Annotated in this window: 57 protein-coding genes (2 of these 57 only partly in view); 35 read left to right on the top strand and 22 right to left on the bottom strand. The window is 67.8% G+C overall.

The window, feature by feature from the left end:
* A protein-coding gene (locus tag H7347_RS05100; RefSeq protein ID WP_152821925.1) for an O-acetylhomoserine/O-acetylserine sulfhydrylase crosses the window boundary here: on the bottom strand, positions 1-139 show its beginning. The gene continues 1,178 nt to the left of window position 1, outside the view; only the first 139 of its 1,317 coding nucleotides appear in the window; its start codon is at positions 137-139; its stop codon lies off the left edge, out of view.
* 212 nt (positions 140-351) lie between these two features.
* On the opposite strand from H7347_RS05100, the gene H7347_RS05095 reads away from it, so the two are divergent.
* Genes H7347_RS05095 through H7347_RS05080 form a run of 4 tightly spaced genes read left to right on the top strand, consistent with a single transcriptional unit; the run spans position 352 to position 3,261 of the window.
* The gene (locus tag H7347_RS05095) at positions 352-2,514 is read left to right on the top strand and encodes a carbon starvation CstA family protein (RefSeq protein WP_227659025.1); all 2,163 of its coding nucleotides are present in this window, start codon (positions 352-354) and stop codon (positions 2,512-2,514) included.
* Positions 2,511-2,693 (top strand): YbdD/YjiX family protein, encoded by a 183-nt coding sequence (locus tag H7347_RS05090; RefSeq protein ID WP_186337269.1) that lies wholly within the window; start codon positions 2,511-2,513, stop codon positions 2,691-2,693. The genes H7347_RS05095 and H7347_RS05090 overlap by 4 nt, the downstream gene beginning before the upstream one ends.
* 59 nt (positions 2,694-2,752) lie before the next feature.
* The gene (locus H7347_RS05085; protein ID WP_152821924.1) at positions 2,753-2,995 is read left to right on the top strand and encodes a type II toxin-antitoxin system Phd/YefM family antitoxin; all 243 of its coding nucleotides are present in this window, start codon (positions 2,753-2,755) and stop codon (positions 2,993-2,995) included.
* Positions 2,989-3,261, top strand: coding sequence for a Txe/YoeB family addiction module toxin (locus tag H7347_RS05080; protein ID WP_152821922.1), 273 nt, complete (start codon positions 2,989-2,991; stop codon positions 3,259-3,261). The genes H7347_RS05085 and H7347_RS05080 overlap by 7 nt, the downstream gene beginning before the upstream one ends.
* 57 nt (positions 3,262-3,318) lie before the next feature.
* Here the strand turns inward: H7347_RS05080 and H7347_RS05075 are convergent, their stop codons facing one another.
* From H7347_RS05075 to H7347_RS10715, 4 genes are all read right to left on the bottom strand, one after another.
* Entirely contained in the window at positions 3,319-5,538 is a 2,220-nt protein-coding gene (locus tag H7347_RS05075) for an NADP-dependent isocitrate dehydrogenase (RefSeq protein WP_152821920.1), read from the bottom strand.
* Positions 5,539-5,627: 89 nt separating this feature from the next.
* A complete protein-coding gene (locus H7347_RS10725; RefSeq protein ID WP_370513921.1) occupies positions 5,628-5,783 on the bottom strand; it encodes an SIP domain-containing protein in 156 nt (51 codons plus the stop codon).
* A gap of 130 nt (positions 5,784-5,913) precedes the next feature.
* Positions 5,914-6,057 carry a siderophore-interacting protein gene (locus H7347_RS10720; protein ID WP_152821916.1) on the bottom strand — a complete coding sequence of 48 codons (144 nt, stop codon included), beginning with the start codon at positions 6,055-6,057 and terminating at the stop codon, positions 5,914-5,916.
* A 30-nt stretch (positions 6,058-6,087) separates the two neighbouring features.
* Positions 6,088-6,267 (bottom strand): hypothetical protein, encoded by a 180-nt coding sequence (locus H7347_RS10715; RefSeq protein ID WP_152821914.1) that lies wholly within the window; start codon positions 6,265-6,267, stop codon positions 6,088-6,090.
* A gap of 105 nt (positions 6,268-6,372) precedes the next feature.
* On the opposite strand from H7347_RS10715, the gene H7347_RS05055 reads away from it, so the two are divergent.
* The 7 genes from H7347_RS05055 to H7347_RS05025 all read left to right on the top strand — a co-directional run bounded on the left by H7347_RS05055 (position 6,373) and on the right by H7347_RS05025 (position 13,677).
* Complete coding sequence (locus tag H7347_RS05055; RefSeq protein ID WP_152822167.1) at positions 6,373-7,284, top strand: exodeoxyribonuclease III; 912 nt, start codon at positions 6,373-6,375, stop codon at positions 7,282-7,284.
* A complete protein-coding gene (locus H7347_RS05050; RefSeq protein ID WP_152821912.1) occupies positions 7,284-8,162 on the top strand; it encodes a trimeric intracellular cation channel family protein in 879 nt (292 codons plus the stop codon). Before H7347_RS05055 ends, H7347_RS05050 begins: the two co-directional genes overlap by 1 nt.
* 72 nt (positions 8,163-8,234) lie before the next feature.
* Positions 8,235-8,411 (top strand): hypothetical protein, encoded by a 177-nt coding sequence (locus H7347_RS05045; protein WP_370513920.1) that lies wholly within the window; start codon positions 8,235-8,237, stop codon positions 8,409-8,411.
* A gap of 280 nt (positions 8,412-8,691) precedes the next feature.
* Positions 8,692-9,717, top strand: a complete 1,026-nt coding sequence (trpS, locus tag H7347_RS05040; protein WP_152821909.1) for a tryptophan--tRNA ligase — start codon at positions 8,692-8,694, stop codon at positions 9,715-9,717.
* A gap of 98 nt (positions 9,718-9,815) precedes the next feature.
* Positions 9,816-10,886, top strand: a complete 1,071-nt coding sequence (locus tag H7347_RS05035) for a YhjD/YihY/BrkB family envelope integrity protein (RefSeq protein ID WP_186337268.1) — start codon at positions 9,816-9,818, stop codon at positions 10,884-10,886.
* Positions 10,887-11,374: 488 nt separating this feature from the next.
* Positions 11,375-12,079, top strand: a complete 705-nt coding sequence (locus H7347_RS05030; protein WP_152821906.1) for an ATP-binding cassette domain-containing protein — start codon at positions 11,375-11,377, stop codon at positions 12,077-12,079.
* Entirely contained in the window at positions 12,076-13,677 is a 1,602-nt protein-coding gene (locus tag H7347_RS05025) for a hypothetical protein (RefSeq protein WP_152821904.1), read from the top strand. Before H7347_RS05030 ends, H7347_RS05025 begins: the two co-directional genes overlap by 4 nt.
* On the opposite strand, the gene H7347_RS05020 is transcribed toward H7347_RS05025, so the two are convergent.
* The 4 genes from H7347_RS05020 to H7347_RS05005 are packed head-to-tail and all read right to left on the bottom strand — an operon-like array spanning position 13,643 to position 17,416.
* A complete protein-coding gene (locus H7347_RS05020) occupies positions 13,643-14,917 on the bottom strand; it encodes a serine hydrolase (protein WP_152821902.1) in 1,275 nt (424 codons plus the stop codon). The two genes, H7347_RS05025 and H7347_RS05020, sit on opposite strands and share 35 nt — an antisense overlap.
* A gap of 60 nt (positions 14,918-14,977) precedes the next feature.
* Positions 14,978-16,207, bottom strand: coding sequence for a hypothetical protein (locus H7347_RS05015; protein WP_152821900.1), 1,230 nt, complete (start codon positions 16,205-16,207; stop codon positions 14,978-14,980).
* Between the two features lie 22 nt (positions 16,208-16,229).
* Positions 16,230-17,126 (bottom strand): C40 family peptidase, encoded by an 897-nt coding sequence (locus H7347_RS05010; RefSeq protein ID WP_152821898.1) that lies wholly within the window; start codon positions 17,124-17,126, stop codon positions 16,230-16,232.
* A complete protein-coding gene (locus tag H7347_RS05005) occupies positions 17,123-17,416 on the bottom strand; it encodes a hypothetical protein (RefSeq protein WP_152821896.1) in 294 nt (97 codons plus the stop codon). Before H7347_RS05005 ends, H7347_RS05010 begins: the two co-directional genes overlap by 4 nt.
* A 78-nt stretch (positions 17,417-17,494) precedes the next feature.
* On the opposite strand from H7347_RS05005, the gene upp reads away from it, so the two are divergent.
* The 7 genes from upp (at position 17,495) to H7347_RS04970 (ending at position 26,604) form a co-directional block, all read left to right on the top strand.
* Entirely contained in the window at positions 17,495-18,130 is a 636-nt protein-coding gene (gene upp / locus H7347_RS05000) for a uracil phosphoribosyltransferase (RefSeq protein ID WP_152821894.1), read from the top strand.
* A gap of 155 nt (positions 18,131-18,285) precedes the next feature.
* Entirely contained in the window at positions 18,286-18,681 is a 396-nt protein-coding gene (locus H7347_RS04995; RefSeq protein WP_152821892.1) for a helix-turn-helix domain-containing protein, read from the top strand.
* A gap of 96 nt (positions 18,682-18,777) precedes the next feature.
* Complete coding sequence (locus H7347_RS04990; RefSeq protein ID WP_186337267.1) at positions 18,778-19,974, top strand: amidohydrolase; 1,197 nt, start codon at positions 18,778-18,780, stop codon at positions 19,972-19,974.
* A gap of 99 nt (positions 19,975-20,073) precedes the next feature.
* On the top strand, positions 20,074-21,483 hold the full coding sequence (locus tag H7347_RS04985) for an NAD(P)H-quinone dehydrogenase (RefSeq protein ID WP_152821890.1): 1,410 nt from the start codon (positions 20,074-20,076) through the stop codon (positions 21,481-21,483).
* Positions 21,484-21,602: 119 nt separating this feature from the next.
* Positions 21,603-25,016 (top strand): pyruvate carboxylase, encoded by a 3,414-nt coding sequence (locus H7347_RS04980; protein ID WP_186337266.1) that lies wholly within the window; start codon positions 21,603-21,605, stop codon positions 25,014-25,016.
* Positions 25,017-25,090: 74 nt separating this feature from the next.
* Entirely contained in the window at positions 25,091-25,378 is a 288-nt protein-coding gene (locus H7347_RS04975; RefSeq protein WP_152821888.1) for a helix-turn-helix domain-containing protein, read from the top strand.
* Positions 25,378-26,604, top strand: coding sequence for a type II toxin-antitoxin system HipA family toxin (locus tag H7347_RS04970; protein WP_152821886.1), 1,227 nt, complete (start codon positions 25,378-25,380; stop codon positions 26,602-26,604). The genes H7347_RS04975 and H7347_RS04970 overlap by 1 nt, the downstream gene beginning before the upstream one ends.
* Here the strand turns inward: H7347_RS04970 and H7347_RS04965 are convergent.
* Both H7347_RS04965 and H7347_RS04960 read right to left on the bottom strand, forming a co-directional pair.
* On the bottom strand, positions 26,601-28,361 hold the full coding sequence (locus H7347_RS04965) for a biotin carboxylase N-terminal domain-containing protein (RefSeq protein WP_186337265.1): 1,761 nt from the start codon (positions 28,359-28,361) through the stop codon (positions 26,601-26,603). The genes H7347_RS04970 and H7347_RS04965 overlap by 4 nt on opposite strands.
* Positions 28,362-28,554: 193 nt before the next feature.
* Positions 28,555-29,442, bottom strand: a complete 888-nt coding sequence (locus tag H7347_RS04960) for a sulfurtransferase (RefSeq protein ID WP_152822163.1) — start codon at positions 29,440-29,442, stop codon at positions 28,555-28,557.
* A gap of 275 nt (positions 29,443-29,717) precedes the next feature.
* On the opposite strand from H7347_RS04960, the gene H7347_RS04955 reads away from it, so the two are divergent.
* Positions 29,718-30,773 (top strand): Cj0069 family protein, encoded by a 1,056-nt coding sequence (locus H7347_RS04955; protein ID WP_186337264.1) that lies wholly within the window; start codon positions 29,718-29,720, stop codon positions 30,771-30,773.
* Here H7347_RS04955 and H7347_RS04950 read toward each other — a convergent pair.
* From H7347_RS04950 to H7347_RS04930, 5 genes are read right to left on the bottom strand one after another with little or no spacing between them, the layout of a single operon-like run.
* Complete coding sequence (locus H7347_RS04950; RefSeq protein ID WP_152821884.1) at positions 30,770-31,180, bottom strand: DUF3151 domain-containing protein; 411 nt, start codon at positions 31,178-31,180, stop codon at positions 30,770-30,772. The genes H7347_RS04955 and H7347_RS04950 overlap by 4 nt on opposite strands.
* A gap of 10 nt (positions 31,181-31,190) precedes the next feature.
* A complete protein-coding gene (locus tag H7347_RS04945) occupies positions 31,191-32,429 on the bottom strand; it encodes a DUF418 domain-containing protein (protein WP_152821882.1) in 1,239 nt (412 codons plus the stop codon).
* Positions 32,430-32,437: 8 nt separating this feature from the next.
* The gene (locus tag H7347_RS04940) at positions 32,438-33,037 is read right to left on the bottom strand and encodes a nucleoside triphosphate pyrophosphatase (protein ID WP_152821880.1); all 600 of its coding nucleotides are present in this window, start codon (positions 33,035-33,037) and stop codon (positions 32,438-32,440) included.
* A 23-nt stretch (positions 33,038-33,060) separates the two neighbouring features.
* A complete protein-coding gene (locus tag H7347_RS04935) occupies positions 33,061-33,270 on the bottom strand; it encodes a hypothetical protein (protein WP_152821878.1) in 210 nt (69 codons plus the stop codon).
* A 12-nt stretch (positions 33,271-33,282) separates the two neighbouring features.
* Entirely contained in the window at positions 33,283-34,845 is a 1,563-nt protein-coding gene (locus tag H7347_RS04930; protein WP_152821876.1) for an acyl-CoA carboxylase subunit beta, read from the bottom strand.
* A gap of 96 nt (positions 34,846-34,941) precedes the next feature.
* Here H7347_RS04930 and H7347_RS04925 point away from each other — a divergent pair, with 96 nt between their 5' ends.
* Positions 34,942-35,703: a biotin--[acetyl-CoA-carboxylase] ligase gene (locus H7347_RS04925; RefSeq protein WP_152821874.1), complete on the top strand. Its 762-nt coding sequence runs from the start codon at positions 34,942-34,944 to the stop codon at positions 35,701-35,703.
* Between the two features lie 7 nt (positions 35,704-35,710).
* Complete coding sequence (locus H7347_RS04920; protein ID WP_152821872.1) at positions 35,711-36,169, top strand: hypothetical protein; 459 nt, start codon at positions 35,711-35,713, stop codon at positions 36,167-36,169.
* A 12-nt stretch (positions 36,170-36,181) separates the two neighbouring features.
* On the opposite strand, the gene H7347_RS04915 is transcribed toward H7347_RS04920, so the two are convergent.
* The gene (locus tag H7347_RS04915; RefSeq protein WP_370513919.1) at positions 36,182-38,149 is read right to left on the bottom strand and encodes an ABC transporter ATP-binding protein; all 1,968 of its coding nucleotides are present in this window, start codon (positions 38,147-38,149) and stop codon (positions 36,182-36,184) included.
* Positions 38,146-39,888 carry an ABC transporter ATP-binding protein gene (locus H7347_RS04910; RefSeq protein WP_186337263.1) on the bottom strand — a complete coding sequence of 581 codons (1,743 nt, stop codon included), beginning with the start codon at positions 39,886-39,888 and terminating at the stop codon, positions 38,146-38,148. The genes H7347_RS04915 and H7347_RS04910 overlap by 4 nt, the downstream gene beginning before the upstream one ends.
* Before the next feature lie 72 nt (positions 39,889-39,960).
* Between H7347_RS04910 and H7347_RS04905 the strand changes: the two genes are divergently transcribed.
* A complete protein-coding gene (locus tag H7347_RS04905) occupies positions 39,961-41,187 on the top strand; it encodes a 5-(carboxyamino)imidazole ribonucleotide synthase (protein WP_186337309.1) in 1,227 nt (408 codons plus the stop codon).
* A 32-nt stretch (positions 41,188-41,219) separates the two neighbouring features.
* Positions 41,220-41,720, top strand: a complete 501-nt coding sequence (gene purE, locus H7347_RS04900; RefSeq protein ID WP_152821869.1) for a 5-(carboxyamino)imidazole ribonucleotide mutase — start codon at positions 41,220-41,222, stop codon at positions 41,718-41,720.
* Positions 41,721-41,789: 69 nt separating this feature from the next.
* Here purE and H7347_RS04895 read toward each other — a convergent pair whose 3' ends face one another.
* Together H7347_RS04895 and H7347_RS04890 are read right to left on the bottom strand one after the other, a co-directional pair.
* Positions 41,790-42,467: a TIGR03089 family protein gene (locus tag H7347_RS04895; protein WP_152821867.1), complete on the bottom strand. Its 678-nt coding sequence runs from the start codon at positions 42,465-42,467 to the stop codon at positions 41,790-41,792.
* 22 nt (positions 42,468-42,489) lie between these two features.
* Positions 42,490-44,136, bottom strand: coding sequence for an LCP family protein (locus H7347_RS04890; RefSeq protein WP_370513918.1), 1,647 nt, complete (start codon positions 44,134-44,136; stop codon positions 42,490-42,492).
* A gap of 130 nt (positions 44,137-44,266) precedes the next feature.
* Here H7347_RS04890 and rfbD point away from each other — a divergent pair, with 130 nt between their 5' ends.
* The 4 genes from rfbD to H7347_RS04870 all read left to right on the top strand — a co-directional run bounded on the left by rfbD (position 44,267) and on the right by H7347_RS04870 (position 47,881).
* Positions 44,267-45,142, top strand: a complete 876-nt coding sequence (gene rfbD, locus H7347_RS04885; RefSeq protein WP_186337262.1) for a dTDP-4-dehydrorhamnose reductase — start codon at positions 44,267-44,269, stop codon at positions 45,140-45,142.
* Complete coding sequence (locus H7347_RS04880) at positions 45,139-46,083, top strand: glycosyltransferase family 2 protein (RefSeq protein ID WP_152821863.1); 945 nt, start codon at positions 45,139-45,141, stop codon at positions 46,081-46,083. The genes rfbD and H7347_RS04880 overlap by 4 nt, the downstream gene beginning before the upstream one ends.
* A 168-nt stretch (positions 46,084-46,251) precedes the next feature.
* The gene (locus H7347_RS04875) at positions 46,252-47,331 is read left to right on the top strand and encodes a sugar phosphate nucleotidyltransferase (protein WP_152821861.1); all 1,080 of its coding nucleotides are present in this window, start codon (positions 46,252-46,254) and stop codon (positions 47,329-47,331) included.
* 250 nt (positions 47,332-47,581) lie between these two features.
* Positions 47,582-47,881 carry a WhiB family transcriptional regulator gene (locus H7347_RS04870; RefSeq protein ID WP_370513917.1) on the top strand — a complete coding sequence of 100 codons (300 nt, stop codon included), beginning with the start codon at positions 47,582-47,584 and terminating at the stop codon, positions 47,879-47,881.
* A 68-nt stretch (positions 47,882-47,949) separates the two neighbouring features.
* On the opposite strand, the gene H7347_RS04865 is transcribed toward H7347_RS04870, so the two are convergent.
* On the bottom strand, positions 47,950-48,405 hold the full coding sequence (locus H7347_RS04865) for a metallopeptidase family protein (protein WP_152821859.1): 456 nt from the start codon (positions 48,403-48,405) through the stop codon (positions 47,950-47,952).
* A gap of 91 nt (positions 48,406-48,496) precedes the next feature.
* On the opposite strand from H7347_RS04865, the gene H7347_RS04860 reads away from it, so the two are divergent.
* The 3 genes from H7347_RS04860 (at position 48,497) to manA (ending at position 51,738) form a co-directional block, all read left to right on the top strand.
* A complete protein-coding gene (locus tag H7347_RS04860) occupies positions 48,497-48,931 on the top strand; it encodes a DUF3499 domain-containing protein (protein ID WP_186337261.1) in 435 nt (144 codons plus the stop codon).
* A 115-nt stretch (positions 48,932-49,046) separates the two neighbouring features.
* Entirely contained in the window at positions 49,047-50,414 is a 1,368-nt protein-coding gene (locus tag H7347_RS04855) for a phosphomannomutase/phosphoglucomutase (protein WP_152821857.1), read from the top strand.
* A gap of 148 nt (positions 50,415-50,562) precedes the next feature.
* Entirely contained in the window at positions 50,563-51,738 is a 1,176-nt protein-coding gene (gene manA, locus H7347_RS04850) for a mannose-6-phosphate isomerase, class I (RefSeq protein ID WP_152822153.1), read from the top strand.
* A gap of 13 nt (positions 51,739-51,751) precedes the next feature.
* On the opposite strand, the gene H7347_RS04845 is transcribed toward manA, so the two are convergent.
* Positions 51,752-52,474, bottom strand: coding sequence for a hypothetical protein (locus H7347_RS04845; protein WP_152821855.1), 723 nt, complete (start codon positions 52,472-52,474; stop codon positions 51,752-51,754).
* A gap of 250 nt (positions 52,475-52,724) precedes the next feature.
* On the opposite strand from H7347_RS04845, the gene H7347_RS04840 reads away from it, so the two are divergent.
* The 5 genes from H7347_RS04840 to mtrB form a co-directional block, all read left to right on the top strand.
* Positions 52,725-53,078 carry a DUF4259 domain-containing protein gene (locus tag H7347_RS04840; RefSeq protein WP_186337307.1) on the top strand — a complete coding sequence of 118 codons (354 nt, stop codon included), beginning with the start codon at positions 52,725-52,727 and terminating at the stop codon, positions 53,076-53,078.
* Positions 53,079-53,155: 77 nt separating this feature from the next.
* Positions 53,156-54,595 carry an adenosylhomocysteinase gene (gene ahcY, locus H7347_RS04835; RefSeq protein WP_152821852.1) on the top strand — a complete coding sequence of 480 codons (1,440 nt, stop codon included), beginning with the start codon at positions 53,156-53,158 and terminating at the stop codon, positions 54,593-54,595.
* Positions 54,595-55,218 carry a dTMP kinase gene (locus H7347_RS04830; RefSeq protein ID WP_152821850.1) on the top strand — a complete coding sequence of 208 codons (624 nt, stop codon included), beginning with the start codon at positions 54,595-54,597 and terminating at the stop codon, positions 55,216-55,218. Before ahcY ends, H7347_RS04830 begins: the two co-directional genes overlap by 1 nt.
* 4 nt (positions 55,219-55,222) lie before the next feature.
* On the top strand, positions 55,223-55,903 hold the full coding sequence (gene mtrA, locus H7347_RS04825; RefSeq protein WP_152821848.1) for an MtrAB system response regulator MtrA: 681 nt from the start codon (positions 55,223-55,225) through the stop codon (positions 55,901-55,903).
* Between the two features lie 9 nt (positions 55,904-55,912).
* Positions 55,913-56,246: the 5' portion of an MtrAB system histidine kinase MtrB gene (gene mtrB, locus H7347_RS04820; protein ID WP_255476842.1), read on the top strand. Its footprint extends 1,214 nt past the window's final position; only the first 334 of its 1,548 coding nucleotides appear in the window; it begins with the start codon at positions 55,913-55,915; the stop codon falls past the right edge of the window.

Here is a 56,246-nt window from a genome sequence, read left to right as displayed (position 1 = left end):
AGTTGAACACGTAGGAGCTGGTGAGGTGGATGGGTTGATTGCGCGAGGAGGTGTCGGAATCCACGGACTGCCCGGCGTGAATGGAGCGGGTCTCAAAGTTCCACTGGGCGGCCTGCGAATTGTCGTACTTGGTGGTCATGATCTGCCTTTCCGTGCGGGTGGGGACGTTGGCACACCACCCTAATGAACCGCTCTGTCTATGTGGAAGATTTATATTCACCAGGCCCCGCCCTGTATCTTCAAGTGCAATTCGAGGTGAAAGTTAGTCCCCTCACAGCGGGGCGTGGTCAAGGCAAAGGAGGCGCGGTGGAGGTTCTGCGCAATGAGGCCACGGGCGCTCCCGTGGGCGTGATGGGACAGCGACCCTCGGCGGCATCGAGGGTGGTCATGCTGCTCATCGCCGTGATCGCCGCCGCGGGCTGGGCGATGATCGCCCTGCACCGAGGGGAGACCATTAGCTCGGTGTGGCTGGTGGCCGCGGCCGTGGGCTCCTATATTATCGCCTATACCTTTTATTCCCGGCTGATCGCCACCAAGGTGGTGCGCCCCCGCGATGATCGCGCCACCCCCGCCGAGCGGCACGCCGACGGCAAGGACTTCGTGCCCACCGATCGCCGCGTACTCTTCGGCCACCACTTCGCCGCCATCGCGGGGGCCGGGCCGCTGGTGGGGCCGGTCATGGCCGCCCAGATGGGCTACCTGCCGTCCACCCTGTGGATCGTCCTCGGCGTGATCTTCGCCGGGGCGGTGCAGGACTACCTCGTGCTATGGGTGTCCACGCGCCGCCGGGGCCGCTCCCTGGGGCAGATGGTGCGCGACGAGATAGGCCGCGTGGGCGGGGCGGCGGGCATCGTCGCGGTAACCGCCATCATGATTATCATCATCGCGGTGCTGGCCCTGATCGTGGTCAATGCGTTGGCGCACAGCCCCTGGGGCGTGTTCTCCATCGCCATGACCATCCCGATCGCGCTATTCATGGGTCTCTACATGCGCTACCTGCGGCCCGGACGGATCGTGGAGGTCTCCGCCCTCGGCGTGGTGCTCCTCGTGGCCGCCATCGTCGCCGGCGGCTGGGTGGCCCAAACCCCCTGGGGCGCGCAATGGTTCATGCTCTCCCCCGTGGTGCTGGCCTGGTGCCTCATTGCTTACGGCGTGGTGGCCGCCCTGCTGCCGGTGTGGCTGCTGCTCGCCCCGCGCGACTACCTCTCTACCTTCATGAAGATCGGGGTGATCGCCCTGCTGGCCGTGGGCATCCTCATCGTGCGCCCCGAGGTGCAGATGCCCGCGATCACCGACTTCGCCCGCGAGGGCGGGGGCCCGGTGTTCTCCGGCTCGCTGTTCCCCTTCCTCTTCATCACTATCGCCTGCGGCGCGCTCTCCGGGTTCCACGCCCTGATCTCGTCTGGCACCACGCCCAAGCTGGTGGAAAAGGAATCCCAGATGCGCATGATTGGCTACGGCGGCATGCTCATGGAATCCTTCGTGGCGATCATGGCGCTCATTGCCGCCGTGGTGATCGACCGCCACATGTACTTCGTCATGAACGCCCCCGCCACCCTCACCGGCGGCGCGGCCGACACCGCCGCCACCTGGGTGAACTCCCTCGGCCTGCCCGGGTCAGACCTCACCACCCAGCGGCTTACCGACGCCGCCGCGGCCGTGGGGGAGGAGACCATCATCTCGCGCACCGGCGGAGCGCCCACCCTGGCCTACGGCATGTCCGAGATCCTCACCGAGGTCTTTGGCAACGCCTCCCTCCAGGCATTCTGGTACCACTTTGCCATCATGTTCGAGGCGCTGTTCATCCTCACCACCGTGGACGCGGGCACCCGCGTGGCCCGATTCATGATGACCGACACCCTGGCCGCCGTGCCCGGCCTGCGCCGCTTCCGAGATCCCTCCTGGACCCCCGGCAGCTGGATCGCCACCTTCCTGGTGTGTGGGCTGTGGGGTGCCATCCTGCTCATGGGGGTCAGCGACCCCCTCGGCGGCATCAACGTCCTCTTCCCGCTCTTTGGCATCGCCAACCAGCTGCTCGCCGCCATCGCGCTCTCCCTGGTGCTCGTGGTGGTGGTGAAGAAGGGCCTGTATCGGTGGGTCTGGATTCCCGGCCTGCCCCTGGCCTGGGACCTGGTGGTGACCATGACGGCCTCCTGGCACAAGATCTTCTCCGCCGACCCCACCATCGGCTACTGGGCGCAGCACCGCCGCTTCCGCGACGCCCTGGATCAGGGCCTGGAGGCCTTCGACAGCGCCTCCTCCCGCGAGGCGATGGCGGCCGTGGTGCGCAACACCGCCGTGCAGGGCGTGCTCTCCATCGTGTTCGTGGTGCTGGTGCTCGTGGTGGTCGCCGCCGCCGTGGCCGCCTGCGCGCGGGCGATCCGGGTGCGGGCCGCCGGTGGGCAGCCGCAGACCAGCGAGGAGCCCTTTGCACCCTCCAATCTGTTCGCCCCCGCCGGGCTCGTGGCCACCAGGGCGGAGAAGGAGATCGAAAAGGAGCTGCTGCGCGCGTGAGGGGCCTGCTGAAGAAAGCGTACTGGTACGTGGCGGAAATACTGGGGGAGAACGCCTACCGGCACTACGTGGAGCACCTGCGCGCCCACCACCCCGAGGCCTCGGTGCCCACCGAGCGGGAGTTCTGGCGGGCCACCTGGGCGGAGCAGGGGGCCAACCCGGGGGTAAGGTGTTGCTAGGGGGTGCCCGGGGGTATGTACATTGTCGATACGCACGTTATCCCGTACGCTTCGGTGGTATGGCAAGTACCACATCCACCGCTGCCCGCGCTAACTTGTATCGCTTGATTGATAAGGTAAACGAGCATTCAGATCCACTTCTCATCACGGGACAGCGCCACAACGCGGTACTGGTGGGCGAAGAGGACTGGCGGGCTATTCAAGAGACCTTGTACCTGACATCCATTCCTGGCATGGTGGAATCCCTGCGTGAGGCTGAGGCTGAAGGCGTTCAGGGGGGTTCCACGGAGCTGGAATGGTAGGCCCGGAATGGCGGATTGTGTATTCAAAGCGTGCGCAAAAGGACGCGCGAAACCTTTCCGCTGCGGGGTTAAAATCTAAAGCGCAGGCTCTGCTTCGCCTTTTAGAGCGTGATCCGCTGGCCACTCCTCCGCCTTGTGAGAAGCTGGTGGGTAATCTCACCGGATACTTCTCCCGCAGGATCAACATTCAGCACCGGCTGGTTTATAAGATCCTTGAGGAGGAGAAAACCGTGCTGGTGCTGCGCATGTGGAGCCACTACGAATGATGTGTAAAGGGAGGGTATCCGCTTGGGGTCCCTCCCCTGCCGGGAGAGGGAAACTATCTACCCCTTAATCCCATCAATGATCTCGTTGAACGCCGCCGAGGGGCGCATGATGGCGGTGGTCTTGGCCTCGTCGGGCCAATAGTAGCCGCCGAGGTCGGCGGGCTGGCCCTGGGCGGCGATCAGCTCGGCGTCGATCTCCTCGGCCTTCTCGGCCAGGGCCTTCGCCACCGGGCCAAAGACCTCGGCCAGGGCGGCGTCCTCGGTCTGCTCGGCCAGGGCCTGCGCCCAGTAGAGGGAGAGCCAGAAGTGGGAGCCGCGGTCGTCGATCTCGCCCACCTTGCGGGAGGGGGACTTGCCCTCGTCGAGTAGGGTCTCGGTGGCGGAGTCCAGCGCGGCGGCCAGCACGGCGGCGCGGTTGTTCTCGTCCTCGCCCTGGGCCACGTGGCGCAGGGACTCGGCCAGCGCCAGGTATTCGCCCAGGGAGTCCCAGCGCAGGTGGTTCTCCTCCTGCACCTGCTGGACGTGCTTGGGCGCGGAGCCGCCCGCGCCGGTCTCAAAGAGCCCGCCGCCGGCCATGAGCGGGACGATGGAGAGCATCTTGGCGGAGGTGCCCAGCTCCAGGATGGGGAAGAGGTCGGTGTTGTAGTCGCGCAGCACGTTGCCGGTCACCGAGATGGTGTCCTCTCCCCGGCGCAGGCGCTCCACGCTGAGCTTGGTGGCCTCCACGGGGGAGAGGATGCGGATGTCCAGGCCCTCGGTGTCGTGCTCCTTGAGGTACTTCTGCACCAGGTCGGTGAGGTTGCGGTCGTGGGCGCGCTCCGGGTCGAGCCAGAAGACAGCGGGCGTCTCGGAGAGGCGGGCGCGGGTGACGGCCAGCTTCACCCAGTCGCGGATGGGGGCGTCCTTGGTCTGGCAGGCGCGCCAGATGTCCTCGGCCTCCACCTCGTGAGAGATCAGCACCTCACCGGCGGCGTTGCGCACCTCCACCCGGCCGTCGGCGGGGATCTTGAAGGTCTTGTTGTGGGAGCCGTACTCCTCGGCCTTCTGGGCCATGAGGCCCACGTTGGGCACGGTGCCCATCGTGGTGGGGTCGAAGGCGCCGTGGGCCTTGCAGTCCTCGATCACGGCCTGGTACACCCCGGCGTAGGAGGAGTCGGGGATCACGGCCAGGGTGTCCTGCTCCTGGTCGTCCTTGTTCCACATGTGCCCGGAGGTGCGGATCATGGCGGGCATGGAGGCGTCGATGATGACGTCGGAGGGCACGTGCAGGTTGGTGATGCCCTTGTGGGAGTTCACCATCGCCAGGTCGGGGCCCTCGGCCAGGGCCTTGTCAAAGGCCGCGCGGATCTCCGCGCCGCCCTCCAGGGACTCCAGGCCGGTGAAGATGGCGGCCAGGCCGTTCTCGCCGTTGAGCCCGGCCTCCTCCAGGGCCTCGCCGTACTGGTCAAAGACGTCCTTGAAGTAGGCGCGCACCACGTGGCCGAAGATGATGGGGTCGGAGACCTTCATCATGGTGGCCTTGAGGTGCGCGGAGAACAGCATCCCTTCCTCCTTGGCGCGGGTCACCTGGGCGGCGAGGAACTCGTCGAGGGCCTTGGCGGAAAGCACCGTGCCGTCGATGACCTCCCCGGAAAGCACCGGCAGGGCCTTCTTCAGGGTGATCTCGTGGCCGTCGCTGCCCACGTGCACGATGGAGAGGGTGTCCTCGGCGGGCATGATGACGGACTTCTCGTTATGGCGGAAGTCGTGAGCGCTCATGGTGGCCACGGCGGTCTTGGAGTCCTTGCTCCACGCGCCCATCGAATGCGGACGCTTGCGGGCGAAGTTCTTGACGGCCTTGGGCGCGCGGCGATCGGAGTTGCCCTCGCGCAGCACGGGATTGACGGCGGAGCCCTTCACGGCGTCGTACCGGGCGCGCACCTCGCGCTCCTGCTCGGAGGAGGGATCCTCGGGATAATCTGGTACGTCAAAGCCCGCGGCCTGGAGCTCCGCGATGGCGCGCTTGAGCTGCGGTAGGGAGGCGGAAATATTGGGCAGCTTAATGATGTTGGCCTCGGGCGTCGTGGCAAGCTCGCCCAGCTCGGCCAGGGCGTCGTCGATGCGCTGCTCGGGGTCGAGGCGCTCCGGGAACTGCGCGAGGATGCGCCCGGCCAGGGAGATGTCCCGCGTTTCTACCTCGATCCCGGCGGTGGAGGCGAAGGCCTCCACGATGGGCTTGAGGGAGTAGGTTGCCAGCAACGGCGCCTCGTCGGTGCGGGTCCAAATGATCTTAGCCATGGTTCTCCTCGTTCTTGGATGCGTCATCTCAACGGCTATCCAGGGTACCCCTAACCAGGGCGTCGGGTGCGCTCGACCTGTGCGCGGCGTCAGTGCGGGGACGCCCCGCGCCGCCAGTAGCCCACGAAGGCCACCTGCGAGCGCGCCACCCCCGCCTTGCCCACGAGGTATCGCCGCAGGCCCCGCACCACGCCGACCTCCCCGGCGATCCGGAAGCGCTCACCGTCCCCCGTGTCCTCGGGCACCTCTTGCAATAACTATGCGCTCTCGCCTACCGAGCGGGGATCGGGCGTCGGGGCCGTGGCAGTGAAGATCCTTGAGGATCCGGGCGATGGCCGGGGCGGCGGTCTCGTCCCCGTAAAGCGCGATCGCGCTTTACCCGGGCGGAACGCGACGCCAGGGGGCGGCCTCGGCGTCACGGCGCGGGCCCTCATCGGAGTGCACGACGAAGTCCATCACCAATTCGGTGCTGCTTGTGTCGGTGGTGGGGCGCAGCGCCCGGATGGAATAGGTGCGCATGTCCCCGCGTTCCCGTTCCGGCGGGGCCAGCTAGTCCCGGTACCAGTTGCGCGACCCCGCGAGGTTGGGGAGGGGGAGAGGGGCGCCGATCTTCGCCATCCCCGACCCGGCCGGGGCGATGCGGGTGAAGTGCGGGGAGAGGCGTCGGGTGTGAAGAACCCGGGCCCGGGCCACCGCGTAGGGTTGGCGTTGTTTCTGCCGGAGGGCCACGGCCTTGGCTCCTTTCCTGGGCTGAGGTAGACCACCCTCACCGAGGGTGCCGCGTGGCGGCCGGATGTATTGGCCATCATCCGTTCGGTGTCTATTGTGGTGCGCATGACGCTGACCGTTACCTCCGTGAATGTCAATGGCGTGCGCGCCGCCACCAAGAAACGCAGCGAGGACAACCTCGGCATGAACGCCTGGCTGGAGGGCAGCCGGCCGGATGTGGTGCTGATGCAGGAGGTGCGCGCGAGTATCGAGCAGACCGAGGCGGCCCTGGCCCCGGTGATGGAGGCCGGCTGGCACTACGTGGGTGCCCCGGCGGTGGCCAAGGGGCGCGCGGGGGTGGGCATCCTCAGCCGTACCCCGCTGCACGAGGTCTCCGTGGGGTTCGGTTCCTTCGCGGATTCCGGCCGGTGGATTGAGGCCACGGTGGAGGCGGAGTTCGGCCCGGTGCGCGTGGCCTCCCTCTACCTTCCCTCCGGCTCCGAGGGCACGGAGAAGCAGGACGAGAAGTACTGCTTCTTCGATGAATTCGAGGAGATCCTGGCCCAGCGCGCGCGGGAATACCCGAACATGGTCATCGGCGGGGATTGGAACGTCTGCCACCGCCGCGAGGATCTGAAGAACTGGAAGGGCAACATGAAAAAGTCCGGCTTCCTCCCGGACGAGCGGGCCTTCATGGACTCCGTGTTTGGCACCTTCCCGGATGATTCCACCCAGGTGGAGGCCGGGATCGGGGAGTACATGGGCGCGGTGGACTACTCGGGCGGCCCGGCCCGCGCGGCGGCGAGCGATCCGCAGTGGTTTGACGTCCATCGCCGCCTCAACCCGGAGGGGCCGGGGCCGTACACCTGGTGGACGTACCGAGGCCAGGCCTTTAATAACGACGCCGGGTGGCGCATCGACTATCAGGCGGCCACGGCCGCCATGATGCAGCGTGCCCAGCGCACCTGGGTGGACAAGGCGGAGGCGGTGGAGCTTCGCTGGTCTGATCATTCGCCGCTCAACGTCGTGTACGCATAATGCTGCTCTCCGTCTTATACGTGGTAGGCATCACCGCGGAGTCCGTCACCGCCGCCCTGTCCGCGGGCCGTCAAAAAATGGACATCTTTGGGGTGGTGATGGTGGCCTGCATGACGGCGCTGGGCGGGGGAGCGGTACGCGACGTGCTGCTCAATAACTATCCCCTGACCTGGGTGGCCCATCCCGTCTACCTCATCATCGTGATCGTCGCGGCGCTGGTGACCATCTCCCTGTCTTTTCTCATGCATTATTTTCGGGTGCTCTTTCTCGTGCTCGATGCGGTGGGGTTGGCCACCTTCTCCGTGTTGGGTACCAGGATCGCCCTGGAATTGGGCCACGGCTTCGTCATCGCCACGGTGGCCTCCGTGGTCACGGGCGTGGCCGGGGGTGTGTTGCGCGATCTCATGTCCGACCGCATGCCCCTGGTCTTTGCCAAGGAGCTGTATGCCTCGATCTCGGTGCTGGTGACCATCACCTACATGGGCCTGCTGGCCTTGAGCGTGCCCGAGCACGCGGTGGTTATCGCGGCACTCGTGGTGGGGTTCGGCTCGCGGTGCCTGGCTATCTACTACGACAAGGGGCTGCCCGTGTTCGAGTACCTGGGCCGCGATCAGCCCATTGACCCGCGCGTGCGGCTGTCCTATCACCTGCTGCGCCGGGGGTGGCGTAGCGCGCGACGACGCTCCGGGTACGACGCCGCCCGGTACGCGCTGCTCAACAGGCAGGCCGGCCGACATCACCGCAAGCCGAAAAACGAGGATATGCAGTGGTCGCTCACCGTGGAGATGGACAATAAAAAGCGCCGCAAGCACGCCCGAGATCAGGTGCAGACCTGGCCGCCGAGGCGGAGTAGGCGCGCCACCCCCGGTAGAGAGTGACTGTGGACGTGTCTTATACTTTTCCTCGATAAGGTTCTTCCCGTTTGATTGGATCTGTATATGGTTGCGATAGTGTTATTCGTTCTCGGGCTGGCCGGGTTGATCGGCGGCTTCTTCTGGGCGGCCGCCGCCGGGCACAGCGTCGTCGCGATCCTGGCGGCCCTGGTGATCGGTGTGGGGGGCTCCCTTATCACCACGGCGTGGGCCATGATCGCCGATAAGATCAGCCCCACCTCGAAGAAGCTCTAAGAACGATAACGCTGGGCACCGGCGCGGCCGGCCTCCCCGAGACGGCAAGGGGAGGTCGGCCGCTTTTGCATTCTATCGTCGGCGCTCTGGGAATGGGGGACGAACAAGCGGATGTCTTTGTGTAATGACAGGCGTGGAAACTACCGAGAAGTGGCGGCTGTTAGCGCATCACGTGGGTGGGGTCTGCAATAGTACGCGGTGGGATGGTCTGATCAGAGCCGTGAGGAGGCAATGAACCCGTGCGCTCCGGCCTCCGGATCAGCCTCTAGACTGATAAGGCATGAGCCACGAGCACAGCGACACCCCCCAGCGCGTCCTATCCGGCATCCAGCCCACCGCCGACTCCTACCACCTGGGTAATTACCTGGGGGCGCTGAAGCAGTGGATCGACCTCCAGGACGGCTACGACGCCTTCTACTTCATCCCGGACCTCCACGCCATCACCGTGGAGCAGGACCCGATGCAGCTGCGCGCCCGCACCCTGGCCGGGGCCGCGCAGCTGCTGGCCCTGGGCATCGACCCGGACAAGTCCACGCTCTTCGTGCAGTCCCAGGTACCCGCGCACGCGGAGCTGACCTGGGTGCTCACCTGCCTCACCGGCTTCGGTGAGGCCTCGCGCATGACCCAGTTCAAGGACAAGTCCGCCAAGCGCGGGGCCGAACGCACCTCGGCGGGCCTCTTCGCCTACCCCATGCTCATGGCCGCCGACATTCTCCTCTACCGCCCGCACCTGGTGCCGGTGGGGGAGGACCAGCGCCAACACCTAGAACTAACCCGCAACCTCGCGGAGCGCTTCAACCACCGCTACGGCCCCACCTTCGTAGTGCCGGAGGGCTTCATCCCCGAGGGCTCCGCCAAGATCTACGACCTCCAGGACCCCACCGCCAAGATGTCCAAGTCCGGCGCCAACCCCAAGGGGCTGGTGAACCTCCTGGACGACCCCAAGACCTCCGCCAAACGCATCCGCTCCGCCGTGACGGATAACGACGGCGTGATCGCCTACGACCGGGAGAACAAGCCCGGCATCTCCAACCTCCTGGGCATCCAGTCCGCGCTCACCGGCACCCCCATCGCGGAGCTGGTGGCCGGCTACGAGGGCAAGGGCTACGGCGCGCTCAAGGTGGACACCGCCGAGGCGCTGGAGGCGTTTACCGCCCCGCTGCGCGCGCGCTACGAGGAGTTCATGAGCGACCGCGCCGAGCTGGAAAATATCCTGGCTCGGGGCGCGCAGCGCGCCTCCGAGGAGGCCGCCCCCCTGCTCGCGGAGGTCTACGACAAGATCGGCTTCCTGCCGCCGCGCCCCTGACACATGCGCCCCGGCGCTGCGGCATGGTTTACAGTGGCTCCGTGGGTCGCGCACGTGCTCACCCAACGCCCCAACCGCCTACGAGAGGAGCCCGCACCGTGGCCACCGTTACCAGCGCCGACAAGCGCGATACCGATGAATACGGCATCGAACGCATCCGTACCGACGAGCCGGGAATGATCGATAAGCTGCGCGCCCGGTGGGGCTGGTTCGATCACATCATGCTCATGCAGGAGCGGTATGCCATGATGGGCGGCAATCAATACTCCGCGGGCATCACGTATTTCTCCGTGCTGGCGATGTTTCCCATCCTCATGCTCAGCGTGGCGATTGCCGCCGCGGTGCTGGCGGCCAACCCCGATCAGTTGACCCGCCTGCAAGACCAGATCGCCGGGAACCTCGACGGCCAGATGGGCGACATGGTCAATGACATCCTGGACACCGCCATCGCGCAGCGCGGCGCAGTGGCCGGAGTCGGCGCGGTGACCGCCCTGTGGTCCGGGCTGGGGTGGATGAACAACCTGCGCTACGGCGTGTCCAAGATGTGGCGGCTTGACCCCACGGACGGGAACTTCGCCGTGAAGAAGGCCCTCGACCTGGTGGGCCTGCTGGGGCTTCTGCTTTCCTTCGCTGTGGCCTTCGGCGTGACCGCCGTGGGCTCCTCCGGGATCACAGCCAGGCTGCTCGATCGCGTCGGCCTCGACGACGCCCCCGGCATGCAGTACGTGGTCATGGGCGTGGCTATCCTCCTGGGCCTGCTGGCGAACTTCCTGGTCATGGCCTGGATGATCATCTTCCTGCCGCGCACGCACGTGCCGCGGCGCTCGGGCTTGAGGGCCGCCGCCATCGGAGCGGTGGCCTTCGAGCTCATCAAACAGCTGGGATCGCTCTTTGCCTCCAACGCGCTGAGCAACCCCGCCGGTGCCACCTTCGGCCCCATCATCGGCCTCATGGTGCTGATGTACCTGATCTGGCGCGTGGTGCTCTACGTCTCCGCCTGGGCGGCTACCACCGCGGAATCCCTGGCGCAGACCCCCGTTCCGGCCCCGGAGCCGGCGGTGATTCGGGTGCGCAACGAGGTGCGCGAGGAGAGCTTCTCGCCCCGGACGCTGGGGGCGGGCGCGGCCCTGGGGGCCACCGCCGCCTGGCTGCTGCGCCGCCGCAGGTAGCGCGTGCGGGTATGCGATGTTCCCTCTACCCCTTTTTTTGGGGGTAGAGGGAACATTTTTCTTTGCTTCCTATTGTGGCGACCCCTTCTAGGGTATAGCCTTACCTTTGTCACGATTTCGCGAGCTTACAATGGCTTAATAGCCGTGGAGGGTAAGGTGAAGATGAAGAAAAAGATAACCGTCCTTTTTTCTGTTTTTCGATTTCATTGGCGCTGGTTCCCGGCGTTGCACATGCCGTTCCTTCGGGATGCTACGCCACCAGGAGCGGGGATATTGTGGTGGGAACGTGCCCGCATGGCGCGGGGCAATTCCGCATCAAGGTTAATTGTAAGCACGCTCCGGATCGTAACTCCCCGTGGACGAATCCCGGTATAATGGCGGCCGGGAAATGCACTGTAGGGTCCCCACACGGTTGGTCCTTTGAAGTGAGATAATTCCCGTGAGGGCCTGGTTGCGTCTGCACCAGGCCCCTTATTTTTGGTGGAAGCATGAATCTTTCTGTGACATCCGTGCAGGTGCGCTACGGCGCGCGCCGCGCGGTCGATGGCGTGACGTGGAACCTGGGGCGGGGCATTCACGCCCTGCTCGGCCCCAACGGGGCGGGCAAGTCCTCCCTGATCTCCGCGATAGCCACCCTGAAGAAACCGTCGGCGGGCACCATTCGCCTTGGCGAGTACAGCGGCGAACAGCTGCGCGGCCACGTGGGATACCTGCCCCAGGACAACCTGGGGCGCTCCCGCATGACGGTGCGGGAACACTTCGCCTACATGTGCTGGCTTCGAACGATCGAGGGGCAGGCCGCGCGGCAAGAGATCGCGCGCCTGCTCGCCCTGACGGGCTTGGAGGATCGCGCGGACGCGCGGATCGCCTCCCTCTCCGGCGGCATGAGGCGGCGCGTGGGCATAGGCTCCGCCTGCACCGGCAGGCCCCCGCTGCTGCTCGACGAACCCTCCGCAGGCCTGGACGTGGAGCAGCGCGCCGCGCTGCGCGGTATCATCAGGCAGGCCGCGGGTCACGGGGTAGTGGTGATCTCCACGCACATCCTCGAAGACGTGATTGGATTGGCCGATACCGTGGCCGTCATGGTCGAGGGGGCGCTGAAGTATCACGGCTCGTGGGAGGATTTTGCTGGACAGCCGGAGATCGAGGCGGTGCGGCGCGCATACCTGGAGATCGCGGGAGGCCGGGGATGAAATACTGGCTCCGCGCCCGCGGCGTATGGCCCGCGGTGGCTGTAGCGGTGCTGGCCTCGCAGGCGTTATCCTTAGCGAGCCTGGCCACCTTGCGCTCCGGAGGCGACTCCGACATCCTCGCGCTGTGGATAGCGGCGCTTATCGCCCTGCCCCTTGGCTTCGTATTCGTCAGCGAGACGCACTGGGAAAAGCTCTCCCCGCGCCCGGTGCGTCGGCAGCGCCTCATCCTCCTGATCGCGGCCGTGGTGCTTGCCGCGATCCTGGCGGTGCTGAGTTTTCCCACCCGAGTGACCGACTTCGGGGTGATCGCCGTGCTGCGCGATTGCATCGGCCTGTGGGGCATCGGCCTGTGGGGCATCGGGCTGCTGGGCGCCTGCCTGTGGCGGCGGGCGGCGATCTGGGTCCTGCCGCTGGCGGCGGTGCTGTGCTCCATGATGTTTGCCTGGCCGCTTCGCCCCTCCTCGTGGCAGAGTATGTGGGGCGCATTCCGCGCGCCGGGCACCACCGTGATGTACGGCGGAGCCTGGGATCTTAGCGTGCCCACCTGCCTTTGCTTGGGGCTGGCGGGGGCCTGGGCGTACCTCAACGATGTACATCCGCGCGGCGCGGGCGGCGGGGTGTCTTTTCCGCGCGGGGCGTTGCCGCGTTTCCGCGCCGCCGGCGGGCCGCTTCGGGCCTCCTTCGCACCTCTGTTGGCCGGGGTGGTGCTCGTGCACCTGGTGTGGGCCTTCCTCGCCAGCCTGGGGCGGTGGGGCGGCAGCCCCAGGATCTTCCTGGGAGAGGAATATCCTCTCCTGATGTTTCAATACCTGCCTATCGCGGCGGCGGTGGGTGTGATCGTCGGGCAGTGGCGATGGCGCTCCGGCGTGGTGGAATGGCAGCGCCTCTCCACCCGGCACCCCGCAGTGGTGATGGCGCGCAGCTGCGCCATCGCGGTATCCGTGGTGATCGTGCCGCATGTGTTGGTGCTCATCGCCTGCGCGGGCAGCGCGTCTTTCTCCGTGCCCCGCGGCGTGGTGGGCCGGGAGCTGGTGGCCTACCTGCCCCATTCTCTCGCAGCCCTCGGCCTTGCGGCGGCGGTGGCGGGCGCGGGGGCCGCGCTGGGGGTTCGATTGCGCCAGGCGTGGTGGGCACCGCTCCTTTTCATCGCGGTCTTTGCCGCCGCGATCCCCGTGCGCCTGATCACCCAGGACAACATCGACCGTGCCCAGGAGCGGGAATATGGCCTAAGCGAATGCGCGAACGCGGGCGGGGTGGAGATCTGCGCCGCAGCCCCCAACGCCGAGTACCTTCCCGCCGCAGTCCGCACCATCTCCGCTATCTATGGCCGTGCCGCGGATCCCGCCACCCTGCCGCAGCGCTTTGCCCTTCTTAATACCGTCTACGGGGATACCGCGCAGATGCCCGCGGATCGCTTGAGCCTGTCCCTCGATGGGCAGCGCGGCCTACGGCCCCCGGACGCGCTCGGGGAGTACGAGGCGATCGAGAGCATCGTGGTCAGCTCGTGGTCGGTGTGTCCCGGCCGGGGCGACGAGCTGCGCGAGGCGCTCTATGGCCAGCCGGTCAGCGTCTCCTGCGAGCCCGCACGCTCAGAATGACCCCGAGCGTAGCCGCCAGCAGCACGCCGCCGGCGACGATGAGCCCCAGGCGGACGTCGTTGTTTCTCGACGGCGCCGCGGTCGAGGACTCCGGGCCGGTGGGCGCCGGGCTGGGTTCGGTGGTGGCTGCGCCGGGCCGAGGGGGCTGCTCGTCGAGGGAACCGATAGCGGCCCCACGCGGCACCGCGTAGGCGGCGTGGAGGAACCGCTGGGCCTGTTCCCAGGGGCGACCCCGATCGATAGTCGTATCCAGGAGCACGGCGGCCAGGCGGCGGCCGCCTCGGTCCATCGCGCCCACGAAGGTGTGGTTGGCGTCGTCGGTATAGCCGGTCTTGCCGCCGATGCCGTCGGGATCGTTGAGGAAGAGGCCGTTATCGTTCCACACCTCGTAGCCGGGGTGCTCATCGTAGCCGGGCAGGTTCCAAAACTCCGTGTCCACGATGGCGGCAAAGGCGGGGTTGCGCCATGCGTAGCGGTACATCGCGGCGAGGTCGGTGACCGAGGTCATCTGCCCGGCGGTATCGAGTCCGGTGACCGACCCCACGTGGGTATCCGTGGCCCCGATCTGGGCGGCCAGCTCGTTGACCTTGCGCAGCGCCACGGCCTCCCCGCCGAGCGCCTCCGCGAGGGCCTGGGCGGCGTCGTTGCCGGAGGCCAGCAGGAGGCCGTGCAGGAGGTCCTCCGTGGTATAGCGCCCCGTGGTGCCGATCCCCACCGCCGAGCCCTCCATGCCCGCGGCGCGCTCGCTGACGGGGATCACCGCATGATAATCCAGGTCGCGCAGCGCCACCAGGGACAGCAGGACCTTGATGACGCTGGCCGGGCGGTAGCGCCCGTGGGGGTCCTTCTGGGCCACAACCTCCCCGGAATCGAGGTCAAAGACGATCCACGCGCTGGCCGTCTGCTCCGGGGGAACCCGGTAGCCGGGCGCGGCGGTGATCCCGCAGGAGCCGCGGTAGGTCACCGGGGGCGGCGTGGGGGCTGCACGGCCGGGAGCCAGGGCCTCCGAGGTGGTCACGGGATCGCCGGGGTGCAGCGCGTGCGGGCAGCTCGTGGTATCCGGGGCCTCCGTGCGGGCGGGGGTGCCGTCCGTGGCGGGATCCCCCGGGGCCGCGATCCCGGGGGCCGCCGGGATCGGTAGCGTGGCGGCCTGCACCGAGGCGGGGCTAAGCGCACCGCAGTGCAGCGGCAGCAGCACGCAGGCGGCGGCGAGGGTGCGATGAGAGCTAAGAGGTAGCATCGGGGTCTATGTTAGACGGCCCGCATCGTGGTTTCGGGCATAGCCACGGCGTGGGGTGCCCTACGACCGAGAGAAGCGCGTGACCAGCATGCGCTCCATCTCCTTCCAGTCGTTGGAGTGCTGGGTGAAGGGGGCGGAGGGCACGTAGCCGGCGGTCTCGGCGGAGCCGAGCATGTAGGAGATGTAGTCCTGCATGCGCGGGTGGGCCAGGAAGAAGGAGTTGAGGGAGTCGTCGTCGGCCCAGTCGGCGGCGTCGGCCAGCAGCTCGTAGCAGCGGGCCATCTGGGCGGTATCCACGGCGTCCACGCTCTTGGCGATGGCCTGTTCCATGCCGTTGAAGGAGTACACGTTATCCGCGTGCACGGTGACCTCCAGCTCCCCGGCATTGGCGGCGGAGAGAACGTCCTCCCAGGTAGACAACGCGGCAAGGTCGTGGGCGTCGTGGGAGAGCAGCCAGCGCACCAACGCCTTGCGGTTATTAAAGGTAAAGATCTCCCCGTAGCGCCCCAGGAACACCGGGGTGCCGCGCACGTACGTGCGTAGCGTGTAAAGGGTGCTGCCGTCGATGGACACCTTGATCGGGTCAATGCCGGCGGCGGCCCACACGGTGGAGTCGTAGGGGTCGGCGGCCTCCGCGGCCTCCCGGGCTTGTTCCTCTTCCTGGCGGCGGCGCTCCTCGGCGGCGGTGATCGCTGCCGCCAGGCGCTCCTCGGCGCTGTCTACTTCGGTCTTTTCCGGGCGCACCACCTCAAAGATGCCATCGAGATCGGCCACCACCTGCTGCCAGTTGTGGAGAACCACGCGCCCCACGCCGGACCACTCCTGCTCGCCGTGCTCGCCGCGATAGTGATCGATGCCGCGCTCGAGGTTGTTCAGGATGGAATGGGAGGCAAAGAAACTCAGCGCCGCCTGCGCGCTACCGACCTCGGCGAGGGCGCGCGCCATGCGGATCGTGGCGGCCACGCAGGCAACGTGATCGTAGGAGGGGCGCTCAGCCAAAACGGCGGGCAGGCCGATGATGTCAAAGTGCTCGCGCTCGGCGGGCTCCACGCGATCCTCCGGTCGTGCGGCAAAGTCCTGCCAGCGCGGGTGATCGCGCAGGTCGTGTTGTTCGCCCGAGTCTAAGAACGCCAGCATGGCGGCGGCGGACTCGAAGAAATAGAGCTTCTCCCCGGCGCCGAGGAAGCCCTGCCACTTAGCGCCGTGCTCGCGCCATTCGGGGGCCCACAAGGTGTAATAATCGCCCTCGGTGAGGGACAGCTTCACGGGGAGGATGGCTCTCATGCTCATGGCGGGGATTCTACCCGAGTGTCTAGCCGGTGGGACGGTAGAACCCCTTAAAGGTCATGCCCATGTTTGAGGTGCGCACCGGGTTTTCCTGTACCGGATCGCCGGCCTCGATGAGCATGCCGTTGCCCGAGTACATGGCCACGTGTCCGTCCCACACCGCGAGGTCACCGGGCTGCAATTCCTCCGGCGAGACCGGCCTGCCCACCGCCTGATCCTGGGCCAGGCGGGGCAGTTCCACGCCGGCCTGCCGCCAGGCCCACTGGGTGAGCCCGGAGCAATCGAAGCCCTGTGGACTGGTGCCGCCCCAGGCATAGGGGCTGCCCAGGGCGCTGCGGGCGGCCGCCACCGCCCGGGCTCCCGCCTGTGGGTCGCCCGGCTCGGTATCGTGGCGGTGTTCCTCTGCCTCCGGCTTGTGCTCCTCGCCATCCCCGGAATCCGGCCCGGTGGACAGCGGAGCACGGGCGGGTACCTCGTCTCGGTGTTCGGGCAGGTGTACGGCCGCTTGGTCCAACTCCGATTCCAGCTGTGCGCTGCGGTGCTGCGCTTGCGCCAGGGCCTGCTCCCCCCACAGGCGGAGATGGGCCTGGAGCGCGGGCCAGGCGAGGGGGCCGGTGGCCCCCTGCGCTGCGGTGTGGGCGGCGGCCTGGCGGAAGCGCCCCAGGAGGTCGAGGGCGATGCGTTCCATGTCCCGCCGTGCCGCGTGAATCAGGCCATTGGCGGTGTCGGTGACGGCGAGAACCCGCGTGCGATCCTCCGCGAGCCGTGCCGCGTGATCGACCAGGGGGAGGGGATCGGGGCGGAAGTATCGCCCCAGGCGGTCTGCGGCTCGGACGTCGGGGACTTCGCGCAGCGGTGGCGCAGCGATGGGAACGGGGGCGAGGCGGGCGAGGGCCAGGAGGTAGGAATGCAGGGACATCATGGCCGGGGCGCGTCCGGGTGGTCAAGGTGTGCGGCGAGGCGGGAATCGGTCTGTTCGATGCAGGCCACGGTGTGCAAGGAATCCTCCGCGAGGCGTTGACCCAGGGAAACAAGGCTGTCGTGACGCTCGTGGAGCGCGGCTACGCTGAGCCGTAGGCGCTGATGAAAGGCCTCGGTGGCCGGGGAGTCGTCTGGTTGCGGCAGGGGAGGCCGTGGGCTGGGGGCACAGGCCCGGGCCAAATCCGCGGCCAGGAGGCGGGCATGGGAGCAGTCAAGGTGAAGATCGGTCATGTGTTCTTGGACTGCGCGCACCGACCTTCCGGTTCCCGCACCGGGGAAGTCACGGCTCAGCCGCTTAGGATGGGGTTCATGGATATTACCGTGATCGATCACCCGCTTGCCGCCTCCCGCCTAACCATCATGCGCGATCGACGCAGCGATAACGCGGTCTTCCGCGCGGCCCTGGTGGATCTGGGGGCCATGCTCATCTACGAGGCCTCCCGGCATCTACCGGTGGAGCACTGCGATATCGAAACCCCGGTGGCCATCGCGCGCGGTACCCGGCTGGAAAAGCCGCCGATCATCGTCCCGGTGATCCGCGCGGGACTGGGCATGATCGATCCGGCGTTGTCGATGATCCCTGATGCCCAGGTGGGGTTCATCGGCCTGGCTCGCGATGAACAGACCCACCGGCCCGTTCCCTACCTGGAGGCTCTCCCCGGGGATCTCAGCGGCCAGCCGGTCTTCGTGGTCGATCCCATGCTGGCCACGGGCGGCTCGCTGCTGCATGCCCTGCGCCTGCTCACGCAGCGTGGTGCTACGGATATCACGGCAATATGCATGGTTTCTTCCCAGGCGGGGGTGGATGCCCTCGCCGATTCGGGGCTGCCGGTGCGATTGGTCACGGCGACGATCGACCCGGGCCTGAACGAGGATGCCTACATCGTGCCCGGCCTGGGGGATGCGGGCGATCGCCTCTATGGGCCGCGCAATATCGAATTCTGAGTGTGGGCCGGGCGCCGTCGGCGCGTGCGAGAGCGGAGATTGGCGAAGGCGCCTGTGTCCGAGCGGCTGGTTCCGGTGCGCGGTGGTGAGGTAAAAGGGAGATTGCACACTGTAGTTGGCGGACTATTCCCGATGTAGTGGGCAGGGTAGTCGCTATGAGTAGCGATCAGAACTGGGTTCAGTGGGCGAGTTACGGCCACGCCCTGGCCTGCAATCTCAAGGAGTTGCGGATCATGCGCGGACTCAGTCAGCAGGATTTGTCTGATCTCGCGGGGATAAGCCGCAACCAGGTGAGCAACCTGGAGCGCAATGAGAACACCAGCGCCAAGTCCTCCGATCCGGTACTGTCCACCGTGTACAAATTAGCCCGCGCCCTGCAAGTGCCGCCCGCCGTACTCCTGCCCGGCGTGGAACACGCCGTGGACGTCATCTGCCATCCGCGGCAGGGAATCGAGATCAGCTTCGAATGGCCCGTCGCCGAGGAGGACACGGTGGCCTTTCAACCCCGAGCGCTGGTGAGGTCGCGGTGGTGGGAGCCAGGCAGGGCGTAGGTCTCCACCGGGGACAAAGAGTCGGGTTCCCGCGCCGGGGGCTACTATGACGGACAGGCATTTTTGTCGCGGATCGTCAGGAGGCTGGAGATACCCGTGCGCATTGCGGATCACGTGAATACATGGCTGGCCGCTCACCGCAGCGAGGCGGTGGGATGGCGTCGCCACCTGCATTCCCACCCCGAGGTCGCCCACCAGGAGCACGCCACCACGGCTTTCCTTGCGGAGGTGTTGCGCGATCACGGCCTGCACCCCCGTCTTTTGCCGGGCACCGGCCTGACCGTGGACATCGGCCTCGAGGATCCCCAGTGCCCCCGCCTGGCGTTCCGGGCGGACATCGACGCCCTCCACGTGGCGGAGGCTACTAACCTGCCCTTTTCCTCCACCCGCCCCGGCATCTCCCACGCCTGCGGCCACGACGTGCACACCACCATCGCCCTGGCCCTGGCCTGTGCGCTGGCCGACTTTTCCGCCGAGGAGGGGCATATCCCGCCGGTACGCGTGATCTTTCAACCCGCCGAGGAGGTTCTCTCCGGCGGGGCCTCCGAAGTGATCGAGGCGGGCGCGCTGGAGGGGGTGGGTTCCATCTATGCCCTGCACGTGGAACCCAAGCTCCCGGTGGGCAAGGTGGGGCTGCGCAATGGGGCGATTACCTCTGCCACGGATTTGTTGACCATCGACGTCTCCGGGCCGGGCGGGCATAGCTCGCGCCCGCACCTTTCCGCCGATGTGGTCTATGCCCTGGGCAAGCTTGCCACGGATCTGCCCGGTCTGCTCTCCCGCCGGGTAGATCCGCGCACCGGGACCGTCTTGGTCTTCGGCTCCATCGCCGCCGGGGACGCGGCCAACGCGATACCGCAGTCCGGGCGGATCAGCGGCACGCTGCGCACGGCGGACATGGGTGTATGGCATGGGGCGGAGACCCTTGTCAAGGAGCTGGTGGCCCAGGTGCTGGCCCCCACCGGCTGCACGCATCGCCTGGACTACCTGCGCGGCGTGCCCCCAGTGTTGAACGATGCCGCCGCCACGGCGATCCTGGCGGAGGGGGCCAAGGCTCTGGGGAAGGACCCGGTGGTGGAGGCCCCGCAATCCTCGGGTGGCGAAGATTTTTCCTGGTATCTCCAGGAGGTGCCGGGATCGATGGCGCGCCTGGGATGCTGGTCGGGTCAGGGCGAACCTCAGGATTTGCATCAGGGAGATCTGCGGGTGGACGAGCGCGCGCTGGATATGGGGGTGCGCTTGTTTGCGTCTGTGGTCGAGCAGCACGCGCGAGAACGGGCGGGGCGGCGATAAGCGTCGGCGGCCCGGCGCCCGGGCTCGCGGGTACCCCCGTGGGTTAGACTTGCAGGCGCACTGCACCTGTGAAATACCCGAGTACTTTGGAGGTTCCCTTTGTCCAAACGCATCGTGATCATCGGCGGCGGCCCGGCGGGCTACGAGGCCGCCCTGGCGGGAGCGAAGTACGGCGCGGAGATCACGCTGGTGGAAGGCGACGGGCCTGGTGGCTCGGCGGTGATCCACGACTGCGTGCCCTCCAAATCCTTCATTGCCGGCGCCAACATTAAGACGGATCTGCGCCGCGCCGATGCGATGGGCCTGGGCAAGGACGTCACGGAGGCGCTGCTCGATGTGGACGCGCTGAACAAGCGCGTGCGCTCCCTGGCGGCCGATCAATCCGGGGATATTCGCGCCCAGCTCGGCCGCATCGGCGTGCGGGTGATCGACGGCACCGCACGCTTTGACGATTACAAGCCCAAGCAGACCACTCATTACATCAAGGTCACGCACAGCGCCGACGGCGCCGAGGAAATCCTGGAGTGCGACCTCGTTTTGCTGGCCACGGGCGCGCGCCCGCGCGTGTTACCCGGGGCCCGCCCGGATGGGGAGCGCATCTTTACCTGGCAGCAGATCTACGACCTGGAGGCATTGCCCGAGCACCTGATCGTGGTGGGCTCCGGTGTGACCGGCGCGGAGTTCGTCTCCGCCTTTGCCGAACTCGGCGTCCAGGTGACGATGGTGGCCTCCCGCGACCGCATCCTGCCGCACGACGACGCCGATGCCGCCGACGTGCTGGAGACCGTGCTGGCCGAGCGGGGCGTGAAGCTGGTCAAGCACGCGCGCGTGGACGAGGTGGTCAATACCGGCTCTGGCGTGGTGGTGCGCACCGCCGACGGCCGTGAGATCGAGGGCTCCCACGCCCTGATGACGGTGGGCTCGGTGCCCAGCACTAAGGACTTGGGCCTGGAGGGGGTGGGCGTGGAGGTCACCCCCTCCGGCCACATTCACGTGGATCGGGTCTCGCGCACCAACGTGGCGGGCGTGTATGCCGCGGGCGACTGCACCGATCTTTTCCCCTTGGCCTCGGTGGCCGCCATGCAGGGGCGCATCGCCATGTATCACGCCCTGGGGGAGGGGGTGTCCCCGCTGCGCCTCAAGACGGTGGCCACGGCCGTGTTTACCCGCCCGGAGATCGCCTCGGTGGGGGTGACTCAGCACCAGATCGAATCCGGTGAGGTCCGCGCGCGCAGCATCACGCTGCCCCTGCAAACCAATCCGCGGGCCAAGATGCGCTCGCTGCGTCACGGTTTTGTCAAGCTCTTTTGTCGCGAGCATTCCGGCATCATCATCGGCGGCGCGATCGTGGCCCCTACCGCCTCCGAGCTGATCCTGCCCATTTCCGTGGCGGTGAACAACAGCCTCACGGTCAATTCCCTGGCGGATTCCTTTGCCGTGTATCCCTCGTTGTCTGGTTCCATCACGGAGGCGGCGCGCCGCCTGGTTTCCCACGACGACCTCGGCTAATCACCCGCCCCGTGGATCGCCACGGCGACCCACGCTGGACACGGGGTGGCTATGGTGGTGAGTTACACTGCTGTGAGTCTCGTAGCACCACTCACATTCCGCGAGGAAGGAATACCACCGTGGTAGCACCATCGAACCTACCCACCTTTGCCAAGATTCTCGTGGCCAACCGAGGCGAAATCGCCGTCCGTGCTTTCCGCGCCGCCTACGAGGTGGGGGCGGAGACGGTGGCGGTGTACCCTGCGGAGGATCGTAATTCGTTTCACCGCTCCTTCGCCTCCGAGGCGGTGCGCATCGGGGCCGAGGATTCCCCGGTCAAGGCCTATCTGAACATCGATGAGGTCATCCGGGCGGCGAAAAAGACGGGGGCCGATGCCGTCTACCCCGGCTACGGATTTCTCTCGGAAAACGCCACCCTGGCTCGCCGGTGCGCGGACAACGGGCTGACCTTCATCGGTCCGTCCCCGGAGGTACTCGACCTCACCGGAGATAAGGCCGCCGCGGTGGAGGCGGCCCGCCGGGCGGGCCTGCCTATCTTGGATGATTCGGAACCCTCCGCGGACATCGATGCCCTGGTGGAGATGGCCAGGGGGCGCGAGTTTCCCCTCTTCGTCAAGGCCGTGGCCGGCGGTGGCGGGCGCGGCATGCGCTTCGTGGGATCCCCGGAGGAGCTGCCGGCCCTGGCGGTAGAGGCCTCCCGCGCGGCCTCCGCGGCCTTCGGCGATGGTCGCGTCTACCTGGAGCGCGCGGTGGTCAACCCGCAGCACATCGAGGTGCAGGTCCTGGGCGATGCCGAGGGCAACGTGATCCACCTCTACGAGCGCGACTGCTCCTTGCAGCGCCGCCACCAGAAGGTGGTGGAGATCGCCCCCGCCCAGCATCTGAGCCCGGAGTTGCGGGAGCGGATCTGTGCCGATGCGGTGGCTTTTGCCGAACACATCGGATACCAGGGGGCAGGCACCGTGGAGTTCCTGGTGGACGACCAGGGCAAGCACGTCTTCATTGAGATGAATCCCAGGATCCAGGTGGAGCACACCGTGACCGAGGAGGTCACCCAGGTGGATCTGGTCAAGACTCAGCTGCGCTTGGCCGCCGGGGCCACCCTGGCGGACCTCGGCCTGAGTCAGGAGGCGATCACCCTCCACGGTGCGGCCCTGCAATGCCGTATCACCACGGAGGACCCCGCCAACGGCTTCCGGCCCGATACCGGCACGATCACCGCCTATCGCAGCCCCGGCGGGGCGGGGGTGCGCCTGGACGGTGCGGCCATGCTGGGCGGCGAGATCACCCCGAACTTCGACTCCATGCTGGTCAAGATGACCTGCCGAGGCTCGGACTTTGCCACCGCCGTGGCCCGCGCCCAACGTGCCCTGGCCGAGTTCACCGTCTCGGGCGTGGCCACCAACATCGGCTTCCTGCGCGCCCTGCTGCGCGAGGAGGACTTCCAGCGCGAGCGCATTTCCACCTCCTTCATCGCGGATCACCCCTGGTTGCTGCAGGCCCCGCCCGCTGACGATGAGCCCTCCCGCATCCTGGATTATCTGGCCGACGTGACCGTCAATAAGCCGCACGGCCCGCGCCCCACCTCCCTGCACCCGCCAAAGAAGCTGCCCGCTGTGTCGGATGAGCCACTCCAGCGCGGTTCCCGCGACGAGCTTCGTCACCTGGGCCCACGCCGCTTCGCGGAGAAGCTGCGTGCCCAGGATGCGCTGGCGGTCACGGACACCACCTTCCGCGACGCCCACCAGTCGCTGCTGGCCACGCGCGTGCGCAGTTCCGCGCTCGTGCCCGCCGCCAGGGCCGTCGCGCGGCTGACCCCGCGGCTGCTGTCGGTGGAGGCCTGGGGTGGGGCCACCTACGACGTCGCCATGCGCTTCCTCCACGAGGATCCTTGGGCCCGCCTGGACTCGCTGCGCGAGGCCATGCCGAACGTGAACATCCAAATGCTGCTGCGGGGGCGCAACGCGGTGGGGTACATGCCCTACCCGGACTCCGTGTGCCGCTCCTTCGTCCGGGAGGCCGCCTCCTCCGGCGTGGATATTTTCCGCATCTTCGATGCCCTCAACGACGTCAGTCAGATGCGCCTGGCCATCGACGCCGTGCTGGAGACCAACACCGCCGTGGCGGAGGTGGCGATGGCCTATTCCGGCGACCTCAGCAACCCCGCCGAGAACCTGTACACCCTGGACTACTACCTGCGCCTGGCCGAGCAGATCGTGGACTCCGGGGCGCACATCCTGGCGATCAAGGACATGGCCGGATTGCTGCGCCCCCCGGCGGCAAAGAAGCTGGTGGGCGCGCTGCGCAAGGAATTTGATCTGCCCGTGCACGTGCACACGCATGACACCGCGGGCGGGCAGCTCGCCACCTACCTCGCCGCCGTGGAGGCCGGGGCGGACGCCGTGGACGGCGCCTCGGCGCCCATGTCCGGCACCACCTCGCAGCCCTCGCTCTCGGCCATCGTGGCCGCCTTTGCCCATACCGACCGCGATACCGGCCTGAGCCTCGAGGCGGTGGGGAACATGGAGCCCTACTGGGAGGCCGTGCGTGCCCTCTATGCCCCCTTCGAATCCGGCATCCCCGGACCCACGGGGCGGGTCTACCACCACGAGATCCCCGGCGGTCAGCTCTCCAACCTGCGCACCCAGGCCACCGCGCTGGGGCTGGGCGACTGCTTCGAGTTGATCGAGGATACCTACGCGGACGTCAGTGCCCTGCTTGGGCGGCCCACCAAGGTCACCCCCTCCTCCAAGGTAGTGGGCGACCTCGCGCTCTCCCTGGTGGGAGCAGGCGTGACGGCCGCGGAGTTTGCCGCCGATCCGCGCGCCTACGATATCCCCGATTCCGTGCTTGCCTTCCTTCGCGGCGAACTGGGCACCCCACCCGGGGGATGGCCGGAGGAGCTGCGTGATAAGGCTCTGGCCGGGCGCGCGCCGGGGCGCGGTCAGCGCACCGAGATCCCCGCCGAGCAGCAGGAACGATTGGAATCTCAAGATCGTTTGGAGCGCCGCGCGGCCTTGGACGCGTTGATGTTTCCCACGCCGGCCGCCGAGTTGGCGGAGCATCGCCGCCGCTTCGGGGACGTCTCCGAGCTGGGCGACCGCGAGTTTTTCTATGGTCTCGTGGAGGGGGAGGAGGTCTCCATCTCCTTGCCGGGCTCCGCGCGCAATATGCTCGTGCGCCTTGACGCCGTGGGCGAGCCCGACGACAAGGGGCTGCGCTCCGTGGTGGCCACGGTCAATGGGCAGGTGCGCCCCATGCGGGTGCGGGATCGCTCCGTGGAGTCCGTGACGGCCTCGGCGGAAAAGGCCGATCCCTCGGCGCCCGGCCAGGTGGCCGCGCCGTTTTCCGGGGTGGTGACGGTCAACGTGGCCCAGGGCGATGAGGTCAGCGCAGGCGACCCCGTGGCGGTGATCGAGGCGATGAAGATGGAGGCCACCATCTCCGCCACCATCGACGGCGTGGTCTCCCGGGTGGTGCTCTCTCAGCCCGCCAAGGTGGAGGGCGGCGACCTGATCGTCGAGATCGGTTAGATCGACTATGGCGAGCGGCATCGTCCTTATGGAACAAAGTGACGATGCTGATCGCCATAGGTAGGGTAGGGGGCATGGTGGGATACCGGATCGATCGTCAGCTCACGGAGTTGGGAGAGTACGTGCGCGGCTGGCGCATGGTGCTGGGGCTGACCGCCCAGCAGGTCTCCGAACGCGCGGGCATTACCCGCGATACCCTGCGCAAGATCGAGCGGGGCAACCCGACCGTCCAGTTCGCCAGCGTCGCCCAGGTGCTGCGCGCCCTGGGGCTGCTCGATCGGGTAGTGGACACTGTGGACCCGCTCAACAGCGACATCGGCCGACTGCGGGCGGGTCGGTTGGACAAGAAGCGGGCGCGGTGATGACGGTGGGTGACGCGATCGATATTTTCTTCGGTGAGAAGCAATTAGTGGGACAAGCGCATTTTATTAGGCAGCGCCAGAGAGTCTCGACGACCTTTCTCTACGATCCTTCCTACTTGGCGGGTGGAGGAATGAATATCGATCCTTCGTTGCTGTTGGTCGCCGGTGCGCAGTATCAAGACGGTCTTCTGGGAGCTTTCAGTGATAGCGCTCCCGATCGTTGGGGGCGCAACCTTATTACCAAGGCGGAGCGGGCACGGGCGCGAGAAAAGGGTCGGGTGCCGCGCCGCCTTGACGATGTGGATTTCCTGTTAGGGGTGAGCGATAATACCCGGCAGGGGGCCTTGCGTTTTCGTCGGCAAGGAGAGGATCGCTTTCTTGGTGAACCCTCCCAGGTGCCCAAGCTTATTTCGCTGCCCGCTTTATTGCGTGCCAGTGATGATGTGGTGGCCGATGGGGAGGGTACCGTAGCGATCAAACACCTTCTGGATACCGGCACCACGGGTCTGGGTGGGGCCCGGCCTAAGGCCTCGGTACGGTTGGATGACGGCGCCCTGGCAATAGCAAAGTTTCCGCATGCCGGAGATCGCTGGGATGTGATGGCGTGGGAGGCGACGATGCTGGATCTTCTGTGTGCCGCAGGCATTCAGGTTCCTGAGCATCGTTTGGTGAGTATCTCCCGGCGCAGCGTCTTATTGGTGCGCCGGTTCGATAGGTGTGCGGCGGGGAAGCGGCGCGGTTATATCAGTGCCATGACTGCCACAGGTTCGCGCGATGGAGAGCGACTCGATTACCTGGATCTTGTGGAAGTAATACGAGATATATCCATTTCTCCCAAAAAAGATCATCGGGAGTTGTACAATCGCGTGATTGCTGGCGTGGCGTTGGGAAATACTGATGATCATCTGCGTAATCATGGTTTCTTGGCCGCGGGAAATTCTTGGGAATTGAGCCCGGCCTTTGACGTCAATCCGCATCCTGATCTCTATAAAACCCGTGCTACCTCTATTATGGGGGCGGATGTTTTTCCGGAGGAAGTGGAGGGATTGCGGGCCCTGGCGCAGGAATGCGGAATGGCGCAGGACGAGGCCCGTGAGCGGAGGCGGCGTCTGCATGCAGTTTTTTCTTCCTGGCGGGAATACGCGCGGCGTAACAGGATTGTCGAGAGTGAGATTACGCTGATGGAGGAGTCGATAGCGCCGCGCCTTGCTTCTCTCCAGCGTTAGCCCTCCACAATCTCCAGCATCTGCTCGCCCTTGGTCACGCCGTGCCCGGCGGCCACGGTCAGCCCCGTGACCACGCCGGACTTGTGGGCCTTCACCGGGTTTTCCATCTTCATGGCCTCCAGGATCACCACGATCTCCCCCTCGGAGACCGTCTGGCCTTCCTCCACCTCGACCTTGATGACGGTGCCCTGCATGGGGGCCGCCACGGCGTCGCCGGAGACGGCCGCCGTGGCTCCCTTGTTGCGGCGGCGCTTCGTGCGCTTCTTAGCGCCGCCCAAGCTAAAATTTGCGGGGAGCGCGACCTCCACGCGGCGGCCGTCGATCTCCACGGTCATGCGGTTGCGGGGAGTGGGCTCGGCGGGATCGGCGGCCTCCGCGTCGTCGAAGGGCTCTACCGTGTTGTCCCAAGCCTCCTCGATCCACTTGGTGTACACAGCGAAACCCGTGCCGGTGCCGATGAACGCCGGGTCCTCCACGATGGCGCGGTGGAAGGGGAGCACGGTGGGAATGCCCTCCACGGTGAACTCCGCCAGGGCGCGGCGTGCTCGGGCCAGGGCCTGCTCCCGGTTCTGCCCGTGGACGATGAGCTTGGCGAGCATGGAGTCGAACTGCCCGCCGATCACGCTGCCCTCTCGGACGCCGGAGTCCACGCGCACGCCGGGTCCCCCGGCTTCCCGGTAGCGGGTGATGGTGCCGGGGGCGGGCATGAAGTTGGCTCCGGCGTCCTCGCCGTTGATGCGGAATTCGAAGGCGTGCCCCTGGGGGGCGGGATCCTCGGTGAGGCTCAGCCGCTCGCCCGCGGCGATGCGGAATTGCTCCCGCACGAGATCGATGCCGGTGGTCATCTCCGTGACCGGATGCTCCACCTGAAGGCGGGTATTGACCTCCAGGAAAGAAATCAGCCCATCCGATCCCACCAAGTATTCCACGGTACCCGCGCCGTAGTACCCGGCCTCCTTGCAGATGGCCTTGGCGGAGGAATGGATGGCGTAGCGTTGCTCGTCACTGAGGTAGGGGGCCGGGGCCTCCTCCACGAGCTTTTGGAAGCGGCGTTGCAGGGTGCAGTCGCGGGTGCCCACCACCACCACGTTGCCGTGCTGGTCTGCGAGCACCTGGGCTTCCACGTGCCGTGCCTTGTCGAGGTAGCGCTCCACGAAGCACTCGCCCCGGCCGAAAGCGGAGACGGCCTCGCGGGTGGCGGAGTCGTAGAGGTCGGCCACCTCGTCTGCCGTATAGGCGACCTTCATGCCACGCCCGCCCCCGCCGAAGGCGGCCTTGATGGCGATGGGAAGCCCGTGCTCCTCGGCGAAGGCCAGAACTTCCTCCGGCCCGGAAACCGGGTCCTTGGTGCCGGGGGCCATGGGGGCTCCGGCGCGCACGGCGATGTGCCGGGCGGTGACCTTATCGCCCAGCGCCGCGATGGCCTCGGGGGAGGGGCCCACCCAGGTCAGCCCGGCGTCGATGACGGCCTGGGCGAAGTCCGCGTTCTCGGAGAGGAAGCCGTAGCCGGGGTGTATGGTATCGGCGCCGGCCTTGTGGGCGGCATCGATGATCTTGGGGATGTTGAGGTAACTCTCCGCGGAGGTCTGCCCATCCAGGGCGAAGGCTTCGTCGGCCAGTTCGACAAAGGGGGCGTCGGCGTCGGACTCGGCGTAGACCGCCACGGTGGAGTAGCCGGCCTCGCGGGCCCCGCGGATGATGCGCACCGCGATCTCGCCACGGTTGGCCACGAGCACCTTGGATATTTCTCCTGCCACTTGGGTCTCAGCCTCCTGATGAGCGGTTGGTGGGGTACATCGACGCGCGGACGCGCGGCGTTTCGTCCCCGTGTTTTGGGCAGGAAAAATCGCCGCGCGATGCGCGAGCACAGAAAAACATGCTACACACCTGACGGCGGCGATACGAGGAGGAAAAGGGGGAGGGTACGAAAGGACCGCTGTCGATAATGCCTTAGGATTCCCCGCCGATGGTGATGGGCATGCGGATCATGTTGCCCCATTCGGCCCAGGAGCCGTCGTAGTTGCGCACGTTCTGGAATCCCAGCAGGTACGTGAGCACGAACCACGTGTGCGCGGAACGATCGCCCAGGTGGCTGTAGACGATGGTGGGGGTGGCGGGATCGAGGGAATGGTATTGGCGTTCCAGCTCCGCGCGGCTGCGGAAGTTGTTATTGGGGTAGATGGCGCTCTCCCAGGCGATGTTGATGGCCGTGGGGATATGGCCCGCACGCAGCGCGGATTTCTCGGTCTGGTGTTGGGCGGGAAGCCGGCGGATCTCCCCGGTGTAGTGGTCGATGCCACGGACGTCGATCAGCGTGGTCTTGGTGGTGCAGGCGGCGCCGAGGACCTCGTCGACGAAGGCGCGGCCGGCGGCGTCGTTGCGCTCCACCACCGGGTAGTCCGAGGGGGGATAGGCGGGAACGGTAAAGGACGTATCGCGTTCCTCGGCCATCCATGCGTCGCGTCCGCCGTCGAGCAGGCGCACGTCCTTGTGGCCGAAGAGTTCGAAGACCCAGAGCGTGTACGCGGCCCAGCCGTTGGACTTATCGCCGTAGATCACCACGGTGTCGTCGCGGGAGATGCCCTTGCTGCGCATGAGGGCGGCAAAGCTGGCGCCGTCGATAAAATCCCTGGTGATGGGGTCGTTGAGGTCGTGTTGCCAATCGATGCGCACCGCGGTGGGGATGTGCCCGATGTCGTAGAGGAGGGAGTCCTCATCTGACTCCACGATCCGTAGTCCCGGAAGGCCGATGCGCGCGGAGAGCCAGGAGGCGGAGACCACGCGCTCGGGGTGAGCGTAATCCTGGAAGGAGGGGTGGGGGTCGGCGGGGACGGGCATGAGTTCCTCTTCTTTCTGGTGGCGCCGGGGCGGCATGGACGCGGTGGCACTAACGGAATACACAATCATAGTATCCGCACCGAATCATCACCACCGGGCGCCTGTTGTGGTGTTCAATACATTTATTTCCGTCCGGGTGAGTTCGTCACCTCGCGGGCCTAAACTAGCGAGTGGGCCGGAAGACAACGGCCCGCCTCACCTGCGGCTGGCCACGATTGGGTTGGCCAACGGCGCCGGTGATGTTTCCCGTAGCGGCTCAGAAAGGGTTTCCCTCCGTGCACAAGGCAATTGTGGTTTTTGAGGTCGAAGGCGGCTCCGACAAGTACTTCGATGGGCACCGCAAGGACACCATGCCCATCATCGATGCGATCAGGAAGGCTGGGTGGCGCTCCGAGGTGGTTTACTTCCGCCCGGAGTGGGCCGAGGATCTCTTCGCCTATGTCTCCCAGAACTTCGACGCCTACATCTCTCGCGTGAACCCCGGCAACATCCCCGGCGGCGAGAAGGGATACTTTGACCTACTGACCAAGCTCTCCGAGGCCGGCCTGGTGGGCATGTCCACCCCGGAGGAGATGATGGCCTACGGCGCCAAGGACGCCCTGGTCAAGCTCAACGACACGGATCTGGTGCCCTCTGACACCGCTGCTTATTACGACGTCGAGGCCTTCCATCAGACCTTCCCGACCTCGCTGTCCTACGGCGAGCGCGTGCTCAAGCAAAACCGCGGCTCCACCGGTTCCGGCATCTGGCGCGTGCGCATCGCCGACGAGGCCGCGGCCGCCGCCGTCACCCCCGGCACCGCCCTTCCGCTGGACACGAAGCTCACGTGCACCGAGGCCGTGGACAACCACACCGAAGAGCGCGAGCTGGGCGAGTTCATGGACTTCTGCGAGCAGTACATCGTGGGCGACAACGGCATGCTGGTGGACATGCGCTTCATGCCGCGCATCGTGGAGGGCGAGATCCGCATCCTCCTGGTAGGGCCCGACCCCGTGTTCGTGGTGCACAAGAAGCCCGCGCAGGGCGGCGAGAACTTCTCCGCCACGCTCTTCTCCGGGGCCAAGTACACCTACGATTCCCCCGAGGCCTGGCAGGAGCTGGTGGATCTCTTTGCCTCCGTGCGCCCCGTGATCGCCGAGAAGCTCGGCGGGGATAACATCCCGCTGATCTGGACCGCAGATTTCATGCTCGATACCGCCGAGGACGGCAGCGACACCTACGTGTTGGGCGAGATCAATTGCTCCTGCGTGGGCTTTACCTCCGAGCTGGATATGGGCATCCAGGAAAAGGTGGCACGCGAGGCCATCTCCCGGGTCGAGGCCAGGGGCTAATCCAGCAGCTCGGACACGCAGCCGGGGTCGGCGTCGGAGAGCATCTGGCGGCAGCGGTCGTATTCGTTGGTCTCCCCGATGGCGCGGGCCGCCAGCGCTAGGGTGGCGATGGCGCGCAGCACCCCCCGGTTCGGCTCGTGGGAAAAGGGCACCGGGCCCCAGCCCTTCCAGCCGTGGGCACGCAGGCGATCGAGGCTGCGGTGGTATCCGGTGCGGGCAAGAGCGTAGGCCACCAGGCGATCCCGGTCATCCTCCGCCTGCGCGAGGGCTTCCTGCGCGCGTACCGCCCACACCAGGGGGCTATCGGGATGGGCCAGGGCCGTGGCGGTAGCACCGGGATCTGAGCCCTCGGCAGGATCCGCCGGCAGCGTGACCGGCGGGGGCGCGAGCATATCGGTCATCTTCATGCGTACCACTCTAACGCCGCGCGCCGGAGGCCGACGTCCCGGAGACCGTCCGCAGCCGCGCCGACAGGCGAGAGAGCGGCGCGAGCGCCCAGTACATGAGCTGCTCGATGGGGCCGCGCCGCCAGAGGCGGAACCAGATCATGGCGAAGACGATGGGGCCCAGGAGATTGATCAGGGCGAAGCCGGGCTCGGCGATATTGTGCCCGTTGGCGTTGAGATACCCGATGGCCAGGATATGGCCGACGTAGGCGGTCAGCGGCATCTTACCGAGGTCGCGCAGCGGATAAACGAGGTCGTTAAAGAGCGGGGTGCGGCAGGCGATCAGGCATAGACCGATGACGAACAACGAGATTCCCGTGGAGGACAGGATCTCCGCGATGGAACCGGAGTGCGGGACGTAAAGAAAAAGCCAGGTGTACCAATCGGTGGGGGTCACGCCATAGGCGTTATGCAGAAGGAAGTCCGTGGCCACCGCCCCGTCCGGGTGGAAGGCGCTGTATCTTTCCTGAAAATCGCTCAGGTGCAGATACAACCAGGAGCCGCCGTATCCCAGCAGGAACAGCGGTGCACCGATGACCGCCAGCCAGCGGGCCGCCTGATCCGTGGTAAAGAGGAACTTGCCGGCGGCTACCCCGGCGAGGAAAACGGGAGTCCACGTCATGAGCGGAAAAAGCCCGGTGGCGAAGAGATATTGCCAAAACTCCGACCACTGGCCGTTAGCGATCAGCGCCAGGGTAGGGGTGGCCCCATAGGCGGGCGGATCGGGCAGCACTCGGCGCAGCTCGAAGGAAAACAAGGGCAAAAACAGCGCCGCTGCGGCCGCCGCGATCGTGGTGATCATCAGGTTCAGGCGAAAGACCAGCGGCGCGACCAGGATATAAAGGAAGCCGTAGGTAACCAGGATGACGATGGGTCCCACCGAATCCAGGGAGATGGCCAGGCCGATGCCCACCAGGATGACACCGCGCCCCACCAGCTGCAGCACCGAGGTGAGGGTATCGCGCGACTTAGTGAGCAGGACCACGGAAATCCCGGCGAGCACGGCAAAGAGGATGGAGGAGCGGCCCTCGAAGGCGTTGTACAGGAGGTTATCGCCCCACAGGTGCCCCCAGGTGTGCATGTAGAACATGCCGATGATGGCTAGGGCGCGGGCCAGGTCGATGCCGTCGAGGCGGCGCGAGGCGGGGCGGCTGAGCCGGGTGCGATAGGTGAAACGGCGACGGGTCATGAGCGCGTGAGCGGGAGACATAGGTGGTTTTAGGATTTCCAGAAGTCGGAGACAGTCAAGCCGAAAGAATAAAGGGCGCGGCGCACGAAGGGAAGCGACAACCCGACGACGGAGGAGGGATCGCCCTCGACGCGGTCGATGAACCACCCGCCCAGGGCCTCCAGGGTGAAGGCCCCCGCACACCCCCAGGGCTCCCCGGTGGCGGCGTAGGCGGCGATATCCTCCTGCGCCGCCTGGGCAAAGGAAACGGTGGTGCGGGTGGTCTCCGCGAGGGACTGCCCCTCGGGGCCGATCACGCAGTGACCGGTGAGCAGCTCCGCCGTGCGTCCGGCCTGGGCGCGCCAGCGCCGCACCGTCTCCGCCTCGGTGTGCGGCTTGCCCTGCAGCTGTCCGTCGAGCAGCAGCATGGAATCGCAGCCGATCACCACGTCGCCCGGGTACGCCGCGGCGACGGTCTGCGCCTTGGCTTGGGCCAGGGCGCAGACGACCTCGGCGGGGGCGGAATCCTCTGGTAGGCGGGCGCGCAGCGCCTCCTCGTCCACGTGCGCGGGATGGAGCACCGGATCCACGCCCGCCGAGCGCAGGATGGCGCGGCGGGAGGGCGATTGCGAGGCCAAGATGAGGCGCATGGTTTGCTCCTTGCCGGGTGAGGTCAGCGGTAGGGGACGGCGCGGAAAGCGCGGGGATTAAAGGGGCGAGGGGAAAAGTAATCGTCCGGGCGGCCCCAGCGGTCGGGGTCGACCGTGGTCTTGAGATGTTCCTTGCGGGCCAGCTCGCCCAGGGCCCGGCGCAGGGCCTCGATTTCTGTCGCATCGGGTGCCCCGGAGAGCACCCGCAGGCGGGGGGTAAAAGCGTCGGTCATGCCAGTTCCTCCCTAGAGTGCGATGTTGCCGTGCTTCTTCGCCGGCGGATAGGTGACCTTGCGATCGAGCAGGCGCAGGCCCTCGACCAGGTGGCCGCGCGTGCGTTCCGGCGGGATGACCGCATCGACCATGCCGCGCTCGGCGGCCTGATAAGGCGAGAGGTGGCGTTCGTCGTACTCGGCGAGGTACCTGGCTTTGAGGGCCTCGACGTCTTTGCCCTTGCGGTGCGCCTTGGCCAGCTCCGCGGCGTGAATCTCGGGCACGGCGGCCTCGGAGTGCATCGCCGCAAGCTGGGCGGTGGGCCACGCGAACACCAGATCCGCGCCGAGGTCCTTGGCCCCCATGACCACGCTGGCGGCGCCGATGGCGTGCCGGGTGATCACGGTGATGGTTCCCACGGAGGCCTCCGCGTAGGCGTAGACCAGCTTGGCCACGCTGCGCACCACCCCGCCGAGCTCCTCGTCCGCGCCGGGAAGGAAGCCCGGTGCGTCCACGAAGGAGACGACGGGGACGTTAAAGGCGTCGCAGGTGCGGATGAAGCGCGCGGCCTTGCTCGCAGCACGGGAATCCAGCCGGCCGGAGTCTCGGGCGGGTTGGTTGGCCACGATCCCCACCGCGCGACCCTCGATGCGCGCGAAGCCGGTGAGGACGTTGGTGGCGTACCGCCCCTGGATCTCCAGGAACTGGTGGTTGTCCACGACCCGGGAGACGATCTCGCGCATGTCGTAGGGGGCGTGCGGGTCATCCGGGATCAGGGCGTTGAGCTCGGTGTCCGAGGCGGAGAGGTTTTCTTCGATGGAACCGGTGATCCGGGATTCCACCGGCCGGGGGGCCTCGGCGCGGTTATTCGAGGGGAGGTAGCCGAGCAGTCCGCGCAGGGCGTCGATGGCCTGGGCATCATCGGCCGCGGTCAGGTGCGCGACGCCGGAGTGCTCCGCGTGCTCGCGGGCCCCCAGGGATTCCTCGCCGGGGTCCTCGCCGAGCCGCAGCTGGGCCTGGCTCTCCACCATGATAAGGAGGTCCGCGGCGCCCGCGAGCAGGGCGTGCGGGCCGGTGACCCGCCCGGTGAGAACCGCGACGTGCGGTATCACCCCGGAGGCCTGGGTGGCGGCGGCCAGGATGCGGGCGTAGAAGGAGAGCGCCGCGGTCCCCTCGGCGGCGCGCGCCCCGGCGCCCTCCAGGAAGGCGATCACCGGCACGCCGGTCTTGGCGGCGAGCTGGTGAATCTTGAGGATCTTCTCGCCGTAGACCTCGCCCAGGCGACCGTCGAAGATGGTGGCGTCCTGGGCATAGACGCAGACCTTGCGCCCGGCCACGGTGCCGTACCCGGCCACCACCCCGTCGGTGGCCGGGCGGTTGGCGTCCAGCCCGTACTCGGAGACGCGGTGGCGGGCCAGGGCATCGACCTCGACGAACGTGTCGGCGTCGAGGAGCGCACCGATGCGCTCGCGGGCGGTGAGCCGTCCGGCCGCGTGAACCTCGGCGATGGCGCGCTCGCCCGCGGGGGCCTGCGCCTCGGCGAGGCGGGCGGTGAGGTCTGCCAGCTTTCCGGCGGTGGTGGAAAGATCAGTCATAGTTGCTCATTCTAACGGTGCGCCCGGAGCGGGAGCGCATGGCTGGCCCCGCCGAGGTCGAAAGAGGCGCTGCGCCCGGTGGGTATGGTGGTGGGCATGGATGAAGCAGCGCTCCGGCGGCACCTAGGCGGGCGAGCGGGAAGCTACTCCCGGCTGCGAGTGGTGGCGCAGACGGGTTCGACCAACGCGGATCTCCTGGAGCAGGGGGACGCCCCCGACCGCGCCGTGCTCATCGCCCGCCACCAAACCGCCGGTCGCGGGCGCCTGCACCGGCACTGGGTGGGGGTGCCGGATAAGCAACTGGCGATCTCCGTGTTGTACCGGCCGGGGATCAAGCTCGTGGATCGCCTTGGCCTGCTGCCCCTGGCGGTGGGGCTGGCGGTGGTCGATACCGTACCGCGCGCGGCGTTGAAGTGGCCCAACGACGTCCTCCTCGGCGGGCGCAAGGTGTGCGGAATCCTCGTGGAGGCCGCCGACCTGGACGCCGCGCCCCGCGTGGTGGTGGGCTGCGGGATCAACCTCGCCCTGGACCGCGACGAGCTGCCCGTGGACCACGCCACCTCCCTGGTCCTGGAGGGCCTCGCGCACGAGCCGGCGGAGATCGCGGCCGGGTTCCTGAACGCCCTGGAGGACCGGGTTCAGCAGTGGTATTGCGCGAGTCCCGCCCTGCTGCGCGACTACCGGGCGCGCTGCGCCACCCTGGGCGCGGAGGTGCGCGTGGAGCGCTGGGCGGACAGCATCGAGGGAACGGCGGTGGACGTCTCCGCCACGGGGGCCCTGATCGTGGAGACCGATCGGGGCCGCCAGGAGTTCTCCGCCGGGGACGTGACGCACCTGCGGCGCGCCGTCGAGGGGTAGCGGGAACATGGCTGCCTTTCGCCTTGGCCCCGGGGAACGGATGGTGGTGGACGTCTGCGCCCCGCTGAGCACGCTGATTTTTCCCGCCCTCGAGGCCATCGTGCTCACCGGCGTGGCCTGGATCGGCGTCGGCTACCTGGACCGCCCCGAGGTGGCGGTGAACCTGGATCTGCGCAACGCCCTGGTGGGGGCGTGGGCGCTGGCCCTGGCGTGGCGGCTGCTGCTGCCGCTGCGCCGGGCGCGACGGCAACGGTTCATGGTGACCACCCAGCGCATCGTGGTGCGCGGGCCGGGGTGGCGCGCGCGCACCGAGGAGATTGCGCTGCACCGGGTGCGCGGGGCGCGCAAGCGGGGTCGCGGCCGGGTGGCCCTGGGCCTTGCCGGCTACGACCGCCCCGTGGTGTTTGCCCGCCTGCCGCGACCGAAGAAGGTGGCCCAGGCGATCACCGATCTGGTGCGGTGGTAGCCCGCCGGGGGATTAGTCCTCCCGGTGAAACTGCGCGGCGTGCAGCCGGGCGTACACCCCGTCGCGAGCGAGGAGTTCCTCGTGGGATCCCTGCTCCGCGATGGCGCCGTCCACCATCACTACGATCACGTCCGCGTCGCGGATCGTGGAGAGGCGATGGGCGATGACGAAGGAGGTGCGTTCGGCGCGCAGGGCGCTCATCGCCTTTTGCACCAGCACCTCCGTGCGGGTATCCACCGAGGAGGTGGCCTCGTCGAGAATGAGCAGCGCGGGGCAGGCGAGGAAGGCTCGCGCGATGGTGATCAGCTGGCGCTCCCCGGCCGACAACGCCCCGCCGTCGCCGTCGATGCGGGTGGCGTAGCCCTCGGGCAGGGTGCGCACAAAACGATCCACGTAGGTGGCCTTGGCCGCGGCGATGACCTCCTCGTCGGTGGCGTCGAGCCGACCATAGCGAATGTTATCCGCGATGGTGCCCTCGAAGAGCACGGCGTCCTGGAGCACCATCCCCACCTGGGAGCGCAGCTCCCGGCGAGACAGGTCGCGGATGTCCGTGCCATCTAGGGTGATGCGTCCGGCGTCGATCTCGTAGAAGCGCATGATGAGGTTGACCAGGGTGGTCTTGCCCGCCCCGGTGGGGCCCACGATGGCGGCGGTCTGCCCCGGGGTCACGCGCAGATCAAGCCCGGTGATCAGCGGAGTGTCCGGGCGGTACCCGAAGGCGACGTCCTCGAACTCCACCAGGCCCCGGGCGCGACCCGGGGCCTGGGCGGTGGCGCGGTCGGGGCTTTGCTCGGTGGCATCGAGCAGCTCGAAGACGCGCTCGGCGGAGGCCACGCCGGATTGCAGCATCTGCATCATGCCGCCGAGTTCCCCGAGCGGTTGGTTGAACTGGCGAGAGTACTGGATGAAGGCGGTGGCCTCGCCCAGGCTCATGGCCCCGGAGGCCACCCGCAGCCCGCCGAGCACGGCGATGCCCACGTAGGACAGGTAGGAGATGAACTGCATGACCGGCATCATCATGCCGGAGAGAAACTGCGCCGTGGCGCTGGCACGGAAGAGTTCCTGGTTGCGTTCCTCGAACTCGGCCACGGCGGCGTCCGTGCGGCCAAAGACGTGCAGCACCTCGTGTCCGGAGAAGGCCTCCTCCACGTGTCCGTTGAGCAGGCCGGTGGCGCGCCACTGGGTGGCGAATTGTCTCTGGGAGCGCGACCCGATGACGGCGAGCACGACCCCGGTCAGCGGCAGGGAGAGCAGGGCCACCAGGGCGAGCTGCCAGGACACCCAGAACATCATCGCGGTGATGCCGATCACCATGAGTAGGGCGTTGAGCGCCTGGGCCAGGGCCTGCTGCAGGGCCTGCTGGATGTTATCGACGTCGTTCGTGGTGCGCGAGAGCACGTCGCCGCGCTTGCTGGTGTCGAAGTAGGAGAGCGGGAGGCGGTGAATCTTAGCCTCCACATCGCGGCGTAGCTCGTAAACCGCGCGCATGACCAGGCGGTTGAGGATGAATCCCTGCAACCACATGAGCGCCGAGGCGACCAGGTAGAGGACGAGGATGGCGGCGATGAGCCAGCCCAGGCGGGACAGGTCGATGCCCACCCCGGGGGTGGCGTCCGTGCGGTCGAGCATGTCCGCGAGGGTGTCGCTGCCCTCGGCGCGCAACCCGGAGACGATCTGTTCCTTGGGCACCCCGGCGGGTAGGCGGGCGCCGAGGGCCCCGGAGAAGATCACGTCCATGGCGTAGCCGGTGACGCGAGGGGCGTACACGTTGAGCGCCACCGAGAGGCTCACCAGGCCCGCGACCAGGGCGAGAGACCCCCGGTAGGGGGAGAGCAGGCCGAGCAGGCGGGCGGCCCCGGTGCGGAAGTTCTTGGCCTGGCGCGGCGCGGGGCCGGACCAGTCGCCCGTGCCGACCTTGCCTTGAAGATCCAGGATCTCCTGTTCGGATAGGTCGGCGGCGTCGTTGTGGTTCTGGGTCACGATGGGCGCACCTCCTCGGTGGCATCGGCGGGGTCGGCGTCCTGGGAGCGGACGATCTCGCGGTAGGTCTCGGAGGATTCCAGCAGTTCAGCGTGGGTGCCGCGGGCAACGATCTCCCCGGCCTCGAGCACGAGGATGTGGTCGGCGTGCCGGATGGAGCTGACCCGCTGAGCCACCATGATCGTCGTGGCCCGGGCCAGCGCGGGGGCCAGGGCGGCGCGCAGTCGTGCGTCCGTGGTCGTGTCCAGCGCGGAGAAGGAGTCGTCGAAGAGATAGACGGCGGGGGCGGCCACGAGCATGCGGGCGATGCAGAGGCGCTGGCGCTGCCCGCCGGAAATGTTGGTGCCGCCCTGGGAGAGGCGCATATCCAGGTCGTGCACGAAATCCGCCTGCGCGGTGCGCAGCGCCGCCCACATCTCCTCCTCGCTGGCCCGGGGGTTGCCCATGGCGAGGTTGGAGCGCACGGTACCGGAGAACAGGTAAGGCCGCTGCGGCACCGTGCTCACGCGCGCCGCGATGTCCGCGTGGGACATCGCGGTGACGTCCGTGCCGTCGAGGAGCACCCGGCCCCGGGTGGCGGTGTGGAGGCGCGGGATGAGACTGAGCAGCGTGGTCTTGCCCGAGCCGGTGGCCCCGATGATGGCGGTGACCTGGCCGGGGCGGGCGCTCAGGGAGATGTCTCGCAGCACCGGGGCCTCCGCGCCGGGGTAGGAAAAGCTCACGTGGTCGAACTCCACCACGCCGCCGCGGCCGTCGGGGCGTTGCGGTTGCGTCGGCTCTGGGATCGAGGAGGAGTGGTCCAGCACTTCCGCGATGCGGCCCGCGCAGACGAGGGCGCGCGGCAGCATCATGGCCATGAAGGCGCCCATCATCACGGCGGTGAGGATCTGCATGAGGTATTGCAGGAAGGCCGTCAGCGAGCCGACCTCGACCACCCCGGCGTCCACGCGCCGCCCGCCGAACCACATCACCGCCCCCGTAGCCAGGTTGAGAATGAGCATGATGACGGGGAAGAGCAGCACGAAGAGGTTGCCGATCCGCACCGAGAGGGAGGTGAGCTCGGCATTGGTGCGATCGAAGCGCGCGGCCTCATGGTCCTCCCTGGTAAAGGCGCGTACCACCCGGATGCCGGTGATCTGCTCGCGCAGCACCGCGTTGAGGGCGTCGATCGTGCGCTGCTGGCCGGTAAACAGCGGCATGAGCCGGGCGATGATGAGCGCCACGGCGGCGAGGAGCACGAGCACGCTGACCACCACGAGCCAGGACAGGCCGGGATCCTCGCGCAGGGCCATGACGACGCCGCCGATCATCATGATGGGGGCCGGGGCCATGAAGTTCAGCATCATCATGTACGTCATCTGCACCTGCTGGACGTCGTTGGTGCCGCGGCTAATCAGGGTGGCCGCGCCGAAGCGACCGACGTCTTGCGCGGAGAAGTCCGCCACCCGGCGAAAGACGTCGGCGCGAAGGCCGCGCCCCATGCCCATGGAGGTGCGCGCGCCGAACCATACGGCGATGCATGCGGTGATGACCTGGACGAACGCCACGCCGAGCATGATCGCCCCGAGGCGCCAGATCAGGTCCACGTCCCCGCGCGCAACCCCCTCGTCGATGATGCGGGCATTGAGCGAGGGCAGGTAGAGCGTGGCGATGGTGGAGGCGGTCTGTAGGACGAGGATGGCGGCGAGGGCACCGGCGTGGGGGCGGGCCCGCGAGCCGAGGAGGCGCAAAAAATTCACCCGATAAGGCTAGCAGCGCGGGGTCGTGCTTTCCTCGGGGTGAGATAAGGAGCATGACTATAGTTGAGCAGCGTGAAGGACGCAGCAAAAAACCCCCAAGGAAATCCCGACGCTCACGCACCGGGGCAGCCCGTGGTGGCCGTGATCGGTGACGGCCAATTGGCCCGAATGATGCACACCGCCGCCATCGAGCTGGGGCAATCCGTGCGCCTGTTGGCCGGTTCCCCGAAAGCCTCGGCCGCGCAGGTGGTCGCCGACGTTGTGGTGGGCGATTACCGGGATCGTGAGGACCTGCGTGCCGCCGCCCGGGGGGCCAGCGCGGTGACCTTCGATCACGAGCACGTGCCCAGCGAGCACCTGCGCGCGTTGATCGAGGAGGGGATCAGCGTGCAGCCGCGCCCGGAGGCCCTCCTGTACGCCCAGGACAAGCTGGCCCAGCGCCGCCGTTTGCGGGAACTGGGTTTTCCGGTGCCGCGCTTTAGCGAAGTTGCCTCCGTGGCGCAGGCGTTGGACTTTCACGAGGAGGTGGAGGGCCGGGTGTGCCTCAAGGCCTGCCGCGGCGGTTACGACGGTCACGGGGTGTGGTTCCCCGAGGGACGCGAGGAGCTGGCGGCGCTGGTCGAGGACCTTCTGGCCACGGGGGTGGCCCTCATGGCGGAGGAAAAGGTGAACTTTCGCTGCGAGCTGTCCGCGATGGTGGCGCGCACCCCCTCCGGTGAGGTGGCAACCTGGCCGGTGGTGGAGTCCCAGCAGAAGGACGGCATTTGCCACCGGGCGATTGCCCCCGCTCCGACCATGAGCGCGCAGGACGATCGCGCGCTGCGCACCCTGGCGGAGGATATTGCCGCCCGCCTCGGGGTGACCGGGGTGCTGGCGGTGGAGCTCTTTGACACGGGGGGCAGCTACTGGGTCAACGAGCTGGCCATGCGTCCCCACAACACCGGGCACTGGACCCAGGACGGCTCCGCTACCAGCCAGTTCGAGCAGCACCTGCGCGCCGTGCTGGACCTTCCCCTGGGGGATACCGCGCCCACCGCCCCGGTGACCGTGATGGTCAATACCCTCGGCGGCCCCGAGGACCCCGCCGAGCCGCTGCCCGAGCGCATGGCGCAGGTGTGGCGCCGGTTCCCCGCGGCCAAGATTCACCTCTACGGCAAGGAGCACCGCCCGGGGCGCAAGCTCGGCCACGTCAATCTCTGCGGCCGGGACGTCGCCACCACCGTCCGGGAGGCGGACCTGGCCGCCTATTACCTGGTGCACGGGCGCTGGGCCGACGGCTGGGTTCCCGCCGCGCACTAACCTCTCCGCTGACCCAGAAAGGACGCACTCGCATGACCCCCCTCGTTGGCCTCATCATGGGCTCCGACTCCGACTGGGACACCGTGGCCCCCGCCGCGGAGGTCCTCGCCGAGTTCGGTGTGCCCTTCGAAGTGGGCGTGGTCTCCGCCCACCGCACCCCGGAGCGCATGCTCTCTTATGCCAAGAACGCCCACCGCCAGGGTCTCAAGGCGATCATCGCCTGCGCCGGGGGGGCGGCGCACCTGCCGGGCATGGTGGCGGCCGCCACCCCGCTGCCGGTGATCGGGGTGCCGCGCGCCCTCAAGGACCTCGACGGCATGGACTCCCTGCTCTCCATCGTCCAGATGCCCGCCGGGGTGCCCGTGGCCACCGTGTCCATCGGCGGGGCGAAGAACGCCGGGCTGCTGGCCGTGCGGATCCTGTCCGCCGGGGATGACGCCCTGCGCGAGAAGATGGTGGCCTATCAGGAGGCCCTGGCCGCCGAGGTGGAGCGCAAGGACGCGGCGCTCCAACGGCGCCTGCTGGGCGATTAGGCCCGGCTCCCGACAGCGTGCCGGTACCAGTGCTGGGTGCGCGTCCGCGCGCGGGAGAGCGCCGCTGTCCTACTCGCGGCGTGACGGCCGAGAGGAGCGCCGCATCGTGGCCTTTTCCGCCTCCGCGATGGCGGCCAGGCGCTCCTCGGTGACCATGCCGGTGGCCACCACCGCGGAGCCGCCCACGGCGAGGGGTTCGAGCACGGTGCGGCGGAAGCCATCGCGGTCGGTCCAGTCGGTGGACAGCACTCGGGCCTCGGCGGGGAGATCCGCCTTCTCGGCCAGGTCCGCCAGGCGCGGGGTGGGGGCGGGGAAACGATCGCCGTAAAAGCGCACGGTGGGGCCGAAGTCGATGGCCCCGGCGGGCAGGGTGCCGCCGGTCTCCGCGACGCCGCGGCCGAAGGGATCGTCGGTGACCACCACGAGATCCCCGGCGGGCTGATCCGGCACGTGTGCGGCCGCGCAGAAGTTCGCCTCGGCCCCGGCGGCCTCGCCAAAGACATACTCCACCCCGGCGGCCAGCGCGCCCAGGGCGATCACGCAGGACTGCCAGCCGCAGGGCACGGAGATGGCGATGCGGGAACCTGGGCCGAGGTCTAATTCCTCGTAGAGCATGTTGCCCACCTTGGCCGCCCAGTTGTCGAGGGTCTGGGCGGAGAAGTCGAGACGGGAGGCGGTGTGCTCGTCGTAGACGGTGAATCGGGGCCGGGCCGGATCCGCCGTCAGCAGGTGGGCGAGGAGTTCCATGCCCACCGATGGTAGGCGAACTTTAGTTCACGCAGCGCGGCCCGTCACCGCCGGCGTCGATCTCGGGGGCGACCTTGGCGGTGCCGAAGTCCGCCCCGGGCTGCCCCACGGTGGTTTCCTCGCTGAGGGCGCTGGGGACGGCAGCCTCGGCGCTCTGCGTCGCGGAGTCGTCGCGGGGGCCGGCGTAGTCCTCGGCGGTGACCACGATCAGGGTTCCGGGATCGAGGGCATTATTGACCGTGATGGGCAGATCGCCCAGCGCGGCGGAGAGCTCCTGGGCGGCAGGGTCCTCCGAGTGCGGGGCCACGATCTGGCTGGTGGAATAGGCGCCGGGTAGCGCGTTCGTGGTCTCGGCCACGGTGTATCCCGCCGCGGTGAGATGGGCGCTGACGGCACCGGCCAGCCCCACGATGGAGCCGGCGTTCAGCACGGTCACGGTGGCGGGATGCCTGGGCGCGGCGACCTGCTCCGAGTCCTCCTCGGGGGGCGGATTCTCGCCGGCATCGTCGTGATCCTTGGGTTTTTTGTCCTCCTCGAGCAGAGTGTGCATGAAGGCGTGCACCTGCGGCGGATCCACGGTCACGATGGATTCGCCGTAGTCGCCCACCCCGTCGATGGAGGTCACCGGAATGGTGTTGAACACCACGTTGCCTCCGGCGAGGTTAGAGAGTTGGGTGGCAAAGCTCATGATGTCCATGCTGTCATCGAGGACCACGGAGCGTTCCACGGCCTGGCTCATGTCCCCCAGCCGCGCGGGACTGGTCAGGGTTCCGGCGGAGAGTACCTTATTGACCATCGAGGCCATGAACGCCTGCTGGCGCACCACCCGGTCGAGGTCGCCGCGGGGCAGGCCGTGGCGCTGACGCACGAAGGAGAGCGCCTGATGCCCGTTGAGGGTCTGGCGCCCGGCGTGGAAGTTGGCGCCAGAGAACTCGTCGCTGACCGCCTCGTTGAGGCATACCTCTACGCCCCCCACGGCGTCGGTGAGTAAGACGAAGCCCAGGAGCCCGACCTCGGCGTAGTGATCCACCTCGATGCCGGTGAGGTCGGAGACGGCAGAGATCAGCCCGGCGCGTCCGGCCTGCGTGGACTGCTTTTCGATGAGCTCCTCATCAGTCATCCCCTTGGCGCGCAGCTGATCCTCCTTGGTGGTCTTGTAGCTGCTGAATACGCCGTTGATCTTGAGGTTGCCGTAGGATTTGTCGCGGATGTAGGTATCACGGGGGATGGACACGGCGGTGGCGGAGGTGCCGTCGTTGGGCACCCGGATGAGCATGATGGTGTCGGTGTTGTAGGCGCCGTCTTCGACCCCGGCGCGCAGGGCGTCGAGTTCTTCTCGGCTCAGTGGCTTGCCCTGGGCGTCGGTGCGCGAGTCCGAGCCCACCAGGAGGATGTCGGTGGCGCCGTCGGGCGCGGACCCCTGGCCGGAATTGCCCCCCAGTTGCAGGTTGCCGGCGGAGGCGAGCTGGGAACCCAGGCGACCCACGGCGAAGTAGCCCAGGGCGGAAATCAACAGCACGAGGCAGGAGAGCGCCGCCAGGGTGGTTTTGACGGGCCGCGACCCCGCCTGGGCCAGGTTGCGGCGGGCGCGCGGTGGGGCCTGGATGCTGCGCGAGGGGCGCGGTGTGGGCGCGCTCGTGGGCGGTGGGGGCCAAGAATGATGGTTCACTGCTTCATGCTCCAAGGGGCTGGGTGGGGCCGGTGCGCGGACACCGGTCGCCGGGTGCGAGCCAGGGCGGCACCGGCGGGTATAGAATCCGGGGCACATCCGAAAACCTACTCCCAAGGAGTCTATCGCCGTGAAGGTGGTTGTCACAGGAGCCGCGGGGCAGTTAGGGCGCTGTCTTCGCCTCACCGCGCCCCCGGGTGTGCAGGTGGCCTGGTGCGATAGGAGTGCCCTCGACGTCACGGATGCCTCTCAGGTGGCGCGTTCCCCGGTGCTGGGTGGGGTCGATGTGGTGATCAACACGGCGGCTTTCACCGCCGTGGATGCCGCCGAGGAACGGCCCCAGGCCGCCGCCGAGCTCAACGTCCGCGCCCCCGAGTACCTGGCCCTTCGCTGCGCCCGGGAGGGGGTGCACCTGCTGCATATTTCCACGGATTACGTCTTTGGCGCGGCTCCGACGGGGCGGGGCACGCCGCGCCCGCTCACCCCGGCGGATCGCCCCCGGCCCGCCAGCGTCTATGGTCGCACCAAGGCGGCGGGGGAGGCGGCGCTGGCCGGGGTGGCCGCGCGCAATCCGGGCTGGTGTGGCTACACGGTGGCGCGCACGTCCTGGCTTTTTAGCGGGCACGTGCTGACCGGTCACCGGGACTTCGTGAGCACCATGGTGCGCCTGGCGGAGGAAGGGATCAACCCGCGGGTGGTTAGCGATCAGACGGGCAGCCCTACCTTTGCCCTGGATCTGGCGGGCGCCCTGTGGGCGGTGGCGGGGGAACAACCGGCCGGCCTGATTCATCTGGCGGGGTCCGGGCGGGCCACCTGGTATGAGTTGGCGCGAGCCACCTTTGCGGCGGCGGGCCACGATCCAGCCCGGGTGCGCCCGGTTTCCTCGGCCGAGTATCCCACCGCCGCCCGCCGCCCGGCGTGGTCGGTCCTAGCCTCGAATCGGGAACTGCCCGAGTGGCGCGATGGGCTGGCGCGCGCGCTCGACGCTACACTTTCTGCACCATGAGCCCTACACAGCCAGCCGGTGCCTCGCCCGTTCCGGGCCGTTTCGTGGACGGGGAGGATCGGTGCCTTCCGCTCGCGGTGGTGACCGTGACCTTTTCCCCGGGGGGGCACCTGCAGGCGCTTTTGGACTCGCTGGAGCTGGCCACGCGCCGCCTCACGTACGTGGTCATGGCCGATAACGGGTCGACCGATGGTGCGCCCCAGGCCGCCGCGGGTCCGAGGGTGGAATTGCTCGATACGGGGGGCAACCTCGGTTATGGCCGCGCGGTTAATGCCGCCGTGCGCCACCTGGCCCCGCGGCGGCGGAGCGGCGAGATCGACGGGGAGTTTTTCCTCGTGGTCAATCCCGATGTCACCTTTGCCCCCGGTGCCATCGACGAGCTGGTGGCCTGCGCCCGGCGTTGGGAGGACGCGGGGGCGGTGGGGCCCCTGATCCGGCAGGCCGATGGCAGCGCGTATCCCTCGGCGCGCGCCGTGCCCCGCCTGGGCATCGGCATCGGCCACGCCCTGCTGGGGAGAATCTGGCGGAATAATCCCTGGAGCCGGGCCTATAAGGCGGGCGAGGAGATGGGGCGCGAGCGCGCGGCGGGATGGTTGTCCGGGTCCTGCCTGCTGCTGCGATGGGCGGATTTCGAGGCCATCGGGGGCTTCGACGAGCGCTACTTTATGTATATGGAGGACGTGGATCTGGGCGATCGCCTGGGACGGGCGGGCAGGCGCAACGTGCTGTGTCCCTCGGCGGTGATCGAGCACGATCAGGGCCATGTGGCCCGCAATTATTCCGCGGTGACGGTGCCGGCGCATCACGCCAGCGCGTACCGCTTCCTAGCGGATCGGCTGCCGGGGTGGCACCGGGCCCCGGTGCGTGCGGCCCTGTGGGTGGGGTTGCGGGCGCGCGCCGCGGTGTTGCGCGTGCGCGCTGGGCTCGGCAGCGGGCGCTAGGATCGCGCTGGGATCGGCTGCCGGGTGGAGAGTTTTGCTCGACGCTTTCGGCGTGTCCCACTATGTGAGAGGGGGGTGAGTCGTGCGAAGATGATTCCCGTCGCGCCGCCCCGCGGGTAGCGCGCGAAGCCGTAGTAGCCACTTTTTAAGGAATCCTAAAGTAGCGCCATGCCGAATCCCAAGCAGACCGACGCCGTGATCCTCGTGGGGGGCAAGGGCACTCGACTGCGTCCGCTGACCGCGAATACCCCCAAGCCCATGCTGCCCACGGCCGGTTTTCCCTTTCTGGAGCATCTGCTGGCCCGAATCCGGACCACGGGGATGGAGCACGTGGTGCTGGGGACCTCCTATCGCGCGGAGGTGTTTGCACAATATTTTGGCGATGGCTCGGACTTTGGCCTGGATATCGAGTATGTGACGGAGGAACAGGCCCTAGGCACCGGGGGCGGCATCCGCAACGTCTACGGGCGGTTGCGTCACGATACCGCGATGGTGTTTAACGGCGACGTGCTCAGCGGCATGGATCTGGCCGCGCTGCTGCGCGCGCACGAGGAGAAGGAGGCGGATCTGACCCTGCACCTGGTGCGGGTGGCGGATCCCAGCGCCTTTGGCTGCGTGCCCACGGACGAGCAGGGGCGGGTGCAGGCCTTCCTGGAAAAGACGGAGGATCCGCCCACCAATCAGATCAACGCGGGCTGCTACGTGTTCCGCCGCGAGCTGATCGAGCAGATCCCGGAGGGGCGGGTGGTATCCGTGGAACGAGAGACGTTCCCGGGGCTGCTGGCCGAGGGCAGGAGGGTATTCGGCCACGTGGATGGCGCCTACTGGCGGGACATGGGCCGTCCGGATGACTTCGTGCGGGGTTCCTCGGATCTGGTGCGCGGGATCGCCCCCTCGCCGTTGCTCGCCGGGCGCACGGGGGAGAGCCTGGTGGATCCCTCGGCCGGCGTGCGCGATGGTGTGATCCTGGTCGGCGGCACGGCGGTGGGCCGCGGCAGCGAGATCGGCGCGGGCTCGCGTATCGACGACTCGGTGATCTTCGACGGCGTGACGGTGGAGCCGGGCGCGGTGATCGAGGACTCCATCATTGCTTCCGGGGCGCGGGTGGGAGCCAACGCCCGGATCAAGGGATGTGTGGTGGGGGAGGGAGCGCAGATCGGGGCGCGCTGCGAGCTTCTCGATGGCATGCGGGTGTGGCCCGGCGTGGCGATCCCGGACGGCGGCATCCGGTTTTCCACGGACGCCTAGGCGCGTCGGACGCGCGCCCGGGTTCCGATCCGGGGTAGTGGGGCGAAAAGATGCCGCCACTATATATAGCACCCCTGACCACCACCCCCGGTCTGTAAGTTCTGTGGCCAATGTGGTCAATGGTACTGTTGACGTGCTCGTATCCGCCGGCGGGGGCGAAAAGACGGCATATGGCTTGACGCTATCTAGTGACGTGGTGTTCAATCTCAACGAGGTAAGCAACTGTTGGGTACGGAGAAGGGATCGTGGCGTGGAAGATATGGCCGATGACGCCACCCCCCGTGGCGCAGCCAGTGCCAAGCTCACCCTCGACGATCTTTTCGGGGCCGTGGAGCAGGAATGGCAGGATCAGGCGCTGTGCGCACAGACGGATCCCGAGGCATTCTTCCCGGAAAAGGGCGGATCGACTCGCGAGGCGAAGCGTATCTGCCGGGCCTGCGGTGTGCGCGACGAATGCCTGGAATACGCCCTGGAGCACGATGAACGCTTTGGCATCTGGGGTGGCCTATCCGACCGCGAGCGCCGCCGACTGCGGCGCACTATTTCCTAAGCGTTCCTAGGCGATGACGTGGGGCCCGGGTCCCACGCTTTTTCTTCAGTGCTGTGGGGCGGGGTGGCCTACCACTGGAAGTCGGGGTCGATGTCGCGCGGGTCGATGTTGAGGTACCCGGCCACCAGGGCGGTGAGGATGGTGGCGAGGAGATCGCGCAGCTCCCCGGTGGACTCCACCCGGTGCTCGATGGGCATCCGAAAGAGCACGATCCGGGAGCGGGTGGGCTGGCCGGCCGCATCCACGCCGGCGGGAATGATGCGGCCCAGGGGCACCGGCCCGTCCGCCACGATCTCGGGGGGAAGCACGGTGAGGTCGGGGCGTAGCTGCATGCGCGGCACGGTGTCCACCGCGATGTCGAGGTTGGCCAGCTGCTCGTAGAACTGCGTGGCCAGGGGGGCGTAGGCCTCCAGTACGGCGGCGTCGAAAAGCCGCCCCCTGCTGCGGTGTCGCGGCAGGGTGGAGGGGAGCAGGGGGCCGCGTAGCCCCCGGTCGCGGCGATCCCGGAAAGCCCTGGTGTACATGGGGGCAAGCCTACGTGGCGGGGGCCGGGTCGTGGTCGGGGCGCGCCGGTGGGGTATCCAAATCTCAAGTTGAGGTCTAGACTCTGTGGGCGTGCAACAATTTCGTCGCTGTTCCCGCCCCGGCTGCGGCAAACCCGCGGTAGCCACGCTCACCTATGCCTACGCGGAATCCACGGCGGTGGTCGGTCCCCTGGCCCCCTCCTCGGAACCACATAGCTGGGACCTCTGCGCGCACCACGCCGAGCGGATCACGGCCCCCCTGGGCTGGGAAATGCTGCGGGTCGAGGGAATCGAGATGGACGAGGACGAGGATCTCACGGCCCTGGCCGAGGCGGTGCGCGAGGCGGGTCGCTTTTCCACCGGTTTGGTCGCCGGCCACGATCCTCGGGCGGAGGAGGCCGCCGACCACGCGCTGCGCGCCGATACCTCGGTGCACCCGGTGCACCGTTCCAAGAGGTTGACGGGGGAAAAGCAGCGGCGCCGCGCGCACCTGCGCGTGGTGCGCGACGACGAGGGCGCGTCGTAGCGCGCCCTCCGGTTCGCGGGCACGGGGCGCGCGGCCCGCTAGACTTGGGTGCCGTATCGGTGGCGGCCGCGCGCCCCACGGCCGCCACACCCCTGATGGAGGAGGAGCTTCTTTTATGCGCACCCGCGAGTCCGTGACCGCAGTGATTAAGGCCTATGACATCCGAGGCGTCGTGGGCCGCGACATCGACGCGGAATTTGTCCGCGAGGCCGGCGCCGCCTTCGCGAGCCTACTGCGCGCCGAGGGGGAAACGAGACTGGCGGTGGGGCACGACATGCGCCCCTCCTCCCCGGAGCTGGCCCAGGCCTTTGCCGAGGGGGCCACGGGCCAGGGACTCGACGTGGTGCTGTTGGGCCTGACCTCCACCGACGAGCTCTACTTCGCCTCCGGTTCCCAGGAGTGCGCCGGGGCGATGTTTACCGCCAGCCACAACCCCGCCCAATATAACGGGATCAAGCTGTGCCGGAGGGGTGCGCGCCCCGTGGGCCAGGACACCGGCCTGAACGAGATCGCCGAGGCCCTGGTGACCGGCGTGCCGCAATACGAGGGAACCCCCGGCGAGATCACCCGGCGCGACGTCCTGGCCGACTACGCCGCCTACCTGCGCTCCCTGGTGGATCTCGGCGAGATTCGTCCCCTGGTGGTGGCGGTGGACGCCGCCAACGGCATGGGGGGATTGACGGTTCCGGCGGTCTTTGCCGGGCTGCCCCTGGACATCCGCCCGCTCTACTTCGAGCTCGATGGTACCTTCCCCAACCACGAGGCCAATCCCCTGGAGCCGAAGAACCTGGAGGATCTTCGGCGCTTCGTGGTGGAACAGAAGGCGGACATCGGCCTGGCCTTCGACGGGGACGCGGATCGCTGCTTCGTCGTCGACGAGCGGGGTAACCCGGTCTCGCCCTCGGCCATTTGCGCCCTGGTCGCCGAGCGTTACCTGCGCGAGCGCCCGGGGGCCACGGTCATCCACAATCTGATCACCTCCCGCTCCGTGCCCGAGGTCATTAAGGACAACGGCGGGATCGCCGTGCGCACCCGCGTGGGTCATTCTTTCATCAAGGCCACGATGGCCCAGCACGGCGCGGTCTTCGGCGGCGAGCACTCCGCCCACTACTACTTCACGGAGTTCTTCAACGCGGACTCGGGCATCCTGGCCGCCCTGCACGTCCTGGCCGCCCTGGGGACCGGGCAGCGCCCGCTCTCCGATCTCATGGGCGGCTACACCCGCTACGCGGCCTCCGGGGAAATCAACTCCACGGTGGCCGATCAGCAGGCTGCCACCCAGGCCGTGGTGGAGGCGTTCGCCGACCGCACTGCGGCCATCGATACCCTCGACGGCGTGACCATCGACCTGTCGGGCACCCCCGCGTGGTTCAACGTGCGCGCCTCCAACACCGAGCCGCTGTTGCGCCTCAACGCCGAGGCTTCCACCCGGGCCGAGGTGGACGCCCTCGTGGAGGAGATCCTGGGCATCATTCGCGGTTAGGTGCTGCGCACCCCGCGCGGGGGCGCGGCAATGCTACCTTGGTAGGTCGTTGCGTGGGCCTCGGCGCGGGCCCATAGCCCCGGCGGGCGTCGACGCGCCGAGCGGGGAGCATGAGGCGTCACGGAGAAGATGGAGGATGAACAACCGCATGGACAAGCTCAACGGGGTAATCCGCGCCTATCCCTGGGGATCGCGCACGCTGATCCCCGGCCTCCGCGGCGAGCCGGTTCCGTCCCCGAATCCCCAGGCGGAGCTGTGGTATGGCGCGCACCCGGTTTCCCCCGCCACCCTCGGCGCCGCGGAGACGCCCCTCGATGCGGTCATCGCCGCCGACCCACAGGCCCAGGTGGGCCCCCGGGTGCGGGAGGCTTTCGGGGATCGGCTGCCCTTCCTGCTCAAGCTGCTCGCGGCCGCGGAACCGCTGTCGCTCCAGGCGCACCCCTCCAAGGCGCAGGCGCAGGAGGGATTCTCCCGGGAAAACGCCGCGGGCATCGCCCTGACGGCGGCTAACCGTAACTATAAGGACGATAACCACAAGCCCGAACTCATCGTCGCGCTCACGGACTTTCACGCGATGGCGGGCTTTCGTCCGCTGCCGCGCACCCTGGAACTCTTCGAGGCCCTCGATTGTCCGGAGGCGCGGCGCTACCTCGCCATGCTCGATCCCCAGGGCGAGGAGGCCGCCAATCTGCGCGTCCTGTTTACCACCTGGATCACGATTCCGCAGGCGGCGCGCGCCGATCTGATCCAGGCGATCGTGGAGCGCGCCCGTCCCTTGGCGGCCCGCGGCGACTGGATCGGCGACGTGCTGGCCACCGTGCTGGACCTCCAGGAACGCTATCCGGGCGACATCGGCGTGCTGGGGGCCCTGCTGCTCAATCACGTCCACCTCGAACCGGGCCAGGCGATGTATCTGGCCGCCGGGCAGCTCCACGCCTACATCAGGGGTATGGGGGTGGAGATCATGGCGAACTCCGATAACGTGCTGCGCGGCGGCCTGACCTCCAAGTACGTGGACGTACCCGAGCTGGTGCGGTTGCTCACCTTTGATTCCCTGGCCGAACCCACCGTGGAGTGCGATGCCCGGGGCAACTACCCGGTGCCCAGCGCGGAGTTTCAGCTCAGCCGACATCGCCTCGACCGGGGCGAGGCGATGGAGCTGCGTCATGACGGCCCGGCCATCGCCATGTGCACGCGCGGCCAGGTGCGCGCGGGGCAGCAGCGCCTCACCGCCGGGGAGGCCGCGTGGATACCGGCCTGCGAATCCGAGGTGTCGCTGCGCGCCGACGCCGGTGCGGCCGAGGTGTTCTGGGCGCGGGCATAGCGCGCCGCGGGTTTTAGAAACCCGGTGCGGCAGTGGATGGTGGCTCTGCGGAGGTCGGTTCGGCGGGGGTCGCCTGTTCCTCCGAGAAGCCGGATGCGGGGGGATCGCTCGGCGCGGTGGAGCCGACCTCCCACCCCGCGTCGGTGGGCTCGGCCGTTTCGGTCGGTTCCGGGTTTTCTTCCTCGGTGGCCTCCTCGCGCAGGGGAGCAAAGAGACGCTCGGGAATCTTGGTCAGCTCCTCCTGGGTGTGCTCCAGGGCCTCGGAGAGGCGGGGAAGATAGCCCGGCTGGGCGTCCTCGGCGCGCGGTTCCGGTTCGGCGATGGTTCCCGGGGTCGGTGTCTGGGGGGTCTGGGCCTCCTCGGCGGGGCGGGAATCGGTTGCCGGGGTGGCCTCGCCCAAGGCGAGGACGGCATGCGGTTCCTGCTCGGCGGGTTCGACCGCGCTCGGCGCGGATACGCTATCCGGGCGATAGATCTTGGTGGGGGCCGCGCGCAGCACCGTGGGCTCGGCCTGGCGCGGCAAAGCCGGCGCCTCGCTGCGCGGCTCTGCGGGCTCGGCATCGGGGATTCGGGTGCGCTGCGGGGCGCGGGCGTCCTCGGCGGAATCGAGCGGCGTGGCGTCTGCTGCCGCGGAATGGCGGGTCTGCGTGGAGGGGGAGGAGGGGGTGGATAAGCGCCATACGAGGAAGCCGATGGCCGTCGCGGCGAGCACGCCCGCGGCGATGAAAACCATCACCTTGCGTGTATCCCTGGTCACTGTCTAGAGCCTCTTCCCGCAGGTCGGAATGGGTGTTGCCGTCGTGGGTGCCGAGTGGGGGCATGACCGGGTTATCCGGTCTCGGTATAACCTCGATGCCGTAAGGTCACAACCTGATAACGAATTTATCAGAACTAGGTATGAAAGCAAGGGCATACTGCCGCCCGGAGGCGAGTCGGGATGGCTCGGGTCCGGGCGGTGGGGCCGGATGCGGAGAGGCAGGATGGTCGTGGGCGCATGGGACGTCGCTATTTTTACACGGGAGGCCAACGAGGATTTTCTCGATGAACTCGGGCGGCTGGAACCCCGGGAGGTCGTTGCGGCCGTCCGCGATGCCTGCGTGCTCGCTCGGGCGGGCGGGGCCGTCAGCGAGGAGGAGCAACTCAACGCCCTGGCGGCGGCCACGGTGGCCGCGATCTGGGCCGGCGCCCCATTCTCGGCCGCGGAGGTGGCCGATGGGCATCCCTTCCTGCGTGGGCTGATCGGGGCCGGGGATGCGCAGCTACGCGAGGCCGCCGCCGAGGTCCTGGAGGCCGCGGAGGTAGAGGAGGACCTTGAGGTGTATCTAGAGGCGTTGTCCTAGGGGGCTCGGGTTGCGCGCAGGCTAAGGTGGTGGGAAGCGATCTCCCCGAACCGATCAGCGATGCTAAGGAGACACCCATGAGCACCTCCCCGACCTATAAGGTGGCGGACCTGAGCCTGGCGGCGGCCGGGCGACACCAGATCCGCCTGGCCGAGCACGAGATGCCGGGCCTGATGGCCCTGCGCCGGGAGTACGCCGAGGAGCAACCGCTCCAAGGCGCGCGCATCGCCGGCTCCATCCATATGACCGTGCAGACCGCGGTGCTCATCGAGACGCTCATCGCCCTGGGCGCGCAGGTGCGCTGGTCGTCCTGCAACATCTTTTCCACCGACGACGCCGCGGCCGCGGCCGTGGTGGTGGGCTCGGGTACCCCGGAGGACCCTCAGGGTCCGGCGGTGTTCGCCTGGAAGGGGGAGACCCTGGAGGAGTACTGGTGGTGCCTGGACCGGATCTTCGACTGGGGCGAGGAGGGCGCCCCGAACATGATCCTGGACGATGGCGGCGACGCCACGATGGTGGTGATCAGGGGCAGCGAATACGAGCGCGCCGGTGTGGTGCCGGACACCCTGCCCGACGATTCCGACGAGGAGGTCGCGCTGCGGGCCATGCTGCGCCGGGTGCTGGCCGAGGATCCGCAGAAGTGGGGTCGGGTGGCCCGCGACGTGCGGGGGGTAACCGAGGAGACGACCACCGGGGTTCATCGCCTCTACCACTTCGCCCAGCGGGGCGAGCTGCCCTTCCCCGCGATGAACGTCAATGACGCCGTGACCAAGTCCAAGTTCGACAACAAGTACGGCACCCGGCACAGCCTCATCGATGGCCTGAACCGGGCTACCGACATGCTCATGGGCGGCAAAAACGTGCTCATCTGCGGCTACGGCGACGTGGGCAAGGGGTGCGCGGAGGCCATGAAGGGCCAGGGCGCGCGGGTGAAGGTCACCGAGGTTGATCCGATTAATGCGTTGCAGGCGCTCATGGAGGGTTTTCCCGTGGTCACGGTGGAGGAGGCCATCGCGGAGGCGGACATCGTGATCACCGCCACCGGCAACCTGGGCATCATCACCTTCGACCACATGATGGCGATGAAGGATCACGCGGTGCTGGGCAACATCGGACACTTCGATAACGAGATCGACATGGCCTCCCTCCTGCGCCGCGAGGACGTTACCCGGCAGAACATCAAGCCGCAGGTCGATGAGTTCACCCTGCCCAACGGGCGCTCCATCGTCGTGCTCTCGGAGGGGCGCCTGCTCAACCTGGGCAACGCCACCGGGCACCCGAGCTTTGTCATGTCCACCTCCTTTGCGGATCAGACCATCGCCCAGATCGAGCTCTTCCGGCACGCCGAGCGCTACGACAACCAGGTCTATCGCCTGCCCAAGATCCTGGACGAGAAGGTGGCCCGGATTCACGTGGAGGCCCTGGGCGGCGCGCTCACGCGGCTGACCAAGGAGCAGGCCGATTACATCGGGGTGGACGTGGCCGGCCCCTTCAAGCCGGAGCATTACCGCTACTGATGATCGTCTCCATCGAAGGCATCGACGGCGCCGGGAAAAACACCCTGGTGGGCGCCCTCCGAACGCAGCTTCACGCGCACACGCTGGCCTTTCCCCGCTACGAGGATTCCGTCCACGCCCAGCTCGCCCAGCGCGCCCTGCGCGGGCAGATGGGCGATCTGGTCGATTCCGTCTATGGCATGGCCACCCTTTTTGCCCTCGATCGCCGCGGCGCGGCGGAGACGCTGCGCGCTTACCGCGACCGGGGCATCCTGGTGCTGGATCGCTACGTCGCCTCGAACGCCGCCTATTCCGCCGCGCGGCTCGCCGGGGACCCGCGCCGGGCCAGGCAGGCCGTGGCGTGGGTGCGCGACCTCGAGTTCGGCCGGTTCGGGTTGCCGAGGCCGGATCTTCAGGTCTTGCTCGACACCCCGCCGGAGGTGGCGCTGCGCCGCGCCCGGGCCCGAGAGCGCGAGGACGCCGCCCGTACCCGGGATCGCTACGAGCACGACGGGGACCTTCAGGAGCGGACCCGTGCGGCCTACCGCGAGCTGGCGCGTCGCCAGTGGGAAGGCCCGTGGCTGGTAGCCTCGGACCCACAGGCGGTAGTACAAGCAGTGCGCGATCTCGCGGTGGAAAGGTAAGACGATGGTGGCCAAGATCTTGGTGGTGGATGACGATCCCGCGATCTCCGAGATGCTGACCCTGGTGCTCGAGGGAGAGGGCTTTGACACCGTGGCGGTGATGGACGGCGTGGAGGCCGTGCCCGCCGCCCAGCGCGAGGCACCCGACCTGATCCTGCTCGACCTCATGCTCCCTGGCATGAACGGCGTGGACATCTGCCGGGCGATCCGGCAGGAATCCACCGTGCCCATTGTGATGTTGACCGCCAAGACGGACACCGTGGACGTGGTGCTGGGGCTGGAATCGGGGGCGGACGATTACATCACCAAGCCGTTCAAGCCCAAGGAGCTGGTGGCGCGCATCCGGGCCCGCCTGCGCCGCACGGACAACGAACCCAGCGAGGTATTGGAGATCGGCTCCGTGGTCATCGACGTCCCCCGGCATTCCGTGCGCCGCGACGGCGTGGAGGTGGCCCTGACCCCCATCGAGTTCGACCTGTTGGTGGAGATGGCCCGTAGGCCTGGCCAGGCCCTCAGCCGCGACGAGCTCTTGGAGCGGGTATGGGGCTACCGCCAATCCGCCGATAGCCGAGTGGTGAACGTGCACGTGCAGCGGTTGCGATCCAAGATCGAAAAGGATCCGGAGAATCCCACCATCATCCTCACGGTGCGCGGCGTGGGGTACAAGACGGGCTCGGGGGAGTAGCGCGTTGTGCTGAGAACGAGGCTCGCGCGGTGGCAGGAGGCCATCGCGGAATCGTGGCGGACCTCGCTGCAGGTGCGGGTGATCGGTTCGATGCTCGTGGCCACCTCCGTGGTCATGCTGATTCTGGGACTGGCGATGATCTCGATTGTCACCCAGCGCCTGGTGGACAGCAAGATCAACACAGCCGATTTGGAGATCGAGCGGGTGCGCCTGGCCGTGGAGCAACAGATCGCGGCCACCTCCCCCAATAACTCCGTGCAGGTGCGCCTCAACTCCGCGCGCGCGGCGCTGACTAACCGCGCCGGGGCGGAGGCGGATGCTTCCCCGTATGAGCCGATCCTGG

The organism is Corynebacterium sp. zg-331 (assembly GCF_014267345.1).
In the GTDB taxonomy this organism is placed as follows: Bacteria; Actinomycetota; Actinomycetes; order Mycobacteriales; family Mycobacteriaceae; genus Corynebacterium.
Note: the sequence above shows the minus strand (reverse complement) of the source record. Positions and strands in the feature narration are given on the sequence as shown.

Coding starts and splice junctions, on each gene's coding strand:
- H7347_RS05095 (WP_227659025.1), top strand. CDS start 352: ATGGGACAGCGACCCTCGGCGGCATCGAGGGTGGTCATGCTGCTCATC.
- H7347_RS05085 (WP_152821924.1), top strand. CDS start 2,753: ATGGCAAGTACCACATCCACCGCTGCCCGCGCTAACTTGTATCGCTTG.
- H7347_RS05080 (WP_152821922.1), top strand. CDS start 2,989: ATGGTAGGCCCGGAATGGCGGATTGTGTATTCAAAGCGTGCGCAAAAG.
- H7347_RS05075 (WP_152821920.1), bottom strand. CDS start 5,538: ATGGCTAAGATCATTTGGACCCGCACCGACGAGGCGCCGTTGCTGGCA.
- H7347_RS10720 (WP_152821916.1), bottom strand. CDS start 6,057: ATGCGCACCTATTCCATCCGGGCGCTGCGCCCCACCACCGACACAAGC.
- H7347_RS05055 (WP_152822167.1), top strand. CDS start 6,373: ATGACGCTGACCGTTACCTCCGTGAATGTCAATGGCGTGCGCGCCGCC.
- H7347_RS05050 (WP_152821912.1), top strand. CDS start 7,284: ATGCTGCTCTCCGTCTTATACGTGGTAGGCATCACCGCGGAGTCCGTC.
- trpS (WP_152821909.1), top strand. CDS start 8,692: ATGAGCCACGAGCACAGCGACACCCCCCAGCGCGTCCTATCCGGCATC.
- H7347_RS05030 (WP_152821906.1), top strand. CDS start 11,375: ATGAATCTTTCTGTGACATCCGTGCAGGTGCGCTACGGCGCGCGCCGC.
- H7347_RS05025 (WP_152821904.1), top strand. CDS start 12,076: ATGAAATACTGGCTCCGCGCCCGCGGCGTATGGCCCGCGGTGGCTGTA.
- H7347_RS05020 (WP_152821902.1), bottom strand. CDS start 14,917: ATGCTACCTCTTAGCTCTCATCGCACCCTCGCCGCCGCCTGCGTGCTG.
- H7347_RS05015 (WP_152821900.1), bottom strand. CDS start 16,207: ATGAGCATGAGAGCCATCCTCCCCGTGAAGCTGTCCCTCACCGAGGGC.
- H7347_RS05010 (WP_152821898.1), bottom strand. CDS start 17,126: ATGATGTCCCTGCATTCCTACCTCCTGGCCCTCGCCCGCCTCGCCCCC.
- H7347_RS05005 (WP_152821896.1), bottom strand. CDS start 17,416: ATGACCGATCTTCACCTTGACTGCTCCCATGCCCGCCTCCTGGCCGCG.
- upp (WP_152821894.1), top strand. CDS start 17,495: ATGGATATTACCGTGATCGATCACCCGCTTGCCGCCTCCCGCCTAACC.
- H7347_RS04995 (WP_152821892.1), top strand. CDS start 18,286: ATGAGTAGCGATCAGAACTGGGTTCAGTGGGCGAGTTACGGCCACGCC.
- H7347_RS04975 (WP_152821888.1), top strand. CDS start 25,091: ATGGTGGGATACCGGATCGATCGTCAGCTCACGGAGTTGGGAGAGTAC.
- H7347_RS04970 (WP_152821886.1), top strand. CDS start 25,378: ATGACGGTGGGTGACGCGATCGATATTTTCTTCGGTGAGAAGCAATTA.
- H7347_RS04960 (WP_152822163.1), bottom strand. CDS start 29,442: ATGCCCGTCCCCGCCGACCCCCACCCCTCCTTCCAGGATTACGCTCAC.
- H7347_RS04950 (WP_152821884.1), bottom strand. CDS start 31,180: ATGAAGATGACCGATATGCTCGCGCCCCCGCCGGTCACGCTGCCGGCG.
- H7347_RS04945 (WP_152821882.1), bottom strand. CDS start 32,429: ATGTCTCCCGCTCACGCGCTCATGACCCGTCGCCGTTTCACCTATCGC.
- H7347_RS04940 (WP_152821880.1), bottom strand. CDS start 33,037: ATGCGCCTCATCTTGGCCTCGCAATCGCCCTCCCGCCGCGCCATCCTG.
- H7347_RS04935 (WP_152821878.1), bottom strand. CDS start 33,270: ATGACCGACGCTTTTACCCCCCGCCTGCGGGTGCTCTCCGGGGCACCC.
- H7347_RS04930 (WP_152821876.1), bottom strand. CDS start 34,845: ATGACTGATCTTTCCACCACCGCCGGAAAGCTGGCAGACCTCACCGCC.
- H7347_RS04925 (WP_152821874.1), top strand. CDS start 34,942: ATGGATGAAGCAGCGCTCCGGCGGCACCTAGGCGGGCGAGCGGGAAGC.
- H7347_RS04920 (WP_152821872.1), top strand. CDS start 35,711: ATGGCTGCCTTTCGCCTTGGCCCCGGGGAACGGATGGTGGTGGACGTC.
- purE (WP_152821869.1), top strand. CDS start 41,220: ATGACCCCCCTCGTTGGCCTCATCATGGGCTCCGACTCCGACTGGGAC.
- H7347_RS04895 (WP_152821867.1), bottom strand. CDS start 42,467: ATGGAACTCCTCGCCCACCTGCTGACGGCGGATCCGGCCCGGCCCCGA.
- H7347_RS04880 (WP_152821863.1), top strand. CDS start 45,139: ATGAGCCCTACACAGCCAGCCGGTGCCTCGCCCGTTCCGGGCCGTTTC.
- H7347_RS04875 (WP_152821861.1), top strand. CDS start 46,252: ATGCCGAATCCCAAGCAGACCGACGCCGTGATCCTCGTGGGGGGCAAG.
- H7347_RS04865 (WP_152821859.1), bottom strand. CDS start 48,405: ATGTACACCAGGGCTTTCCGGGATCGCCGCGACCGGGGGCTACGCGGC.
- H7347_RS04855 (WP_152821857.1), top strand. CDS start 49,047: ATGCGCACCCGCGAGTCCGTGACCGCAGTGATTAAGGCCTATGACATC.
- manA (WP_152822153.1), top strand. CDS start 50,563: ATGGACAAGCTCAACGGGGTAATCCGCGCCTATCCCTGGGGATCGCGC.
- ahcY (WP_152821852.1), top strand. CDS start 53,156: ATGAGCACCTCCCCGACCTATAAGGTGGCGGACCTGAGCCTGGCGGCG.
- H7347_RS04830 (WP_152821850.1), top strand. CDS start 54,595: ATGATCGTCTCCATCGAAGGCATCGACGGCGCCGGGAAAAACACCCTG.
- mtrA (WP_152821848.1), top strand. CDS start 55,223: ATGGTGGCCAAGATCTTGGTGGTGGATGACGATCCCGCGATCTCCGAG.